General features: G+C 36.1%; 58 protein-coding genes and 3 pseudogenes (1 of these 61 running past the window's edge). 22 read left to right on the top strand and 39 right to left on the bottom strand.

Features of this window, described 5'->3' with window-relative positions; translation table 11 throughout:
• The 20 genes from SPD89_RS12770 to SPD89_RS12675 form a co-directional block, all read right to left on the bottom strand.
• Positions 1 to 970: the 5' portion of an acyl-CoA dehydrogenase family protein gene (locus tag SPD89_RS12770; protein WP_336262336.1), read on the bottom strand. The gene continues 209 nt to the left of window position 1, outside the view; only the first 970 of its 1,179 coding nucleotides appear in the window; its start codon is at positions 968 to 970; its stop codon lies beyond the left edge, outside the window.
• 43 nt (positions 971 to 1,013) lie between these two features.
• On the bottom strand, positions 1,014 to 2,609 hold the full coding sequence (locus tag SPD89_RS12765) for a long-chain-fatty-acid--CoA ligase (protein ID WP_336262335.1): 1,596 nt from the start codon (positions 2,607 to 2,609) through the stop codon (positions 1,014 to 1,016).
• A gap of 342 nt (positions 2,610 to 2,951) precedes the next feature.
• Positions 2,952 to 3,299 carry an AMP-binding enzyme gene (locus tag SPD89_RS12760; protein ID WP_336262334.1) on the bottom strand — a complete coding sequence of 116 codons (348 nt, stop codon included), beginning with the start codon at positions 3,297 to 3,299 and terminating at the stop codon, positions 2,952 to 2,954.
• 183 nt (positions 3,300 to 3,482) lie between these two features.
• Positions 3,483 to 5,447, bottom strand: a complete 1,965-nt coding sequence (locus tag SPD89_RS12755) for an AMP-binding protein (RefSeq protein WP_336262333.1) — start codon at positions 5,445 to 5,447, stop codon at positions 3,483 to 3,485.
• A gap of 32 nt (positions 5,448 to 5,479) precedes the next feature.
• Positions 5,480 to 7,018 (bottom strand): acyl-CoA carboxylase subunit beta, encoded by a 1,539-nt coding sequence (locus SPD89_RS12750; protein WP_336262332.1) that lies wholly within the window; start codon positions 7,016 to 7,018, stop codon positions 5,480 to 5,482.
• Positions 7,019 to 7,074: 56 nt separating this feature from the next.
• Positions 7,075 to 7,941: a 3-hydroxyacyl-CoA dehydrogenase family protein gene (locus SPD89_RS12745; RefSeq protein ID WP_336262331.1), complete on the bottom strand. Its 867-nt coding sequence runs from the start codon at positions 7,939 to 7,941 to the stop codon at positions 7,075 to 7,077.
• Between the two features lie 29 nt (positions 7,942 to 7,970).
• Complete coding sequence (locus tag SPD89_RS12740) at positions 7,971 to 9,134, bottom strand: thiolase family protein (RefSeq protein ID WP_336262330.1); 1,164 nt, start codon at positions 9,132 to 9,134, stop codon at positions 7,971 to 7,973.
• A gap of 33 nt (positions 9,135 to 9,167) precedes the next feature.
• Complete coding sequence (locus SPD89_RS12735; RefSeq protein WP_336262329.1) at positions 9,168 to 10,151, bottom strand: ABC transporter ATP-binding protein; 984 nt, start codon at positions 10,149 to 10,151, stop codon at positions 9,168 to 9,170.
• Positions 10,123 to 11,163: an ABC transporter ATP-binding protein gene (locus tag SPD89_RS12730; RefSeq protein ID WP_336262328.1), complete on the bottom strand. Its 1,041-nt coding sequence runs from the start codon at positions 11,161 to 11,163 to the stop codon at positions 10,123 to 10,125. Before SPD89_RS12730 ends, SPD89_RS12735 begins: the two co-directional genes overlap by 29 nt.
• A 44-nt stretch (positions 11,164 to 11,207) precedes the next feature.
• The gene (locus SPD89_RS12725; RefSeq protein WP_336262327.1) at positions 11,208 to 12,044 is read right to left on the bottom strand and encodes an ABC transporter permease; all 837 of its coding nucleotides are present in this window, start codon (positions 12,042 to 12,044) and stop codon (positions 11,208 to 11,210) included.
• A 19-nt stretch (positions 12,045 to 12,063) separates the two neighbouring features.
• Positions 12,064 to 13,008, bottom strand: coding sequence for an ABC transporter permease (locus SPD89_RS12720; RefSeq protein ID WP_336262326.1), 945 nt, complete (start codon positions 13,006 to 13,008; stop codon positions 12,064 to 12,066).
• Between the two features lie 86 nt (positions 13,009 to 13,094).
• On the bottom strand, positions 13,095 to 14,705 hold the full coding sequence (locus tag SPD89_RS12715; RefSeq protein WP_336262325.1) for an ABC transporter substrate-binding protein: 1,611 nt from the start codon (positions 14,703 to 14,705) through the stop codon (positions 13,095 to 13,097).
• A 51-nt stretch (positions 14,706 to 14,756) separates the two neighbouring features.
• Positions 14,757 to 15,527 (bottom strand): cyclase family protein, encoded by a 771-nt coding sequence (locus tag SPD89_RS12710; protein ID WP_336262324.1) that lies wholly within the window; start codon positions 15,525 to 15,527, stop codon positions 14,757 to 14,759.
• Between the two features lie 129 nt (positions 15,528 to 15,656).
• Positions 15,657 to 16,565: a fumarylacetoacetate hydrolase family protein gene (locus SPD89_RS12705; protein ID WP_336262323.1), complete on the bottom strand. Its 909-nt coding sequence runs from the start codon at positions 16,563 to 16,565 to the stop codon at positions 15,657 to 15,659.
• 137 nt (positions 16,566 to 16,702) lie between these two features.
• Positions 16,703 to 17,602: an ABC transporter permease gene (locus SPD89_RS12700; RefSeq protein WP_336262322.1), complete on the bottom strand. Its 900-nt coding sequence runs from the start codon at positions 17,600 to 17,602 to the stop codon at positions 16,703 to 16,705.
• Between the two features lie 56 nt (positions 17,603 to 17,658).
• A complete protein-coding gene (locus tag SPD89_RS12695) occupies positions 17,659 to 18,588 on the bottom strand; it encodes an ABC transporter permease (RefSeq protein ID WP_336262321.1) in 930 nt (309 codons plus the stop codon).
• 14 nt (positions 18,589 to 18,602) lie between these two features.
• Positions 18,603 to 20,636, bottom strand: a complete 2,034-nt coding sequence (locus tag SPD89_RS12690; RefSeq protein ID WP_336262320.1) for an ABC transporter ATP-binding protein — start codon at positions 20,634 to 20,636, stop codon at positions 18,603 to 18,605.
• 258 nt (positions 20,637 to 20,894) lie between these two features.
• Complete coding sequence (locus SPD89_RS12685) at positions 20,895 to 22,127, bottom strand: M24 family metallopeptidase (protein ID WP_336262319.1); 1,233 nt, start codon at positions 22,125 to 22,127, stop codon at positions 20,895 to 20,897.
• A 31-nt stretch (positions 22,128 to 22,158) separates the two neighbouring features.
• On the bottom strand, positions 22,159 to 23,382 hold the full coding sequence (locus SPD89_RS12680; RefSeq protein WP_336262318.1) for a M24 family metallopeptidase: 1,224 nt from the start codon (positions 23,380 to 23,382) through the stop codon (positions 22,159 to 22,161).
• Between the two features lie 62 nt (positions 23,383 to 23,444).
• Positions 23,445 to 25,073 (bottom strand): ABC transporter substrate-binding protein, encoded by a 1,629-nt coding sequence (locus SPD89_RS12675; RefSeq protein ID WP_336262317.1) that lies wholly within the window; start codon positions 25,071 to 25,073, stop codon positions 23,445 to 23,447.
• A gap of 711 nt (positions 25,074 to 25,784) precedes the next feature.
• Here SPD89_RS12675 and SPD89_RS12670 point away from each other — a divergent pair.
• The 3 genes from SPD89_RS12670 to SPD89_RS12660 all read left to right on the top strand — a co-directional run bounded on the left by SPD89_RS12670 (position 25,785) and on the right by SPD89_RS12660 (position 29,043).
• Positions 25,785 to 26,684 (top strand): LysR family transcriptional regulator, encoded by a 900-nt coding sequence (locus SPD89_RS12670; protein ID WP_336262316.1) that lies wholly within the window; start codon positions 25,785 to 25,787, stop codon positions 26,682 to 26,684.
• A gap of 543 nt (positions 26,685 to 27,227) precedes the next feature.
• A complete protein-coding gene (locus SPD89_RS12665) occupies positions 27,228 to 28,223 on the top strand; it encodes a virulence RhuM family protein (protein WP_336262315.1) in 996 nt (331 codons plus the stop codon).
• A gap of 577 nt (positions 28,224 to 28,800) precedes the next feature.
• Positions 28,801 to 29,043 (top strand): hypothetical protein, encoded by a 243-nt coding sequence (locus SPD89_RS12660; RefSeq protein ID WP_336262314.1) that lies wholly within the window; start codon positions 28,801 to 28,803, stop codon positions 29,041 to 29,043.
• 474 nt (positions 29,044 to 29,517) lie between these two features.
• On the opposite strand, the gene SPD89_RS12655 is transcribed toward SPD89_RS12660, so the two are convergent.
• Complete coding sequence (locus SPD89_RS12655; protein WP_336262313.1) at positions 29,518 to 30,453, bottom strand: hypothetical protein; 936 nt, start codon at positions 30,451 to 30,453, stop codon at positions 29,518 to 29,520.
• Between the two features lie 235 nt (positions 30,454 to 30,688).
• Here SPD89_RS12655 and SPD89_RS12650 point away from each other — a divergent pair, with 235 nt between their 5' ends.
• On the top strand, positions 30,689 to 31,873 hold the full coding sequence (locus SPD89_RS12650) for a nucleoside hydrolase (protein ID WP_336262312.1): 1,185 nt from the start codon (positions 30,689 to 30,691) through the stop codon (positions 31,871 to 31,873).
• A gap of 460 nt (positions 31,874 to 32,333) precedes the next feature.
• Here SPD89_RS12650 and SPD89_RS12645 read toward each other — a convergent pair whose 3' ends face one another.
• Entirely contained in the window at positions 32,334 to 32,576 is a 243-nt protein-coding gene (locus SPD89_RS12645; RefSeq protein ID WP_336262311.1) for a hypothetical protein, read from the bottom strand.
• Here SPD89_RS12645 and SPD89_RS12640 point away from each other — a divergent pair.
• Positions 32,550 to 32,894 carry a helix-turn-helix domain-containing protein gene (locus SPD89_RS12640; protein WP_336262344.1) on the top strand — a complete coding sequence of 115 codons (345 nt, stop codon included), beginning with the start codon at positions 32,550 to 32,552 and terminating at the stop codon, positions 32,892 to 32,894. The two genes, SPD89_RS12645 and SPD89_RS12640, sit on opposite strands and share 27 nt — an antisense overlap.
• A 235-nt stretch (positions 32,895 to 33,129) precedes the next feature.
• A complete protein-coding gene (locus tag SPD89_RS12635) occupies positions 33,130 to 33,501 on the top strand; it encodes a hypothetical protein (protein ID WP_336262310.1) in 372 nt (123 codons plus the stop codon).
• Between the two features lie 143 nt (positions 33,502 to 33,644).
• Here the strand turns inward: SPD89_RS12635 and SPD89_RS12630 are convergent, their stop codons facing one another.
• Positions 33,645 to 35,099, bottom strand: a complete 1,455-nt coding sequence (locus tag SPD89_RS12630; protein ID WP_336262309.1) for an aminotransferase-like domain-containing protein — start codon at positions 35,097 to 35,099, stop codon at positions 33,645 to 33,647.
• A gap of 167 nt (positions 35,100 to 35,266) precedes the next feature.
• On the opposite strand from SPD89_RS12630, the gene SPD89_RS12625 reads away from it, so the two are divergent.
• A complete protein-coding gene (locus SPD89_RS12625) occupies positions 35,267 to 35,881 on the top strand; it encodes a LysE/ArgO family amino acid transporter (protein WP_336262308.1) in 615 nt (204 codons plus the stop codon).
• Positions 35,882 to 36,579: 698 nt separating this feature from the next.
• On the opposite strand, the gene SPD89_RS12620 is transcribed toward SPD89_RS12625, so the two are convergent.
• Both SPD89_RS12620 and SPD89_RS12615 read right to left on the bottom strand, forming a co-directional pair.
• A complete protein-coding gene (locus SPD89_RS12620) occupies positions 36,580 to 37,500 on the bottom strand; it encodes a sensor histidine kinase (protein ID WP_336262307.1) in 921 nt (306 codons plus the stop codon).
• Between the two features lie 28 nt (positions 37,501 to 37,528).
• Positions 37,529 to 38,245: a LytR/AlgR family response regulator transcription factor gene (locus SPD89_RS12615; RefSeq protein WP_336262306.1), complete on the bottom strand. Its 717-nt coding sequence runs from the start codon at positions 38,243 to 38,245 to the stop codon at positions 37,529 to 37,531.
• Between the two features lie 528 nt (positions 38,246 to 38,773).
• Between SPD89_RS12615 and SPD89_RS12610 the strand changes: the two genes are divergently transcribed.
• From SPD89_RS12610 to SPD89_RS12590, 5 genes are all read left to right on the top strand, one after another.
• Entirely contained in the window at positions 38,774 to 39,511 is a 738-nt protein-coding gene (locus SPD89_RS12610; RefSeq protein WP_336262305.1) for an ABC transporter ATP-binding protein, read from the top strand.
• Positions 39,495 to 40,049: a hypothetical protein gene (locus tag SPD89_RS12605; RefSeq protein WP_336262304.1), complete on the top strand. Its 555-nt coding sequence runs from the start codon at positions 39,495 to 39,497 to the stop codon at positions 40,047 to 40,049. Before SPD89_RS12610 ends, SPD89_RS12605 begins: the two co-directional genes overlap by 17 nt.
• Complete coding sequence (locus SPD89_RS12600) at positions 40,036 to 40,188, top strand: hypothetical protein (RefSeq protein WP_336262303.1); 153 nt, start codon at positions 40,036 to 40,038, stop codon at positions 40,186 to 40,188. Before SPD89_RS12605 ends, SPD89_RS12600 begins: the two co-directional genes overlap by 14 nt.
• The gene (locus tag SPD89_RS12595; protein ID WP_336262302.1) at positions 40,188 to 40,907 is read left to right on the top strand and encodes an ABC transporter permease; all 720 of its coding nucleotides are present in this window, start codon (positions 40,188 to 40,190) and stop codon (positions 40,905 to 40,907) included. Before SPD89_RS12600 ends, SPD89_RS12595 begins: the two co-directional genes overlap by 1 nt.
• 118 nt (positions 40,908 to 41,025) lie before the next feature.
• Complete coding sequence (locus SPD89_RS12590) at positions 41,026 to 41,157, top strand: hypothetical protein (protein ID WP_336262301.1); 132 nt, start codon at positions 41,026 to 41,028, stop codon at positions 41,155 to 41,157.
• Between the two features lies 1 nt (position 41,158).
• Here the strand turns inward: SPD89_RS12590 and SPD89_RS12585 are convergent, their stop codons facing one another.
• Together SPD89_RS12585 and SPD89_RS12580 are read right to left on the bottom strand one after the other, a co-directional pair.
• Positions 41,159 to 41,707, bottom strand: coding sequence for a hypothetical protein (locus tag SPD89_RS12585; protein WP_336262300.1), 549 nt, complete (start codon positions 41,705 to 41,707; stop codon positions 41,159 to 41,161).
• Positions 41,708 to 41,724: 17 nt separating this feature from the next.
• A complete protein-coding gene (locus SPD89_RS12580) occupies positions 41,725 to 42,288 on the bottom strand; it encodes a hypothetical protein (RefSeq protein WP_336262299.1) in 564 nt (187 codons plus the stop codon).
• Between the two features lie 109 nt (positions 42,289 to 42,397).
• Here SPD89_RS12580 and SPD89_RS12575 point away from each other — a divergent pair, with 109 nt between their 5' ends.
• From SPD89_RS12575 to SPD89_RS12565, 3 genes and pseudogenes are all read left to right on the top strand, one after another.
• Complete coding sequence (locus SPD89_RS12575) at positions 42,398 to 42,862, top strand: MarR family winged helix-turn-helix transcriptional regulator (protein ID WP_336262298.1); 465 nt, start codon at positions 42,398 to 42,400, stop codon at positions 42,860 to 42,862.
• Between the two features lie 246 nt (positions 42,863 to 43,108).
• Positions 43,109 to 43,270, top strand: coding sequence for a hypothetical protein (locus SPD89_RS12570; protein WP_336262297.1), 162 nt, complete (start codon positions 43,109 to 43,111; stop codon positions 43,268 to 43,270).
• Between the two features lie 114 nt (positions 43,271 to 43,384).
• Positions 43,385 to 43,500: pseudogene (locus SPD89_RS12565) on the top strand (radical SAM protein); the annotation flags it as partial.
• Between the two features lie 148 nt (positions 43,501 to 43,648).
• Here the strand turns inward: SPD89_RS12565 and SPD89_RS12560 are convergent.
• From SPD89_RS12560 to SPD89_RS12550, 3 genes are all read right to left on the bottom strand, one after another.
• Positions 43,649 to 44,311, bottom strand: coding sequence for a zf-HC2 domain-containing protein (locus SPD89_RS12560; protein ID WP_336262296.1), 663 nt, complete (start codon positions 44,309 to 44,311; stop codon positions 43,649 to 43,651).
• Between the two features lie 4 nt (positions 44,312 to 44,315).
• Positions 44,316 to 44,798 carry an RNA polymerase sigma factor gene (locus SPD89_RS12555; protein WP_336262295.1) on the bottom strand — a complete coding sequence of 161 codons (483 nt, stop codon included), beginning with the start codon at positions 44,796 to 44,798 and terminating at the stop codon, positions 44,316 to 44,318.
• A 184-nt stretch (positions 44,799 to 44,982) separates the two neighbouring features.
• The gene (locus SPD89_RS12550) at positions 44,983 to 45,297 is read right to left on the bottom strand and encodes a hypothetical protein (protein WP_336262294.1); all 315 of its coding nucleotides are present in this window, start codon (positions 45,295 to 45,297) and stop codon (positions 44,983 to 44,985) included.
• A gap of 69 nt (positions 45,298 to 45,366) precedes the next feature.
• Between SPD89_RS12550 and SPD89_RS12545 the strand changes: the two are divergent.
• Both SPD89_RS12545 and SPD89_RS12540 read left to right on the top strand, forming a co-directional pair.
• Positions 45,367 to 46,006, top strand: a pseudogene (locus SPD89_RS12545) (helix-turn-helix transcriptional regulator); the annotation flags it as partial.
• Positions 46,007 to 46,284: 278 nt separating this feature from the next.
• On the top strand, positions 46,285 to 46,407 hold the full coding sequence (locus SPD89_RS12540; RefSeq protein ID WP_336262293.1) for a hypothetical protein: 123 nt from the start codon (positions 46,285 to 46,287) through the stop codon (positions 46,405 to 46,407).
• Positions 46,408 to 46,662: 255 nt separating this feature from the next.
• On the opposite strand, the gene SPD89_RS12535 is transcribed toward SPD89_RS12540, so the two are convergent.
• Genes SPD89_RS12535 through SPD89_RS12525 form a run of 3 tightly spaced genes read right to left on the bottom strand, consistent with a single transcriptional unit; the run spans position 46,663 to position 49,114 of the window.
• Entirely contained in the window at positions 46,663 to 47,496 is an 834-nt protein-coding gene (locus SPD89_RS12535; RefSeq protein ID WP_336262292.1) for a DUF4097 family beta strand repeat-containing protein, read from the bottom strand.
• Complete coding sequence (locus SPD89_RS12530) at positions 47,497 to 48,201, bottom strand: ABC transporter permease (RefSeq protein ID WP_336262291.1); 705 nt, start codon at positions 48,199 to 48,201, stop codon at positions 47,497 to 47,499.
• Complete coding sequence (locus tag SPD89_RS12525; protein WP_336262290.1) at positions 48,185 to 49,114, bottom strand: ABC transporter ATP-binding protein; 930 nt, start codon at positions 49,112 to 49,114, stop codon at positions 48,185 to 48,187. Before SPD89_RS12525 ends, SPD89_RS12530 begins: the two co-directional genes overlap by 17 nt.
• A 153-nt stretch (positions 49,115 to 49,267) precedes the next feature.
• Here SPD89_RS12525 and SPD89_RS12520 point away from each other — a divergent pair, with 153 nt between their 5' ends.
• The 5 genes and pseudogenes from SPD89_RS12520 (at position 49,268) to SPD89_RS12500 (ending at position 52,839) form a co-directional block, all read left to right on the top strand.
• Positions 49,268 to 49,987 carry a response regulator transcription factor gene (locus tag SPD89_RS12520; protein ID WP_336262289.1) on the top strand — a complete coding sequence of 240 codons (720 nt, stop codon included), beginning with the start codon at positions 49,268 to 49,270 and terminating at the stop codon, positions 49,985 to 49,987.
• The gene (locus tag SPD89_RS12515) at positions 49,987 to 51,078 is read left to right on the top strand and encodes a sensor histidine kinase (RefSeq protein ID WP_336262288.1); all 1,092 of its coding nucleotides are present in this window, start codon (positions 49,987 to 49,989) and stop codon (positions 51,076 to 51,078) included. The genes SPD89_RS12520 and SPD89_RS12515 overlap by 1 nt, the downstream gene beginning before the upstream one ends.
• Positions 51,079 to 51,154: 76 nt before the next feature.
• A pseudogene (locus SPD89_RS12510) lies at positions 51,155 to 51,358 on the top strand (AraC family ligand binding domain-containing protein); the annotation flags it as partial.
• 57 nt (positions 51,359 to 51,415) lie between these two features.
• On the top strand, positions 51,416 to 51,856 hold the full coding sequence (locus SPD89_RS12505; RefSeq protein ID WP_336262287.1) for a helix-turn-helix transcriptional regulator: 441 nt from the start codon (positions 51,416 to 51,418) through the stop codon (positions 51,854 to 51,856).
• 92 nt (positions 51,857 to 51,948) lie between these two features.
• The gene (locus tag SPD89_RS12500) at positions 51,949 to 52,839 is read left to right on the top strand and encodes an EamA family transporter (protein ID WP_336262286.1); all 891 of its coding nucleotides are present in this window, start codon (positions 51,949 to 51,951) and stop codon (positions 52,837 to 52,839) included.
• A 123-nt stretch (positions 52,840 to 52,962) separates the two neighbouring features.
• Here the strand turns inward: SPD89_RS12500 and SPD89_RS12495 are convergent, their stop codons facing one another.
• From SPD89_RS12495 to SPD89_RS12470, 6 genes are all read right to left on the bottom strand, one after another.
• Complete coding sequence (locus tag SPD89_RS12495) at positions 52,963 to 53,448, bottom strand: hypothetical protein (protein ID WP_336262285.1); 486 nt, start codon at positions 53,446 to 53,448, stop codon at positions 52,963 to 52,965.
• A 413-nt stretch (positions 53,449 to 53,861) separates the two neighbouring features.
• Positions 53,862 to 54,701, bottom strand: coding sequence for a hypothetical protein (locus tag SPD89_RS12490; protein ID WP_336262284.1), 840 nt, complete (start codon positions 54,699 to 54,701; stop codon positions 53,862 to 53,864).
• A gap of 77 nt (positions 54,702 to 54,778) precedes the next feature.
• On the bottom strand, positions 54,779 to 55,216 hold the full coding sequence (locus SPD89_RS12485; RefSeq protein WP_336262283.1) for a tripartite tricarboxylate transporter permease: 438 nt from the start codon (positions 55,214 to 55,216) through the stop codon (positions 54,779 to 54,781).
• Positions 55,213 to 55,455, bottom strand: a complete 243-nt coding sequence (locus SPD89_RS12480; RefSeq protein WP_336262282.1) for a hypothetical protein — start codon at positions 55,453 to 55,455, stop codon at positions 55,213 to 55,215. The genes SPD89_RS12485 and SPD89_RS12480 overlap by 4 nt, the downstream gene beginning before the upstream one ends.
• Before the next feature lie 144 nt (positions 55,456 to 55,599).
• Entirely contained in the window at positions 55,600 to 56,778 is a 1,179-nt protein-coding gene (locus tag SPD89_RS12475; RefSeq protein WP_336262281.1) for a hypothetical protein, read from the bottom strand.
• A gap of 177 nt (positions 56,779 to 56,955) precedes the next feature.
• The gene (locus SPD89_RS12470) at positions 56,956 to 57,630 is read right to left on the bottom strand and encodes a hypothetical protein (RefSeq protein ID WP_336262280.1); all 675 of its coding nucleotides are present in this window, start codon (positions 57,628 to 57,630) and stop codon (positions 56,956 to 56,958) included.
• Positions 57,631 to 57,671 lie beyond the last annotated feature (41 nt).

The following is a 57,671-nucleotide window of genomic DNA, read 5'->3' as shown; positions in this document are numbered from 1 at the left end:
TTGCCATGGATGCTAAGTGACGATTGTCTTCTCCTTGATCAAGCGTAAAGGCAGCGTTTAACACGAGCCACCTAGCTGCTTCGATTTCAACAGCGGAATCAGCAATTTGCCATTGAATGGCTTGTCTTTCTGCAATTGGGCGACCAAAAGTTTCGCGTTCTTTTGCATAGTCGATTGCCATTTGTAATAATCGCTCTGCCGTACCAACTGCACGCGCTCCAACAATCCATCTAGCAAAACCAATCCATTCAAGTCCGAGATTATACCCGCCATGTAATTCACCTAAAATATTCTCTTCTGGAACGTGTACATTCTCAAAAATTAAACTTGCCGGTCCCCATTCCCCCATCGTGTGGATATATTCAGACTTCCACCCCATCTCACGGTCTACGATAAAGCAGGTCACACCAGTACGACCCTTCGATTGTTGATGTAATTTCTTATCGGTAATGGCAATAACCATGACAAAATCTGCTTCATTTCCTCCTGTAATAAATGTCTTCTCCCCATTTAGTACCCATTCATTTCCATCCTTAACGGCTGTCATTTTAATATTTCTAGTATCTGATCCAGCATCCGGCTCTGTCATGGCGAAGCAAGATTTTTTCTCTCCGTTTATCGTTGGGATTAAATATTCTTCCTTCTGCCTTTCATCTCCATAGTAGAGAATATTATCTGCTGAACCACCAAAATCAAACGGGACAAAGGTTTTTGCTACTTCTATAGAAACGATTGCCCGCATCATTTGTCCAAGATTGGCACCTCCATATTCCTCCGGTGTATTAATTCCCCAAAATCCTGCTTCCTTCGCTTTTAATTGGAGCTCCTCTTGTTTTTCTCGCGATAAACCCTCTATTCCTTCCCTCTCATTTCGAAGTACTTCATTTTCAAGGGGAAGTAATTCCTTTTCAACAAATTTTCGAATCGTTTCTTGGACCATTTTTTGCTCGTCCGTTAGTCGCAAATACATAACATTCTCTCCTTCTATTTTTCGTTTAGATGGTAAATACAACTTATTTAGCGGGATAATCTACCGATTGCTCTTTCAATAAACGCTTTAATATCTTCCCAACGGATGTTTTTGGTAATGTATCTACAAATGCCACCGTTGTGGGCACTTTGTATGTTGCTAAGCGTTGCCGGCAAAATGAAATTAAGTCTTCTTCAGTAAGTTCTGCTCCTTCTTTTAAAACAACAAATGCTTTAATCGTTTCTCCTCGATATGCATCGGGGATACCAACTACTGCTGCCTCCAACACGTTTGGGTGCTGATAAATGACATCTTCAATTTCAATAGGATAAACATTAAATCCACTAGCAATGATTAACTCCTTTTTTCTCCCTACAATGTAAAAAAATCCATCTTCATCCATTTTGGCAAGATCCCCTGTATAAAGCCAACCGTTGCGGATGACTTGCTCCGTTTCCTCAGGCATTTGCCAATACCCTTTCATGATTTGTGGCCCTTTGACGATTAGCTCACCTACTTCACCAATTGGCAATAATTCTTCTCCAGTAGCAATATCGACAATCAATGCATCCGTATTTGGAATTGGAATGCCAATACTTCCTGATTTTTGAAGTCCATTAATTGGATTTCGATGTGTAACAGGGGACGCTTCTGATAAACCATAGCCCTCTGCCACTTTTGTGCCACTCGTCTGATTAAATTGGTGCATGACTTCAACCGGTAGAGGTGCAGAGCCACTTGTACATGTCCGCAAGCTACTCAGATCAAACTTTTTCTCTCTATAATAATTCAATAGAGCAATGAACATTGTCGGAACGCCTGGAAAAATAGTAGGTTTTGTTCGTTCAATGATTTGCACTGTCTGGTCAACTGCAAATTTCGGAACTAAGATTAAATTTCCACCAATATAGATAGACATATTCATACAACTCGTCATACCATAAACATGAAATAACGGAGAAATTGCTAATAGTCGTTCTTCTCCCAATTTCGTTTCACTTACCGACGTTGCATAGCTTTGTAGTGTGTTTGCAACAATATTATAATGGGTTAACATAGCTCCTTTGGAACGCCCAGTCGTTCCACCTGTATATTGCAAAACTGCAACATCTTCCTTTGGATCGATGTCTATAGTCGGAACTGGTAAACCAGTAGCCACGAATAAATCATTAAATGTACAATCACTCTCAAACGATACAGGGATAACGGTTGTTAAACTCGTCTCTTTCCCTATTTGTTTCACTATCGGAAGTAACGAATCAAGTACAATAAGAATTTTCGATTGTGAGTCCTTTAATACATGTAATAATTCTGCTGCTTGATACATTGGGTTAACCTGTACAACTGTTGCCCCACATTGCATTATTGCAAAATAACTAATGACATATTGGGGGCAATTTGGGAGCATGACTGCTATTCTATCCCCTTTATTCACTCCAAGGTTTTCTAATGAACTAGCAACATGTTCTATAACCTTTGCCAACTGGGTATACGAATATGTTTTTTCAAAAAAAGTGAGAGCCGTCTTATCTGCATATTTGTCAACGGATGCACGTAATAATTCGGGTAATGAGATCTCAGGAATGTCAATTTCAGCTGGATTCCCTTTCGCAACATGTTTTAACCAAGGTCTTTCCATACAAAAAACTCCTTCCTTTTAATGCGTATTCAAAAAGGAGGATAAAAAGGAGCGAGGTCGGCTAACGTCACAACGTCCTGTTGCAACACCAACACTAGCACGTCCTGTGCATCGAAGTTCGAGGTGGCGCAGCTTTGAGTAGCGGAATGTATACAATTGATACGTGAGCATACTAAAAAGCAAGCCAACGAAGAAATTCGAAGTGTCATTTTTTACCGGACTTTTTGAACATCCTCTTTTATTCATTTTTTTTCAAATCACGATGGACATCACTAACCCTCGTCATTATGCATTTTATGATGTGAGCTATATCTTTTATACCACCTACATTCCGACAAAAGCCTATAGTAATGCTTGTAAAGCTTGCTTTTTGACCTTACCCGTTGTAGTCAAAGGAAGTTTATCGATAAATTTTATCAGTGGTGCTTTATATATAGCCATTTGCCTTTCGCACCATTGCTGCAATTCCTTCTCTGTTAATTGTCCTCGACTGGCTGCATCTAATTGGACAAATGCGATTGGTCGTTCTCCTCTTTCTTCATCGGGAATTCCAATAACACCACATCCTATAACGCCAGAATGATGACCAATAATAGCCTCAATTTCTGACGGAAAGACACTCATGCCTTTCACTTTTATCATTTCTTTTCTCCGTCCTAAATAATAAAGATAACCTGATTTATCAATCATGCCGATATCGCCTGTATACAGCCAGCCATCTTTTAATGACTGCTTCGTTTCTTCCGGCTTATTCCAACATGGCGAATATACAAAAAATTCGAATCGCGAATTTCATCTGTCCTTTAAGCATGCTTCTCTATCCTCTCACAAAAATTATAAAAGCTAGATAGATGGCATTTATATACCAATTGCTCATTTCTTAACTGATTCAGAAGATGGAAGGATCTTTTTTATCTCTTCTATACTTTCTGGATTGTCCAATGCGCTTAAATCCCCGAGCTTTTTCTTTAAATATGCATTGCGAATGGCGTGGTGGATGATTTTTCCATTTTTTGTTTTTGGTAGTTCGGCTACTGCATGAATTGCCTTAGGACGTAAAGCCCTTCCTAATCGCTTCGTTACTAGCTCCATTAGCTCATTCATCAGTTCATATGCAGGTAAATATCCTTGATTCAGTGCGACAAAGCAAACAGGCACTTCTCCTTTCAATGCATCAGGAACTCCAATTACTGCCGATTCCAAAACGGCAGGATGATCGGTAATAATCGACTCCATTTCTGCAGGTCCCATACGCTTTCCAGCAACATTTAACGTATTATCCGATCGACCTGTAATGGCCCAGAAACCTGCATCATCCTGAATCGCTGCGTCACCATGTGCCCATGTATCCTTCCACTTACTCCAATAGGTTTCTTCATAACGTTCCGGATCCTGCCAAAATCCATGCGTCATTCCTAACCACGGTTGTCTTAATACAAGCTCACCAACTTCATTTACGACTGGCTCACCGGATGAATTATATACTGCTGCATCCATTCCTAGACCACGAGCGTTAAAATTTCCTGGCGCTATTGGCTTAAGCGGTGTATTCGTTAAGATAACGCCACCCGTTTCCGTTCCACCGGAAAAATTTATAATGGGAATCTGTTTATTTCCTACCTTGTCAAACAACCAGTTCCATGGTTCTGGATTCCAGGGCTCTCCAGTTGCCATAATGACACGTAAACTTGAAATATTATGTTTTCTTACAGGATCTATACCATACTGCATTAATGAACGGATTAAAGTAGGAGCGATACCCAAAGAAGTCACTTGATGTTTGGCAATCAATTCCCATAAACGATCTACCTTTGGATGAGTAGGGGAGCCTTCATAAAGCACCATCGAGGTCGCATTTAGTAGGCTGCCAAATACATGGGAGGGTCCCATAATCCAGCCCATATCTGTTACCCAAAAGTTAACCCCTCCTGCCTGTACTTTCTCCCCATTACTAAAAACTCCCTTCACGGTATAGGGTCCATGCGTATGAACGGTTCCTTTTGGTTTTCCTGTTGTCCCAGAAGTAAACACAATCATAAACGGATCCATGCTATCCATTGGCTCTGCAGCAAAATCCTTGATACCAGTTTCAAGCTTACTCCAATCTAAATCTCGTCCTTCCTTCCACGGAATATCCCGCTTCATTCGCTTTACTACAACTACCTTTTCCACACAGGAAACCATGGAAACTGCCTCATCTGCTTCCTCTTTCACTGGTATTGTTTTCCCCGCTCTTAAGAATCCATCAACCGTGATAAGCATTTTTGCCTGCGCACTCTCTAATCTTTGGGCAATCGGATTTGAGCCAAAACCAGAAAAGCTTGGAACAAAAATTGCACCCAACTTAATAATTGCTAATACCGCCACAGTTACCTCGGGAATCATCGGCATATGAATAGCGACTCTATCTCCTTTTGAGATACTATGTTTCTTTAACCCATTCGCTACTTCATTAACCCAATCATTTAATTCCTGAAATGTGTATTGCTCGACATGAAAATCTTCACACTCATAGATTAGGGCTGGCTGATTGGCAATTTCAGGATTTTTAAGCCAACGATCTAAACAGTTGTATGCTAAATTTAATTTTCCACCGACAAACCACGATGGCCATGCTTTTCCTTTACTTAAATCAACCACTTGATGATACGGTTCGAACCATTCGATTGCAGAGCGTTTTTCTGCTTCACCCCAAAACCATGAAATATCTCGAATCGAAGCTTCATACAACTCATCGTAACTGTTAAATCCAAGTTCTTTTATCCATTGATAAAGCGATGATGCCTCTTTTGACTCCTCCGTAGGATACCAAATTGCTTTTGCACTAATCTTTCTCACCCCTCATGAAATAAATTCTGTAACGCAAATATTCAAAAGCCAGTCGGCCAGTTTGCTAATAAGCGTTGACTTTTCGTTCCTTTTTGGGAACAAGCATAATCCAAAGATCGACATAAAAATTTTCTTGTATCTCTAGGATCAATCACATCATCAATTAAATGCTTTCCAGCTGCTTTATAAGGAGAGCTATCAAACTCCCAAAGATCAAGTAATTTTTTCCTTTCTTCTTCCGGATTTTCTACTTCCATTAACTCTCTTCCATACACGACATTTATCCCAACTTCCGGACCTGTAAAATTAATTTCTGCAGTTGGCCAAGCAACAACAAAATCGGCTCCCATATTCGGACCGCACATATTACTGTATGCAGCCCCTATGCTTTTTCGAATGACGACAGAAATCTTAGGTACTGTCGACCAAGCTAGTGCCTGATTCCAAACCATAATTTTCGTTGGCATGGCTGCTTTTTCTGCAGTACTTCCGACACGAAAACCTGGGATATCATGAAGGAAAATAAGCGGGATATGATAAGAATCACATAGACAAATAAAATCGGTAGCTTTCAAACATTCCTGTGGTCCAGCTGCTCCAGCATATTTCATCGGCTGATTGGCAATAATTCCAACCACTCTTCCATTTAATCTTGCAAAACCAGTAATTAAGGCTTCACCATAAAGCGGTTTCATTTCGAAAAATGAATCTTTATCAACAATGACATGGATTAATTTTTTCATGTCGTACGCTCTATTTCTCTTCGTTGGCACAATTTCCATCACTTCTTGGAGGATACGATACGGGTCGTCAGTTGTTTCCTTGTATGGTGGCTCTTCATCCGCTTGGGATGGCATATATTGAAAAAAGGTTTTCATCAAATCAAAGCACTGTGCTTCATCCTCTCCGTGTTGATCCGTTTGTCCAGTCGTCTTCGCATGAAGTTTCCATCCGCCCAATTCTTCTGGACTAACCTTTTCTCCCGTAGCAACCTCTAACATACGAGGACCAGAAACCGCAAGACAGGTGCCCTTTAATTGAACTGCAAAATCTGACGTAACTGCCTTCCACGTTGGACTACCGTAACTATCTCCTAAGATTGCCGTTATTATTGGTACTTGCCTACCATGCTTTAATAAATTCATCGACATCATTTTACTGCTAATCCCATCTGAGCCCATCCCATCCGGCATACGCAATCCGCCACCTTCATCAAGATTAAAAATGGGCAAACCACGCTTCACAGCAAAATTAGTAATCAAATGTGATTTCCTACCATTTACAGCTGCTCCCGTCCCGGCAAGCACTGTTTTATCAATTGCCTGAACAACTACTGGACGTTGATTAATTTTGGCTAATCCAGCAATTGTTCCATCGGCAGGACTTTTATGAGCAATCTCGGGATTTTCTGCATGATTGAGTTTTCCAAATTCCATAAAGCTATCCTTATCAACGAGTTTGTCGATGCGTTCTCTTGCAGTATAAAATCCCGCCTGCTGATGCTGTTTTATTTTCGCCTCTCCGCCCAACTGCAATGCTGCCTCTTTTCGTTTTTCCAAATCACGAATATATTCTTGCACCTTTGTCTACCCTCCCAACCACTATGACAAATACAAACCATTCATCTACGGTCAAACTAGCTATATACGTAAAAACCTTTACCTGTTTTTCTGCCTAATTCACCTTTTTCAAATTTATCTATGATTGTTTTTGCGGGTTTATCCGCTTCATTCTGTGTCTTTTGATAAAGCTGCATGCCAGCATAATAACTAATATCAATTCCCGTTAAATCAAGCAGCGCAAAAGGTCCGATTGGATGATTTAAAGCCTTTGTGCAAGCTAAGTCAATTTCCTCAATCGAAGCAACGCCTTTCTCATATAAAGAAATTGCTTCATTCGTAAGTGCAGCCAAAATTCGATTGGCGACAAACCCATCTATTTCTTTTTTTAATAAGATTGGTGTTTTATTAATCCGCTCTACTAAATCAACTGTTATTTTTGCTGTTGCTTCAGAGGTATGCGGACCTTGTACAACTTCAACTAGCTCCATTACTAACGCTGGGTTAAAGAAATGCATATTGCATATTTTTTCTGGACGATTGGTGGCGTATGCTAATCGGGAACTAGCAAAAGTTGAACTATTTGTTGCTAATATAACGTGGTCAGATACGAGTTGATCGAGCTGTGTGAACAGCTTTCTTTTTTCATCTAATAATTCGATAATCGCTTCAATCACAAAGTCCGTCTCTTTTACAGCCGTTTCTAAATTTGTTTCAAATTGCAAACGGTCAAATGCAGCATTAACTTCATCTTGTGAGAGTCGCCCTTTTTTAATTCGATTCTCCATATGCCCTTTTAAAGCATTTTTTGCTTTTTCCAAACTATCATGATTAATATCTTGTAATGTAACGTGATAGCCAGCCAATGCACAAACCATTGCAATTTGTGACCCCATTGCGCCTGAACCTACAACTGTTATATTTTTTAATTCCTCTATATTCATTGCTTCCCTCTCCTTCCAATATCCATATTTTAGCGTTCAATAATTAAGGAAATCCCCTGACCGCCCCCACAACAAGCCGTAACAAGTCCGCATTTTACATTGCGACGCTTCATCTCGTAAATTAATTTTGCAATTAACATCCCGCCTGTAGCGGCTATAGGGTGACCATGTGCAATAGCACCACCATTTACATTTACTTTATCCATATCAAAATGCAACTCACGATCACAGGCTAGAACTTGGGCAGCAAATGCCTCATTAATTTCTATTAAGTCGATATCTTCAAGGGACATACCGTTTCTTTTTAATATCTTTCTTGTCGCAGGTACAGGACCAATCCCCATAATATTTGGGTCAACACCTGCAACTGCAGCATCTCTTACGATTGCCAAAGGCTCTAAACCTCTTTTTTCTGCTTCTTTACTGTTCATTAAAACAAGTGCGCTTGCCCCATCATTTATTCCAGAGGCGTTTCCTGCCGTAACCGTTCCATCCTTTTTAAACGCTGGATTTAACGTTGACAATACTTCAACAGTTGTATCTGGCCGTGGATGTTCATCCTTATCAAAAATGATTTTTTCTCCTTTTTTTCCTTGTAAGTACATCGGCAGAATTTGCTCATCAAAGCGTCCTTGTTCCACGGCTTTAGCCATTCTTTGCTGACTCCTGTAAGCAAATTCATCTTGCTCCTCTCTTGAAATTCCATATTGTTCAACTAGATTTTCTGCCGTGATTCCCATTGGTGGATCACCAATGCTTTTTGGTGCAAGTGGTCTTCTTATAAACTTAGGTGGAATTAAACTGTACGCTGTTGACGCCGCTTCCATTAAATAAGGAACTCTTGTCATACTATCTGTACCGCCAGCAACAGCGATATCAATTCCTCCTGAAATAATTTGCTCTGCTGCTAGTGCAACTGCATTGATTCCCGATCCACACTGCCTATCTATCGTTAGACCGGGCACACTGACAGGCAAACCTGCTTCAAGCAGTGCCAGTCTAGCCATATTTCCTCCCCCAGCCAGACAATTTCCAAAAATGACATCATCTACTTCTTCTCCTTCTATTTTGGCTCGTCTTACGGCCTCTTGAATAACAAGACCACCGTAAATGGATGGATCTAAATCTTTTAAGGCACCTTTTTGTTTAGCAATTGGTGTACGAACGGCTGAAACAATAACAACTTCTGTCATTAACGAATCCCCTTTTTTATATAATTTTCGATGCTATAGATTAGCAGCTGTTTTATCTTCATATAATAAACACGCTGTTAAACCTTGTTCCGAAGTAGAGACTAACCGCGGTTCTATTTCTTTACATTTCTCCATTGCTACTGGACAACGTGTATGGAAACGACATCCTTTGGGAGGATTTGTTGAACTCGGTAAATCCCCTTTTAATAAAATCCGCTCACGCTCTCTCCGCTTTGGTTCCGGCACTGCAGATAATAATGCTTTCGTATACGGATGCAAAGGTCGATTAAATAATTCATTTGTTTCCGATAATTCAGCAATTCTTCCTAGATACATAACTGCTACGCGATCACTCATATGTTTAATAGCTTGAATACCATGCGCAATAAACAGATAAGATAATCCCATATCTTTTTGAATTTCCTTTAATAAATTTAAAATTTGTGCTTGAATCGATACATCTAAAGCAGAGATAGGTTCATCGCAAACGATTAATTTAGGATCCAATATTAACGCACGGGCAATGCCAATTCTTTGCCTTTGTCCACCTGAAAATTGATTCGCATAACGATTTCCATAATCAGAAGACAGCCCGACGCGTTCTAGTAATGCATCAACCTTTTTTCTTCTTTCCTTTTTCGTTCCTATTCTATGAAGAATAAGTGGTTCTTCGATAATATCTGTCACAGTCATTCGCGGATTCAATGAAGAATAAGGATCTTGAAAGACCATTTGCAAATTTTTCCCTAATTCTTTGTGATTTTTCCGATGATGGATAAGTTTTTCTCCTTGGAAAAATATCTCTCCCTCCGTTGGTTTCTCTAAACCGACTATCATCCTGCCAACAGTAGACTTCCCACATCCCGACTCCCCAACCAAGCCGACTGTTTCACCGGGGTAAATATCGAGGTCAATTCCATCCACTGCCTTTACCCATTGATTTCTTTTACCAAATAAACCGCTTCCCATTGGAAAATATTTTTTAACGTTACTTAGGGATAGTAGAGGCTTTTGCATATTTATTCATCTCCTCTTTCTTATCAAGTGGATACCAACAAGCCACCTGTCTATCTGAATCTACTGCATTTTTAATCAACACAGGATCCTGTTCACGACATTTATCCGTTGCAAATGGACAGCGATCGTAAAAATTGCATCCTTTTGGTAACTCCAATGGATTAGGAACCGTTCCAGGAATCGTTTCCAACTGCTCTTTAGATGGTCCAGATAACGCCGGTATACTTGCTATTAAACCTTTTGTATATGGGTGCCATGGGTTTTCAAAGATTTCTTCGACCGTTCCCTTTTCAACGATTTTTCCACAATACATCACTAAAACACGATCCGCCGTTTCCGCCACTACTCCTAAGTCATGCGTGATTAATAACACAGAAATACCCATATCCTTTTGAAGATCACGAATTAAATTTAATATTTGCGCCTGAATCGTAACATCAAGGGCTGTCGTAGGTTCATCTGCAATTAATAGTTTGGGCTGACAAGCCAGAGCCATTGCAATCATGACTCTTTGTCTCATACCACCTGACAATTGATGCGGATAATGCTGCATTCTTTTTTGTGGATCAGGGATACCTACCCTTTCTAATAAATCTAAAACGATACGCTTTGCTTCTTGAGCACTCACTTTGCGATGCAGCTTTATCATTTCTGCAATTTGTTTTCCGATTCGATGTACGGGGTTAAGAGAAAACATCGGATCCTGGAATATCATCGAAATCTCATTTCCACGAAACTTTCTCATCTTTTTTTCACTTAAATCGAGTAGATTTATCCCATTGTACTCAATCGTACTTTGCTTTCCATACTTCACTTCTGGTGTATTTAATCGCATAATGGATAAAGCAGATAAGCTTTTTCCGCTACCAGATTCACCTACTAAAGCTACAATTTCCCCTGAATGAATCGAAAAAGAAATGTGATTGACAGGTTTGATTTCACCTTTAGGTGTTGGAATCAATGCGAGTAAATCATTCACTTCTAATAATTGTGTCTCTACTTTCCTTTTCAATTTAGCCCCCTCCAACATCTATGAACAATATGCTGACCTTCACTCTATCCTTTTAGTTTAGGATCAATAGCCACTCTTAACCCATCGCCAACAAAATTCCCTGCCATCACCGTCAAGGCTGTGGCAATACCTGGGTACACAATTAACCACGGATTTAAATTAATCAAACTATAGGCCTGTTCAATCATGCTTCCCCAACTAATTTGTGGAGATTGCGCACCCATTCCCAAGAAGCTAAGTGACGTCTCAGTTAAAACGGCAAAACTAATGTTAACGGAAGCTTGAACGAGTATGGGAGGCAAAATATTAGGAATAATATGTTTATACATCGTCCAAAGTGGACCAGCTCCAGAAATTTTAGCTGCCTCTACATATGGTTCTGTTCGTATTTGTAAAGTCTGCCCCCTGGCTAAACGCGCAAATTGTGGAATGGAAACGATACCAATCGCAATCATTGCATTCCATAAACTAATTCCTAAAGCGGCGGTTATCCCTAAGGCAAGTAGAATTCCTGGGATGGCCATAATTGCATCAATGATTCTCATAAATATATCATCAACCAGACCACCAATATAACCTGCCATGATACCTAATGGTACACCAATAAAAAGTGGAATTAGGATAGCAAAAATACTCGCTTGAATCGCTGTTCTCGTACCCATCATAACTTGACTAAAAATATCTTTTCCTAAATTATCGGTGCCTAGCCAATGCGATAAACTAGGGTTAGCTAATACATTTACCAAATCCTGTTGATTCGGATCATACGGTACAATGAAAGGGGCAAATATCGCCACGACAGAGAGCATTACTAAAAAAATAAAACTTATAAAAGCAATCCGCTCCTGCTTAAATCGATGAAATACTTCCTTTATGCTCATCCGATACCCCCGTTCTAATTTAATATTCGATGCGCGGATCTAATATGGCATAGATGATATCTGTTATGAAATTGATGATAATCACTAACATAATTAATATTAAGATGACACCTTGAAGAATCATAAAATCCCTTTGTAAAATTGCATTGACAGCCAGTTGTCCCACGCCTGGAATAGCAAAGATCGTTTCGATTACAACGGTTCCACCAATTGCGTTGCCAAATCCAATCCCAATCGTGGTCACTACTGGTAACATGGCATTTCGTAGCCCATGACTAAAAATCGCCTTCCATCTGCTATTGCCTTTTGAGTATGCAGTACGAACATAGTCTGATTCCATAACTTCTAATAAAGAAGAACGTAAATGCCGCGTAATGACCGCAATCCCAATCGCCCCTAAGGAGATTGCTGGCAGCATAACCGTTTTTAAAAAACCTCCTGGATTATCCGTAATATTCGTAAATCCTGTGGATGGGAACCAGCCCAAATGTAAGCTAAAAAGTATGACAAGCAACATAGCTATCCAAAAGTTTGGAAAGGATGCACCAACAATTGATACAAAACGCGCAAGATAATCTAGTAAATTATTTGGAAAATAGACGGATATAACAGCAAATAACATTCCAAAGCTAACGGAAATAATCGTTGATATCACTACAAGTTGCAGTGTCACTCCTAATCTGCCTATTACTGCGTCAAATACAGGCTCTCCTGTAAATAGCGACCTTCCTAAATCTCCTTGAACTGCATTTAAAAGCCAATCACCATATTGAATAATGATCGGTTTGTTTAATCCCATTTGCTCCTGCAGCTGTGCAATTTTTTCAGGAGTTGCATTTTCACCGAGCAAAGCTACTACTGGATCGCCTGGAATTAAAAGAATGAGCGAAAATACGACAAAGGTAGTAATTAACAATGTTGGAATCACATAGATTAGTCGTCGTAATAAATATTTAGTAAACATCTTCCTGCTTCCTTTCAGCAACAATTTGGTTTTCTACAATCGTAGCGGATGTTTTTAAAAAAATTGTGCATCAGTTATAAGGCAGGTTACTCCTCTATCCAAATACTATTGAAATTTGATTTTCCTAATCCATTTGCTGTAAATCCATGAACCTTGTCATTCAAGACATATATGATTGGAACGGACATAACTGGTATAATGTTTACTACTTCATCTAGGGCTTGCTTCCGATTAATTTCATGATATAGTTTTGCTCGTTCAGCTTGATCATTGGTTGAATTAGCAGCAACAATTAATTCATCAAATTCTGGGGTCGTCTGTTCTCCAGCATTAAAGAAGCTATCTGCAATGACCCAGATTTCCATTAACAAATGCGGATCGGGTTTGCCAGCTGTCCCTGATGACATGGCTTGCGATTCTTTCTCGGCCCACATTTTTTGATAAGCAGCAGTTCCTTCCATTGTTTCCGTTTCTACGGTAATGCCAATCTTAGCTAACTGCTCGGTAATAATATCTGTGAACATGGGTTCATAGAAATCTTGTTGACTGATGAGCATCGTAAACGAAGGATCCTCAACACCAGATTCTTCTAATAATTGTTTTGCTTTTTCAGGATCATATTCAATTTTCAAATCTGGATCGGCCGCCCAAAAGTCATTCGGAAAGATCTGATACAATGGTTCTCCATAGCCATTAGTAAGTGTATCCACAATAATGTCCCGATCAATTGCATGGGTAACCGCCTGTCTAAACTTTAAATTATCAAATGGTGGCATACTGGCATTGAAAACAATTGCTTTACTTCTATGAGATGAATTTGGCATTTCAAGCTTAATATTCTCCGCTGTTTCTAAACTATCGACACTAAACGGCGAAATTCCTGCAATAATATCAACTTCACCTGATTTTAGGGCATTGATACGTGTCGTTTCCTGCTGCATCACTTTAAAGATCAGCTTATCAATATATGGTTCTTCCTCTTTCCAATAATCTTCGTTCTTTTCATAAACAAGCTCCCCATTGGGAACATGACTAACAAATTTAAATGGTCCTGTACCAACAGGGTTCCGCTGAAATTCTTCTCCATCTTTTTCAATTGCAGCAGGGGAAGCAATTAACCCCGGACGTTCGGTCAAGGCTAATAGAATAGAGGCATCTGGTACAGATAAATGCAATTTCACTGTATGCGTATCGATGATCTCAACTTCTTCTACATGTCTTAAGTCTGGAATCACTGAATCCTCTGAGTTCGCACGCTCTATGTTAAATTTAACGGCTTCTGCATCAAAATCCGTTCCATCATGAAACTTTACACCTTTCTTTAGCTGAAGAACAATTGAGGTATCATCTGGAAATTCCCATGACTCCGCCAAACCAGGTTGTATTTCTAAGTCAGAATTATAGGTGACTAACGTATCGTAAATTCCCCAAACAAAAGGATAGTCATCTCCGCTAGTAGATAAAATCGGATCTAAATTGATAAAGTCTCCCGCCACACCAACTACCACTTCCCCGCCTGCTTGAGGCGCTTTAGCTTCAGCTTTCTCTGTATCTCCATCTTCTGTGTTTTCTTCTGCTTCAGTATCATTTTTATCCTGATTGTTCGAGCTTTCATTTGATTCTGAACATCCAACAGTAAACAGCAAAATCAATAAGAGCATCAGACTAAAAATTAATCCCTTTTTAAATGTAAACATTTTATCCCCCCTATAAATTCTTGAAACAGCCTTTTAAATCGTGCGTTGTTACTATTCAAAGATTGCTACTGGACGAGCCCATCCACCGCTTGCACCTTTAATTTTGATAGGAAATACTGCAACTTTAAATCCATGGGAAGTCGGTAATACATCTAAATTCGCTAATTTTTCTATTTGACAATATTCTTTTTCCTTTCCAACATAATGGGCAGCCCATAATACCCCTGAGCGAGGATGCTTTTTATATTCAGCCGTTTGAACATTAAATGGAATATCCCATCCCCATCCATCTGTCCCCATTACCTTTATCCCTTGATCGATTAGCCAACGTGTTGCTTCAGCTGAAGCACCAACATGACTGATAGCATAGTCTTTATCATATAACTTCTTATCCGCATCACATCGAATCATGACAATATCATAAGGTTTTAGTTGATAGTTCATCTCATCTAGCTTTTCTTGAATATCTTTCGATGAAACTTCATACCCTGTAGGCTTATCGGAAAAATCTAGTACAACCCCATCTCCGTAGAACCATTCTAATGGTATTTCATCAATTTTGCGTGCGGGTTTCCCTTCAGAAGTTGGCCAGTAATGCCACGGAGCATCAACATGGGTACCTGTATGTGTACTCAAGCGAACCATTTCTGACGCCCATGCTTTTTTCTCAGGAAAATCTTCCGGTTCAACTCCAAAAGCAGCTGCAGCCCCAATCGCTCCTTGTTCATGGTCATAATAAGTTATTTCTGGTGGTGTTGGTTCTTTAGAATGAACATCTAACGGTACACTCAAATCAATAATTCGCAATGCATCTCTACTCATATTTTTATATCCCCATTCATCATTTCCAGCATAAAAGGAAACGCTTTCATTAAATTACAAACTTTCGTTCTGTTTTTTTGTCACAACTACAATTCTTTCCTTAATAATTGAACAAAATCGCACTTTGATTTATACAATTAGATTTTTTAACTTTCCTAGCTGTTGCACTTCAAGCTCCACGACATCATCTGGCTGAAGCCAGCGTTGTTCATCTTCAGGTAATTCTGCGATACAACCCCAGCCTACTGTACCTGAGCCGATGATATCACCAGGATACAAGGTAACACTGTCGGAAGCCCGTTCAATCATTTCCCCAAAGCTGTAATAAATCTCATTCCAATTTCCAGAAGTATATCGTTTACCATTTACGCTTGCTTTCATTTCTAAATCATAGCTTTTACCACTTTTAAATTGCTTGATTTCATCCTTCGTTACAATATAAGGTCCAATTGCAGTCGCAAAGTCTTTTCCTTTTGCAGGTCCTAAACCTACTGACATTTCTTGTCCCTGTAAATCACGAGCTGAAAAGTCATTTAATATAGTAAAACCAAAAATATAGTCATCCGCCTCCTCCGCTTTTATATTTATACCTTGTTTTCCTATCACACAGGCAATTTCTAACTCGAAATCAAGATTGTTTGTTTTATTAGGAACTTTCACTTCTGCATTTGGACCAAGCATTACGTGGTGATTTGAAAAATAAAATACAGGAATGGTATACCACTGCTCGGGCACTTGCGCACCGATCTTTTTTCTTGAATTATCGACATGTTTTTCAAAAGCCATATAGTCCCTAAAGCTCGTCGGGTTTGGCAATGGAGCTTGTAATTGAACTTCATCAAGTGTGAAGTTTGCATCCTTTTCTAACAGCTTCATGCGATTAATCACTTTCGTATATTGCTCCTGCTTTTGCAGAAACATTAGCATACTATTAGGCACTTCCCCATTACTCGCCAAATGTAAGTCAATCACGCCATTCCCTACCAGTAGACCTGCCCTTATTTCTCCCTGAGGATTTCTAAATGTTACAAACCTCATATATGTCCCTCCTCTTCGATCTTTTTAATATTACTTAAATTTCATTTTATTTTGAATTTATACAATAGTAAAGTTAATTAAATGTACAACGTTGTAAATAAAATTAACGATAAATCTGTTTATGCTTTGTGAAGCGATCATAAAGAAAGCTTTGGATCCCAAAAGTCCCTTAAGGCATCACCTAATAAATTTAATGCTAAAACAAGCAGGGCAAGTGCCAAACCGGGAAAAATGACAAGCCATGGTGCTGTTTCCATATAACGACTTGCATTACTAAGCATCAATCCCCATGAAGGATTTGGCGGTGGCGTGCCTATTCCTAAAAAACTTAATGATGCCTCAGCGATAATCGCAGCACCAAATCCCAAACTTGCAACAACAATAATCGGAGCAAGCATATTAGGAAGTCCATGCTTTAGGAGAATCCGAAACGGATTAGCTCCAATCGCTCGAGAGGCTTCGACAAAGTTCATTTCCCTTACTCTCAACATCTCTCCCCGAACGATTCTCGCAAATTGCGGTATGGAGATAATTACAATTGCAATAATCACATTTTGTACCGCTGGGCCTAAAAGCGAAGCAATAAACAGCGCCAAAATCAATGCTGGAATTGCCAAAATCGCATCCATTATTCGTTGAATAACCATATCGATAATCCCACCAAAATATCCAGAAACTAAACCTAGTATGGTGCCAATAACAATTGCTAGCAAAATAGAACCAAAGCCAACGAGTATTGAAATCCTTGCACCATAAACAATCCGACTAAAGACGTCACGTCCTAAATCGTCCGTTCCCATGATGTGCTCGGCATTTGGCCCTGTTAAAATTGCCTCCCGATTTTGCGAGATTGGATCATATGGCGCTATCACAGGAGCAAATATCGCAATCGCAATCATCACGAGTATAATAAGAATGGAAACAAAACCAATTTTTTGCGTAATAATAAAATGCTTACAATCATGAAGAAATTTCAAAAGCCTTGCGTGCTTCTTAACAACTACTTGTTGCTCGGTTTCGATTTGAACGGATTGCATAAGTCACTTCCTCTCTAGGATAAATGCATACAGATTAATAATTACGGATTCGAGGATCAATCCAGCCATAAGTAATATCTACAAGCAAATTCACAAGTAAAAACATTGCACCGAAGATAAGAACGGAAGCTTGAACAATTGGGATAATCTCTTGAATTTACCGCTTCAAAAATCAAGTTTCCCAAGCCGGGAAGAGAAAAAATAGATTCAATAACAACAGCCCCACCTAAAAGGGTTCCAATTTGTAAGCCAATAATCGTAATAACTGAAATGAGAGAATTTCGAAGGGAATGTTTATAAACAACAATACTTTCTTTTACACCTTTTGAACGAACGGTACGAATAAAGTCTGCATGCATGATCTCTAAAACAGACGAACGTGTCATCCGTACAATACTTGCACAAAGTGTAATTGCCAAACAAAAAGCAGGGAGGAGCATTTGTTGCATATTTACAATCGGATTTGCTGTGAAAGATTGATAGCCTAGTGGTGGAATCCAATTAAATACTAATGATAGGAGCAAGAGTAAGACTAAACCAATCCAAAAGTTAGGTATGGAAATTCCTCCTATCGACACAATCCGTAATAGGTGGTCTGTCCATGTGTTATGTTTTACTGCAGAAATCACTCCAATAGGAATCCCTATGAAGATTGCAATTATCGATGATAAAAAGGTGAGTTCAAGCGTAACTGGAAGACGTGCTGCAATCATTTCCGTCACGGATCGATTGGACCAAAGTGATTTTCCAAAATCGCCTTGAAATATTCCTTTTAACCAATCCATGAATTGACTGACAATACTTTTATCCAATCCTAACTCTGTTTTTAAAGCAGCAATTTGCGCTTCCGATACATTACTGGCATCTGCAAGCTGGAGCATAACTACATCACCAGGGATTGCTCTCATGACAACAAAAATAAATATCACCATGATAAATAAAACGATTCCCCCATAAAGTAATCGTCGAAAAATATACTCTACCAATTCGCTCACCTCTTTCAATATAAATGACAAGATACGAAATGACTGGCATCTACTTCTCTTAATTTGGGCTTCATTTGTTTACATACATCCATTACAAGTGGACAACGCGTATGAAACTTGCACCCTAAAGGCGGATTAGCTGGACTTGGAACTTCTCCCTCTAAAATGATTCTCTCTCGTTTTCCATCTGGCTTTGGAACAGGAATAGCAGAAATAAGCGCCTGTGAATATGGATGTAGAGGCTTATGAAATAAGGTCTCTGATTCCGCTACTTCAACAATTTCTCCTAAATACATTACAGAGATGCGATCAGATATATACTTAACAACATTTAAATCATGTGAAATGAAAAGATAGGAAAGCCCCATTTTTCTTTGTAAATCCTTTAATAAATTAAGAATTTGAGCTTGTACGGATACATCCAGCGCGGAAACAGCTTCATCACAAATTAATAAATCCGGTTCCGTAGCCAACGCACGGGCGATTCCGATTCGTTGTCTCTGCCCTCCAGAAAATTGATGGGGAAACTTTTGAATATCGTCCTTTGACAAGCCAACTATCTCTAACAATTCAGCAATGCGATTATACTTTTCTTTTCCACTCGCTATCCCATGTACTTCTAATGGTTCGCCAATAATATCCGCAATCATCATACGTGGATTTAGTGAACTGTATGGATCTTGGAATACCATTTGCGTGCGTTGTCTAAACTTTTTTAATGGTTGATGCTTCATTGTTTTTAAGTCCTGTCCGGCAAATGTAACTTCTCCTTCTGTCAAATGCAGTAAATTCATCAATAAACGTCCAACCGTTGATTTTCCACACCCAGATTCTCCAACTAAACCATGTGTTTCTCCTTGAGAAATATGAAGAGAGACACCATCAACAGCACGAACATGACCAACTGTTCGCGAAAATATCCCCTTCGTAATCGGAAAATACTTTTTAATATTTTTCGCTGCTAATAATACCTCTTGCTTACCTTGTGTTGTATCAATTTCTTCATAAACAGATGCCATTTCCTCATCTGCTGTTTTGTTGATTGAAATCCATTCTTGTTGTGCCATTTTCGGATCATTTAGCCAGCATTTACTCATATGGTTTTTATCAGTAGCAAATATTGGCGGTTCTTCTATGCGACATTTTTCACTTGCGAATGGACACCGGGGATGAAAACGGCAGCCCGTTGGTAAATTCGTTAAGCTCGGAACACTTCCCTTAATCGTTTGCAATCTTTCGTTTCTATCTGTTTCTAATCTTGGGATACTTTGCAGTAATGCTTTCGTGTAGGGATGTTCAGGGTGTGAAAATAACGATTTCACATCAGCTTGTTCAACGATTTGTCCTGCATACATAACGACTACACGATCTGCCATTTCCGCAACAACACCAAGATCATGAGTTATTAAAAATATTGCCGTGCCTAATTCCGACTGTAATTTTTTTAGCAATTCAATGATTTGCGCTTGAACAGTTACATCTAATGCCGTTGTAGGTTCATCGGCAATTAATAAGCTCGGATGACATGCCAAGGCAATCGCAATCATAACCCTTTGCCTTTGACCACCGGATAATTGATGCGGATAATTTTGTAAGCGATTCTCTACATCAGGAAATCCAACAAGACGTAATAATTCTGCTGCACGTTGATGATACTCATGATTTGAAAGATCTTCATGGACCTTTAAAGCTTCAATAATTTGATTTCCAATCGTATAAACCGGGTCTAGACATGACATAGGATCCTGAAAAATCATAGAAATTTCTTTTCCTCGCATCTTGCGAATCTCTTCATCTGTCATTTTTGTTAAATTTGCTTGATTATACCGTATGGTTCCTGATGATATTTTCCCTGTGTTCTCTAGTAATCTTATAATTGATAAACCAGAAACACTTTTACCCGAACCTGATTCTCCAACAAGCGCAACTGTTTCTCCTTTAGCAATATTGAAAGATACATTATTAATTGCCTCAAGATTCCCTGTCCGGGTTTGAAATACGGTTGACATTTCATTTACCTGCAGTAATGCCGTTGAATCTTTTACCACTCTTTCCCCTCCTTTTCTAAACGACACGATTGAATATTCTTATGAGATAGAGATTAGTGGCTGGGACATAACTCTTTTTAAGCCCGGCAAATCCGAACAGACTTGAGCGAATAATCGCCCTGGAAAAATAGCACACGATTCTTTTTTTTCGTTAGTTATGTCCCGCCTCCATATCTGTTTACATTGCTTGATAGGACTATATCTTATTGATACGAGGTGAAATAAATATAAACCCCGAAAAAATTTATGCTTTTCTAATTACAGAATGATTAGCTCGTCTACAGGGAACTTATTAAATGTTTCAAAGCCGTTATCTGTCATAGCACCAGTAGATCCCATCCAATATGCCTTTTGTGTATTTGGTACTTTTAACCAAACATGGAGCGTAATCGTCATTCCCTTTTCTAATGTTTTATCCTTGTCTGCTTCTGCAAAAGCCTCACTCCAGCTTCCTGGTAATACTCCCATTTGCGGGCGGTGCATCTGATTACTCCATCCACCTACTACTGTGTTTCCTGCTTGTTCAAATCCTGCATCTGCTATCGGCTGCAAAAATTTACTTACCTCATGTCCTTTCATACCGACTTTAAGACCTGCTAGTAAATCTTGGTAAACCTTAGCAGCTGTTTCTTGCATCCGAATATAGTCCTTATCTGGTTCACCTACAAAAAATAGTGGCCACATTTTATTAGAATACGTTGTTCCATAACCTAAAGTAAGCTCCGCCTGAATTAAATTATGTTCTTTAATGACATTGTTGGTTGGATAAAATGCCGGATCGTAACTAGGCGGATTGAAAGAATCTTTAGCAGCTACACTTATAAATGGATACGTTGCACCGTGTCTAGCTGCCAATGCGAAAACTGCTCTTTGCAAATCACGTTCCTCTCGTCCTGGTCTTGTTGTTTGCACGAGCTCATGATACGCTAAATCATTTATTTTTGCCGCTTTTATCAACACTTCTAACTCTTCTTCACTTTTTATCAGACGCAAATCATCAAACCAAGTCGTAGCATTTACAATATCTGCATCAGGGAACGTTTGTAGAAGCAAATCATATTGCTCTTTATAAAGCGTATAGCCTACCGCATTTGTATTCCCCGGTCCTACTATGCCAATCCTTCCCCTTTCAGCATGAAGCTCCTTCATTATTTCAAAAGCTTTTAATAGTGCCGGTCCCCCTTCTTCGTAGCTGCGTATATCCTGAACATACGAAAGCTGTAATGCGTTCTCAATTTGGATCGGGACAGCTAGAGTGAGTGATGGCTCACCTTCATAAGGAAAAACTAAAAAGCTTTCCATACTCCAAGCGTAACCAGCTAGCCATGAAAGGTTTACCTGCCCGACAGAATTACCTACATTCCCAGCTCCGTGAATTAAAAGGATATCAATATCATTTTCCGCCATTTTTTCACGAACCCTTTTAAAGCGACTTTCGTGTTCCTCATCTGAAAAATATGGAAAAGCATCACTTACAGCAGATCTTCCCATGATAATCCTCCTCAAATTATAATTTTTTTCGTTATCTTCCTACTACGCGTAATTGATCTACGGGATAATTATTTAAAATTTCAATCCCTTTTTCCGTCATCACACCTGACGCACCTATCCACAAACCTTTATTCGTTTCCGGGATGCGAAGCCAAACATTAACAGTTAATGCTAAACCTGGTGTAAGTTTAAAATCCAAATCCCCTTCAGCTGCAGCCTTACTTAATTGATTACTTGGCAATGTCCCCATAAAAGGACGAGTGACCATCATACTCCAACCACTAACAAGGAAAAACGCAGGTTGTTCATATTCTGCTTCCTCAATAGGCTGAAGTAATTCATTTACTTCCCTTCCTGTCATGCCGGGTTTAAGACGAGAAATCGTATCTTGATATACTTTTGATGCAGTTTCAAACATACGCAAATATTCATCCGTAGGCTCCCCAACAAAGAAACTACCCCATACCTTATTCCAATAATTCCCATAACCGAAAACAAATTCTGTTAAAATAATGCTCTGATTGCGCACGGGTCTTGTTGAAGGATAAAATTCAGGATAGCAATCTTCTGGATCAAGCATATTTATCGCACTAAGATGTGCAAATGGATAGGTTAAACCATGCCGTGCTGCCATTACATCGACGTTGCGTCTTAAATCTCGATTGGTAAGTCCTGGTCTTACATAATGAATCAGATCTTCCATAATAAGATCATTCATTTTGGCAGATTTTCTTAAATACGCAATTTCTTCCTCACTTTTATACAAACGTAAATCATCAAACCAATTTGTCGCATTTTCCAATTGCGCATCTGGAAGCATCGATATAACCGTTTGGTAATTTTCAACATACAATGTGATTCCCGCACCACTAGAGCCGCCAGGTCCTACTAGACCGATTCTTCCTTTTTCTAATTTTAACTCCTTAATCCTTCCAATGGCTTCCCCTAGAGACCAGCCGGAACGAATATCCTTCACATAGGAGAAATCTCTAGCATTTCTAATATGAAAAGGTACTGCAAGACACATCGTTGGCTCACCATCATACGGTACGACAAGGAAGGTTTCCATCACCGCTGCATAACCCGTTAGATAAGTAAGGTTCACTTGACCCGGACTATTGCCTATACCTTGACTACCATGAACAAGCAATACATCAAGGTTATTTTCTCTCATTTTCTCCCGTACCTTTGCATACCTGTTAGCCATTTCTGCATCGGAAAAATACGCAAAAGCATCTGTTAAGAAAGGTTCCATTTATATAACTCCTTTACGTAAAATCTCACTAATCAAGCTGTAAAATATGTTCGAATTATCTGTTAATCGCTTATCCAAACATCTTTAAAATACCCTCCCCCATACGAAGCATGCGGATAGATATTCTTTACATATGGTTGATATAGCGTCTGTATTTCTGGAGAAACTGTCACTGCCGTAACAACATTTTCAAGAATATAACGTTGAATCTCGTGAACTTTTTCTTTTCTCTCTTCGGGGTCAAGAATTCTACGTTGTTCATCCAACATTTCATCTAGCTTCGGATCACTAATTCCCGAAGTATTCCAAAACTGTCCCGTTTTATATTGCGAATATAACCATTCATCAGCCTCTTGATAATAATTATTAAACGTTACTACGATATCAAAATTACTGCTCGTCCATCCCTCAATAAACAAAGGGCCATCAGCCAATTGAATTTCTGCACGAATACCAATTTCTCTTAAATCCTCCGCTACCCATTCTGCAAAACTAGAAACTTGAGGACCAGTAGCTTCTGTACTTAAGATTGTTGTATCAAAGCCATCTGGATAGCCTGCTTCTGCTAATAATTCTTTTGCCCGCTCTGGATCATACGGTGACAAGTTCTCCAATTCTTCTAATGGCAGTGCCCAGTCACCTAATGTCGGATTTACCGGTCCACTCAATTCCCCACCGCCAAAAATATTCTCCACTGCACTCTTCCTATCTATCGCCATACTGACTGCTTGACGTACCCGAAGATCGTCAAACGGTTCATTTCCCACATTCATTAATGTTTGAATATGGGTAGCCATCAATGTTTTCCAAATTGTAACATCTGGATTTGAATCCACAACCGCTGTCAATTGACTTGGCATTAGTCGGTCAATGACTTCTGCTTCTCCAGTCCGAAATGCAGATATATGCGCTGCTTGATCAGGTACAATCAAAAACTCCACTTTATCAAGATAAGGTTTTCCTTCTTCAAAATAATTTGGATTTCGAGTAAAAACTCTTTTTACATTTAATTCCCATTCATCTAGCATAAACGGTCCCGTGCCAATAGCATTTGTTGCTAAATCAAATTCACCATCAATCCCTTCGCGTGGTAATATCCACATGAAATGATTGGCCAGATTATAGAGAAATGGGGCAAATGGTTCGCTTAATGTGAAGACAACCGTTTCATCATCAGGAGCTTCAACTTTTTCAACTGGTTCCAATAGGTCAACTTGATGCCCTGGTAACTCTATAATTCGATTCATTGTGGCAACAACATCGTCTGCAACAAGCTTGCGACCGTTAACTGGAGGGATATCATGAAAATAAGCTTCACGTAAATGGAAAGTATAAACTAAATGATCATCCGAAATCTCCCAATCCTTCGCTAAATCAGGAACGATATGATAATCGTCATAACTTGCATCCGGTCCAGTCTCATAGGTTAGAAGTTTATTGTATATAAATCCAGCTGGAAAATGCGTACCTATAGAGCTTCCTAAATGGGGGTCAAGCGTATCGATATCAGAGGCATTTAACATCGTATACGTTCCCCCATGTTTAGGTTCCGTTGATTCAGCTGCTTCCGAATCCGAAGATTGTTCTCCTCCTTCCCTCACTTTTTCCGTATCCTCTGAACATGCACCAAAAATCAGTAAAAAGATCATGAATAAACCTATAAACATCAACCTTTTCTCTTTAGTAAACATAGACCAACCTCCTAATGAGTAAAACCATGCTCTCTCCTGATAACGCTTTCTAACCTTTGTTCAAAATAGAGGAATAATCAACCTAAATTGCCAGCTTTACGATTCTGTGGTCTCGGATTACCACCCACCATTTTTTCCTTTCATACAAACTGCACGCTTCTTTTCCTTCGCCGACTGCAATTCTCGCCCCTTTCTATTAGATTTTCTTCACAGCTTTACTAAACTAGGTTGCAATAATTTTAAGATTAAAAGATTAGCCGTTCATAAACTGAATTTTTTATGCCGGATCTAATCCTAAGCTGTTTTTACTAGAAACAAATTTCTAATTCTCGTTGAATAACTAATTACTGTGATCACATCTATTTTTACTTTCAAAAATCTTCGTTCTTTTTCGTATATTTTCTTAGCAATATATTTGATAACGCTTTCATATTTCTTTAATATATTTAAAATATTTGCTAATTTCACTCTATTATGAATTTACTAAATAGTAAAGTTAGTATTTAATACATCATTGTAACCAAAATTGACAATAAGAAAATGTTTAAAGGCATAGCTAATACAATTTTGAATATTATTTAATATTAGTATATTCTATTCTTAGAAAGCGTAGAGGAGCGATGTTAGCATAGAAGAGACATTATTATGAATTACAAGCTTCCATTCATCTAGTAGAATATTATTTCTAAAACATGATAAAGGAGTTTTTCTATGAATATTGAGCAACTTGAATATGTTATCGAGGTAGCTAAGCAAGGAACAATCTCAAAAGCTGCTGAAAAATTGCATGTTTCGCACTCTGCTATTAGTCAATCATTATCAAGTTTAGAATCAGAACTTGGATTAATTATTTTTAAACGATCTCGTTCTGGAACAATCTGTACCGAGGAAGGAAAAAAGGTACTCGATTTAGCATATGAGGTTTATTATAAAGTACAAGAACTAAAAGAATTAGGATACAATAGCTCTTTAATGAAAGGTACCTTAAAAATTGCTGCCTCCTCCATTTTCTTTACAACCTTACTTCCGAAGATTCTCTATAAATTCAAACAAGTATACCCGAATGTACAGCTGATTATTAGCGAAGATTACGTAAATAATATTGAAAAAATTGTTAGAAACAACGAGATTGATATCGGTCTCACCTATATTAATTCCAAGGATATGGATAGTATTGACTCTTCATTAACCTATCGTTCTTTACTGGAAACGAGTTTTCAAGTTTGTGTTAGTAAAAATTCCGTCCTTACTCAGTATTCCAAACTCACTCCTAAAGAAGTAGTACAATACCCACTCGCGCTCCGAAATGAAAGTCCTGGGAGGAATTTTTGGGAAAGTTTACTTTCAAGAAGCGGGAAACCAAATATCTTTTTAATTTCCAATAACAATGAAGTACTAAAAAATGTGATTGCGAATAATCTTGCAATCGGCATTTACACCGATTTTTGGGTGAAACAAGATCCTCTAATAAAGAAGGGAGATATTGTTGCAATCCCATTTGAACTCGGAGAAAATTCTACACTATCTTTAATTTATCTACTTCCTAAAAATAAACATGTTTCAATTATTGAAAATGAATTTTTAAAATACCTGAAACAAGGATTTGGATGAAACATGGGGGACAGTAATTGCTTTTCATGCATTAAAGGTTAATTATTTTTGATTAGCTTTCAAAACTAAAATTAAATGTAAGTTCATTACTAGAATAATATAAGAGAGTAGGACACTCACTTACGTGGCTATCCCCTCATATAAACTGCACGTGCCCTATTAAGGCATACGGCTTTACCCGTGTTCCATGACGTCAAGTAGTTCTTACGGTACTAGCGTTTTTCATTTTGCGAAGTCTCCATTCATTATAATAGACTTCGCCTTTTTCTCTTGCACGTTCCATAGCTCGTTTTAATTTCTTTTGATCTTTGGCATTCATATATAAATAGCGGTAAAACAAAGGGTGGAAATTGAGTTAAGTAAAACTGTATAGAACAAATTTAATAATAAATTGGATTGCTCCTTTAAAGGGTTTGGGGGTTACTTTTTCATACAAAGATAAAAGTCATCATTAATAGGAATAAATGTTCTCATTTTTATTTAGTATCTAGTCTTAAAATGTTATAATAGTACATAGATGAAGTAGATAAGGGAGTGAAGAGGATGCAAAATGAAACGGATATTTTAATCTATCAGACAGAGGACGGAAATACCAAAATAGATGTTAGATTAGAAAATGAAACAGTTTGGATGACTCAAAAGGCGATTGCAGAGTTATATCAAACCTCACCACAAAATATTACACTTCATATTAAAAAGATATACGAAGAAGCAGAATTACGAGAAGAATCAACTTGTAAGTATTACTTACAAGTTCAAAATGAAGGCGTAAGAAAGGTAGAAAGAAAAACAAAACACTACAACCTCCAAATGATTATCGCAATAGGTTATCGTGTCCGTTCTCATCGAGGTACACAATTTCGCCAGTGGGCAACTGAACGATTAAATGAATATCTTGTCAAAGGTTTTACAATGGATGATGATCGTTTGAAAGAAATGCATAATTTCGGGCAGGATTATTTCGATGAATTACTAGAACGAATTCGTGACATTCGTGCTTCAGAGAAAAGATTCTATCAAAAGATTACAGACATTTATGCTACCTCTGTAGATTATGACCCTAAAGCAGAGATTACACAAGAATTCTTTGCAACGGTACAAAATAAATTGCACTTTGCCATTCATGGTCAAACGGCAGCCGAACTCATAGCAGAAAGAGCAAATGCAGAGAAAGAAAACATGGGACTTACTTCTTGGAAAGGTGATAAAGTACGTAAGCGAGATGTGACAGTAGCTAAAAATTACTTATCTGAAAAGGAGTTAAAGTCACTAAATCGAATTGTTACGATGTATTTGGATTATGCTGAGGATCAGGCTGAAAGGCAACGTCCAATGTATATGAAGGATTGGATTGCTAGATTAAATGCTTTTCTGCAATTCAATGATCGTGATATTCTTGAAAATGCTGGGAAGGTCTCAAAAGCCGTTGCAGATGAGATTGCGATTCAAGAATACAAAAGGTTTAATCAACATCGAATTGCTCAAAACACTTCCGATGATTTTGATCAATTTATTGAGAACAATAATCTAAAAAAGTGATGAAATAAGATAGCCTACCGGAGACTATTATGGTCTCCTTTTATATTAAATGGGGTCTGAGTGTGAACATAAATATTACAAGTGAATTAAGCAGAACCGTATCATAAGTGAGGGTAAACAATAAAATGGAATGTACATTAAAGCACATACAATCAGGGATATTGACATTGTAAAAATTGCTACTTACATAAACGAAAGTTTTTTTCATAATTAACTCCTCCAATAATTATTTTTTAAAAACTCTATATAGATTAATTCTGTATTTAATAGGCATTCCTCTTGTTAAATGTTAAAATTTAGTAAATGTAATTTGAAAAGGAGGTTTTAATTGTCTGTTGGTTGCACCAATTATATTAGTTTGTAGTGTTCTGTTAATTGGATTTAAGACATCTTACCGAAGAAGACCTTGAATGGTACGATATAATTATGACAAGATTAAATAGATGATTTCTCAGGTGATCGGGAGACTGTATACGAGATCGCTGAAGAATACGGAGAAGATCCTGAAGAGCTGTGGTTTAATTGGTTAGAGATTGTTGACGCAAAATGGTACGGTGATTATGGGAATTATGCTATTTTGTCAGAGGATTATCATAAATTAACTAGTGAAATTTTTGAAAAAAACATCGTAGGAGAAAATATAGAACATATTAGCGGTGAGTATGAATTTGATGGGGAAAAATTAACCACATCTGAATATCGCGAGGTATTAGTAGATGGAGAAACTTACAAAATTGCTTACATAATTGAACACAGAGATGATTTTAAAATTGCTGAAATAATTGAGTTTAGAGTTAACGGGGAAAAGATAGATTTATAGATGTATTATGTTTAGTTACGTTCCTCGTAACTATTTTTATGCTGTCAAAAACCTCCTTTAGACAGCGTGCGGAGCACCATATCATAAGCAAAAGAGGTTTTAGAGGTTATTTTAGTATAAAAGTAAAGTTAAAGTAGACTAGGTAAAGCTGCTCGCTCTACTTTAACTTTACAATCAAAGAAGTACATATCAAATATCTATACAAATGAACACATCACATTCCATTTTATAATATTCCGTTAATGAACTAATATAAGCATAAATAGATTGTGCACTGAGATTCGTCTCAAGATAGAATGCTCTATTGATGTACCTTCAATCTCTATTACTTCTTTATGTGTTTGTATTTCTATTTGGCTTAGCACTAATTTAACAAATCGATGATTACGCCTATACATGTCTTCATGTAAAACACTTTCTTTTTACTTCACTTCTTGGAAATAAAGCACTACCCGTTCTACTATAACACTTATTCTATTCACCATAAGTTTTTGTCATACTATCTATAACATCTAACACGGCATCCTTTTCCTCTACTTCTTCTTCGTCATAGTTGCCCGAGATTTTATATTTATATCCATCTTCTTCCCAAAACCACTCTACGTAATATCCATCATCTATCATCTCTACTGTTTTGCCCTTTTCTGTTTTTACTGTTTCCACTTCATCATCTTTTTCAAAGTCATTCTTACTTACATACATATGTATATAATCATGTTCCCCTTCAGGATTATAATATACTACCCCGATGGAAATTTCCTCATCTTTTATAAATGCGAATTCCGATACTTCATAATCCGTTCCTTTATTATCATAATATTTAATGTTTTCATAATCTACCCCGATGGATTCCTTTAGTTCCTCTTCTGTTATACTTTCATCCCTAAAAGACAAACCATCTAAAATTTTCTTACCTTCCTCAATCTCTATCTCACCTAAATTTATTTCTATCCCATATTCATCTGAATCATTTATATTTTGAATATAAATCATATTACTATAATCATCAATCCCTATCTTACCTAATAAACCATTACTTAACTCATAATCTTCTTCCAATACGTTTTCTAATTCACTTAGTGAATCGGCAACTCTAGTAATGACTTCAATGTCCTCCTCGTTTCCCTCGATGAATGACTCCTGGCGATATTCATCAAAGAAATCTATCGATAAATAATACCCCCCCTCTTTAAGTAGCCTATCATTATTCTTATTTGACTCCTGCAAAATACGCTCTACTAAATCTTTTTCAGTTACTTCATCCTCTTCTTCATCAATTGAACCTTCTTTTGAATCATTACTAGTGTTAACTTCGTCACTTTCAATCTTATCATCATTCGAACACCCTACTACAACAGTCAAAAGCAAAACAAAAAACATTACTAAACTAAGCCTACTAATTTTCTCCAACATTTTTTCCTCCTAAGATTAACATGTGCGCACATTAAGCCAAACATTACTAAATCACCTATCCAATTACTTTTAGGTTAGTCGTATAGTATTTTACCATAAGTTTCAAAAAAATAAGACATTCTACACTATTCAGCGTTTCACAAGTCTGCAATATAAAAGTACATAATCATACAATCATTTTAGACGAGCCTACCGCCGACAGGACAGAGAATCGATCGAGCGTCTTGGCAATATGATTAAGGATTTATCCAAACAAAATAAAACTGTTATTACCATTACACATGATATGGAATTCGTTGTGCGAGAGTTTAATCGGGTGATTGTTTTTGCAGATAAACAAAAAAGAAGAGATGCATCTCCTATGGAAATATTTTGGGATGAGCAGCTTTTAACTTTTAGTCATTTAAAACAGCCTTATATTTGTCAATTGGCTACCATTTTAGGTCATAAAGACGGGTTAACGATAGAAGATTTATTAGAAGAGAAAGAGGAAAAAATGAAGCATATAATAATTGATTGTGACCCAGGGCATGATGATACTTTAGCCATCTTAACTGCTATAGCTCATGCGGAAAAATTACGTGTTTTAGGCATTACGACGATCGGTGGAAATCAAACGTTAGAGAAAGTAACAACGAATGCAAAAAATATTTTGGAATTTGTTCAGGCTGAAATTCCATTAGCAACAGGACAAAAAGGCTCTTTAACAAAGGAACTTCGCATTGCTCCTGAGGCACATGGGGATAGCGGAATGGATGGTCCTTATTTTAATGGAGAACACTATCCCATTGCTTCAGATAACGCCGTGTTATTTATGTATGAAAAAATTATGGCATGCACACAAAAGGTCATTCTTGTAGGTTTGGGCTCTTTAACCAATATAGCATTATTAATTAAAGTATTTCCCGAGATTCGCAATAAAATAGAATATATTAATATCATCGGCGGCGGACTTGGCCATGGTAATACCACCGCTCTTGATGAATTTAATATTTACGTTGATCCCGGGGCGGCAGAAATTGTTTTCAATTCCGATATTCCTGTTGTGATGTCGGGACTAGATGTAACAGAACAAGCTGAGATTACAGTCGCTGAAATTAATGGTTTGAAAAATAAAGGCCGTGTTAGTCATTTAGCATATGAACTGCTTCATTTTTATAATCATTCTGGAAGACAATTTGGATTCATCAACAGTCCGATTCACGACTTATGCGCAATCGCTTATCTGATTGATCCTGGGATGTTTTCCGGAACTTCCTATCATGTAGATGTCATTACGGAAGGAAAAGCGAGAGGCTTAACGTATGCAGATAAACGACTGGCAGCGGTGGAGAAGCAAAACACATTCGTATTGGTAGAGATATTATACAATGAATACTCTATGTTAAGTTTAACTCTTCTTTTTATCTTTTTTTGAGGTGAATAGTATAAGAAGTTTATCTCCATTTTTAATATTAATTGCAGTGATAGCATGGAACTGTATCAGTCTTCGTTTTTTCTGCTGTGTCTATGACAGGAGTGGTAAGAGAGAAGTTCTTATCAGACTTGAATCTCACTGAATGGATAATAGACATTTTTCTGTTTAGAATTTATCTACTAACATTTGAAAATTGTGGATAAAGGAATACGAATTTCTTATCATAAAGGAGAAAATTTATCTTTAGCAAAACTAATAAGATCGTTCATTCAAGAAACAATTCCCCGAGTTGAATACAAGATTTGAAACCGAACACCAAAATAAGTGAAAAAGTAAGCACACTTTATTCATTAAGATAGATATATTTCCTTGTTATTTTATGTAAAGTTACAGGAATAAGGGTGCTTACATAAAGATACCTTCTCCATCTAATTATAATAACATTTGCAAAATCTTCTTTTTACTCACTGTGTTCAAAAACTATCCCCTCTAACCGAATTATATCTTCCATTATGCCTTCCTGTTCATAATCTAATAATCTAATAATCTTTATTAACTCGGGAAATGCGTCATCTACCGTATATTGCCTATCCGAAGACAAGTTATATGTAACACTAAGCAGTAACCGTTCCATTTCTGCAAAATTTATTTTACGACTTAACTGGTCTATTAATAAATCTTTCGGTGTCTTTTCCGGTTTCAAATTTTCATCCCTCCTCATCTCATACGCATAAGCGTAAAACATTTAATCCATTATAATATACGCTTAAACGTAAAGTCAACAACTAGGGAGAGATTTGAAATAAAAAAAGTAAAATTACAACTCAACCAATTACTACACCGTCATAATATGACACTTACTCAACTTCATGTTAAAACAGGAATTCGACTAGCTGCTTTAAGTGAATTAGCAAACGGCAAAAGACAACGAATCCAATTTGAACATTTAGATAAAATCGTTGATGCACTTGATATTAAAGATATGAACGATTTATTTCGTATTGAAAATGATGAAGATTAAATCTACTGGATCCTCCAAACTCAAGAGATGTTAACCCTAATTCAGATTACTAAAAATGATGAGCGATATGATATAAGCAGCGCAACAACATGGGAACATATCCAAAGATAATGTAAAATGATTCTTTGAATCAAATGAAAACTGAAGCTTTAAACGAACATAAGACAAACTTTTCTAATCTCGATGACCAAGGTATAAGAATAACTTAAAAATGATAATTAGTAAGGTGAAAACAATGAAAAAAAATGAATTTAAGGATGAAATATTTAAACTATTAGATAGCAAGGTTGAAGAATTAGACCTAAATGAGAAATTAAAGTTAGTTAGAGCGTATTTAATTGAAAAGGAAAAAGATGCAGAGTATGATGATTCGAACAAAGGAAAAGAATGGTCTGATGATGAGTTACGAATTGTTTTATCTTTCTCTCCCACCAATGCTAATTGCTTATTTTTAGCCAAAGCATTTAAACGTGGCTATGGAAGCATTGAACAAATTTTCAGGTGGGCATCTACTAGTGATAAAGTTATCAACGACAAAGGAAGAACAAATGATAAATTTATACAACAAATAAAGCGTATTGCAAGGGAAATTGGCTGGAGAGTTTAAAAACCTCATTTAGATACTACAGTGAACTGGATCACAAATAGTGATAAAAAAAATGAAGTTGTTATAGATAAAGAGTTTTTAAACACACTTTAATAAAATAAGGGATACCGTAAATAATATTTACGGTATCCCTTATTAGAAATTCAATTAATAGAAGATTTTTTAATAAGTTGTGATAAAGTAATCAGCCCTTTTTCTAGTTGCTCAATGGAAGCATAGGCATAGGATATGCGAAGATGCTGATTATTGTTTTTTTCATACACACTTCCCGGATTTAATAAAATTCCTTCTCGGAGGGCTAAATCAAATAGTTTTCCAGTTGATACCCCTGATTGAATTTTAAGCCAAATGTAAAATCCGCCTTTTGGCTCGATCCAAGTTGCGATTTCATTAAAATATTTTTTAAGAACTTGAATGGTAAAATCCCTTCTAAAACGTAACTCTACCTTTATTACCTTTAAGAAATCCTTATACATATCACTAGAAAGCCATTTGTCTACAGCATATTGTGATATGGAACTGGACCCATAATCTGTTTGCATTTTTATATCTGCCAAACGTTCAATGACAGGCTCAGGTCCTACAACCCATCCAATTCGTAAACCGGGACTTAATGTTTTGGAAACACTTCCTATATACAAGACGTTCCCTTGTGTGTCACTGGCTTTTAAAGGATTTGGCGGTGGATTATCGAGCCATAAATCACCGTATACATCGTCCTCGATAATAGGTATGGATTCCTTCTGACATACCTTGAGTAATTCCACTCTTCTACTCTTAGACATTAAAATGCCTGTTGGATTGTGAAAGTTAGGTATCGTATAGAGTAAAGCCGCATTATGCTGCCGCTTCATTCGTCCTATTGAATCACAGTTAATCCCATCACCGTCTAATGAAATCCCTAATAAATTCATTCCAGCCGATTGGAATACGTGTACAGAATTCAAATAGGAAGGTGTTTCATGAAGAATAGTTGATCCTCTTTTTAATAGTCCAATCGATATTAATTGCAATGCTTGAAGCCCTCCAGAAACAATTAAAATTGATTCAGGTGATGCTTCAATTCCTTTTGATTTTAAATGGGTACTAATGGTTTTTCTTAAAGATAAACTTCCTCTAGACTCCATATAACCAAGTGATAAAAGCTGTTCATGATCTATGTGTAGTATTTCTCGCATTTTACCCATTGGTAACAAATTAGGTGAAAGTTCACCAGTTCCAAGCCGAATAATATTAAGGTCTGCTTCTGCCTTATTTATTTCTTGGATTAACGATATGTTTGGTTTATGAATACCTGCTTTTACATAATTAATCCAATCTGGCGGAGGGGTTGAAGTTAGAAGGCTCCATGTATTATTAATTACTCTTGTCCCGCTCCCAACCTTAGATTCAATTAGTCCATCTGCTACCAGTTCTTCCAGTGCAAATACAATGGTACTGCGATTTACTTGAAATAGACTTGCCAAACTTCTTTGTGAAGGTATTTTAGTACCGATTGTCCATTCACCAGTCATTATTTTCTTTTTTATATAAGTAGATATTTGTTGATGCAAAGGAATGGATGAATGTTTTATTGGTTTCCATTTTATTTCAGGCATGTTATCTTCATTCCTTTCTTTTTATCTGCATTGAACTGGTAGTGATATCTCACTGTTTAAGTTATATCTATTATAACAAAGTGGTTGGTTTTATTACCATCCAATTGGTTGGAGACATTTTCTTATTCCTACGCTATTCTAAATAAAGTAGAATAGGAGGAAGCAAAATGGGAGCATTATTTCATGGCGTGATATTAGCATTTGGTTTAATTTTGCCTTTAGGAGTTCAAAATGTTTTTGTATTTAATCAAGGAGGGACGCATAAAAAATTCAGGAATGCAATGCCTGTCATTATAACGGCAGGAGTTTGTGATACAATAATGATCATTTTGGCTGTGACTGGGGTATCCATGGCTGTTTTAAATTTCGAATGGTTAAGGATCTTGTTATTTATCATTGGGTTCTTTTTCTTAGCCTATATGGGGTGGGTGATGTGGAAAAGCACACCAAATGCAAGTATGAATCAAGAACAGACTCATTTTTCTGCACGTCGTCAGGTTACATTTGCTGCTTCTGTGTCATTGTTCAATCCTCATGCAATAATGGATATAATTGGAGTTATTGGAACTAGTTCATTGACTTATGAGGGATATGAAAAATGGATATTTACTACTGCTTGTATAGTGGTTTCTTGGCTCTGGTTTTTCTCCTTGGCCATCGTAGGAAGAAGAGTTGGCCAAATTGATAAGAATGGGAGTCTCCTAAAACTTATGAACCAAGTTTCTGCAATTATTATATGGGTTATGGCTATTTATATGGGATATCAACTCTACTTACTTTAAACTAACATTTACCTTTGGGGTCAATTAACATAAAAATAAAACTGTACAGTATCAAAAATAGTGTAAAATAAAAGATAGAAGTTGTTTTTGACAAAGATACGTTATCTTAATGTTGGCCCCGAATATTGACTCAATAATTAATCATGTTGCAATTTATAGTAGATAAATAAAAAGGATATGCTTGTGTAAGTAGTTTGGTTTTTTTGTGATAATGAGGTCTCGACGAATATTTATTTATAGTTGAGTAGAAATAAAGGACGAGAAACTGTGGTTGTGTTTCTTATTATTTTAATATATTTTGAGGTCTTGTGAAGAATTATACTTAAATGATCGGGGGAGGATTGTGAAAGAGTCCGAAATTGTTGAATTTGATTGGAGGTATATGTTTGAAAAGAGTATCATCTCTGATTTTACTTGTTGTTATTTTGGGAGGATAATGTGTGCAGAATAATCTTTACTCACACTTTTGATGATGATTCATGAGCAGTTCATACCGCGGCAGGGTGGCATAGATGTCTGGATGTACTTGTCCAATCGTCAATGGGGGACCAATAACGTGGAATGATAACTCAGTTGAACTTCGTAAATACTATAGCGAGGCATTTAATATGTAACGTATAAAAATGAAAGGGTGCATATCTTCCAAGGATTCGCACCTTTCGTTATTGAGGTTAAAATAGGATACCCACCAACCCTTCCTACTCCTCTTCCCCATACACATCCAACAAAAGTATACTCACAACATACCGATTATCTTCGAACCATTGATTATAAATTCCACCATGCTCTTCAACGATTCGTTTCACATTTTTTATTCCGATTCCCTCGGTTTGTCGATGCTTTCGCGTATGAAGCTCCTCCCTATCAAATAGATTTGAAATTTCAATAAGCAGGTTATGATCAAATTGCTTGATGAGGAGTGAAATCTCTTTTTCTTTAAAATGAGACAAACGTAAGACCGCTTCTAACGAATTATCGATTAAATTTCCTAGTATCACTGCCAAAATGTCCGTATCCAAATGAAGCTTTTCTGAGAGGAAAGATTGAACGCTTAACGTTACTCCATTGCTTTTAGCAGTCGATACTTTTTCATTCAGAAAATAATTTAAGACAAAGTTATTTGTAAAAAAATAATCACTGTCTTCGATTTTCTGGATGGAATCTTGAAGATATGATTTAGCTCCAGTAATATCGTGTTGACTTAACATCCCAAGTAGAACGACGTATTGATTTTTTAGGTCGTGCTTTATGGAATAGAGTTTAGATTGTGAATCCTTCAGTTGTTGGAAGTATTTCAATTCGGCTTCCAATACTTTCTTTTGTGTTGTCGTTTTTTCAAGTTGTTTATAATAATTTCCAAGGGTTATATAAAGATATAGGATGCAAAGATTCATATAAATAATAAATGCAGCTATCCATATAAAAATAAAATTTGGGTTATTCACCACTTGAATTTCCGACACGACAGCAGTACTTAACAGAAATACCGAAATCAATGGTATAGAAAATATGACCATGACGAAAAAAACATGGATAGGTAACTTTAATTTAAATTTTTGAAGAAGGGTAATGATCAAAATAACTACTACCATTAGTATGAGAATTAGTATGAAAGCCATATCTTTCCCTCCAGCCACTCATATCCATTCAATAGATGAAGTCTCGTAACTTCATCAAAATTTGTTTCTTTGCATGATCTTTAAATTTCCGGCTTATTGGTATGTCAACAGTTTGTTTATCGTTTACTTTCATCGTAACGGTATTATTTCTAACTTGTTTTATATATCTAACATTAACAACAAACGAGGTGTGAACCTGTACAAAGTTATCATTCACTTTGGATAAAAGGGCTTTGGTGTGAAGAATCGTTTCATATGTATCAGAAGGTGTATGAATAAATACTTTCCGTTTATTTTTTTCAAAGTAAATAATGTCACTAAAAGGAAGGCTGTAAAAAACTTTGTTAAATGTAAACGTAAATTTCGACTCATTTAAATCTAAATATTTGATTACGCGATTCAAGGCAGCATGTAATTTACTTTTTGTTACTGGCTTTAAAATATAATCAAACGTGTTCACTTTAAAAGATTTTTCCATATATTCTTTGAAATTTGTAATAAAGATAATCGGAGAAGTATAGTTATTTCCCCTAATGGCCTCGGCAATCTCTAAACCTGATAGATTGGGAAACTCCATATCTAAAATAAACATATCATATGTATTTTCCTCTAGGAATTCAATTAATCGAAGAGGATTATGGAATATATCCATTTCAAATAAGGAGGAGTCATACTTTAACAATAACTCTTCAATTTCTTTTGCGATTATAGGAACATCATCACAAATAGCAACTTTTATTACCATTGTTTCACTCCTTTAGACCATCGTAAATGAGTGTCTTTTACAAAAAAATTTGTATAGCAGTCATGGAGTTGATCAAAGGTGATTATTTCTGCATGAAGACACACTAGCATTCTAATTAAATAAAACCTCTTAAAAACAAAAGGTAATTTCTACTATGTAGCATATCCTACACTTTTCCTCGAAAATAGCTTTCAAGGAATTAATGTTTAGTATAAAAGTTCCTTTACCCTACTTATTAGACTAGAACAATTATAATATGTCAATTGTTACATCTAACTTACGTATTTTTACACAAGGGAAAAGTTCCTGAAAATTTGCGTTATTATTAACGCAAATAGAAATATTAATTTCTATTTTGATTCAAATAATACATAGGTAGAGGTGGGGAATGAAATGGAAAACGTTGTGTACTCCAAAGCCATTTGCTAAGACTTCCAATTTTTGAATTTGATAACTAAGTATAGATGACTGAAGGTTTTTAATAATTGGTTACCTAATCTAATCTTATCTAGGAGGGAGATTTATATAGTGACGAATCAGCCAAAAAACATAGTTATCTCACATGTACATAAGCGACACGGAAACAAAGAGATTTTAAAAGATGTGTCCTTTGAAGCGAAACAAGGGAGAATCACTGCTTTTCTCGGGCCAAATGGTGCAGGAAAAAGTTCAACACTCCGTATTTTGTTAGGACTGGATCGTTCAACAGGCACGGCAACTTTTGGTGGAAGAAAATATGTAACATTTGATACGCCATTGAAAGTGGTTGGAGCAGCATTTGACGGGATAGGCGGCAATCTTTCGAGAAAGGTAAAAACCCATCTGAAAATCATCGCACAAAGTAACGGCATTCCTAACAGTCGTGTAGCAGAAGTATTGAAAATCGTCGGGTTACCGGATAAAGTTAATGCGAGGCTCGGAACGTTATCCTTGGGTGAGGGGCAGCGGCTTGGGCTGGCAGCAGCACTGTTGGGTAACCCACAATATCTCGTCCTCGATGAACCGACAAATGGACTGGATCCAACAGGAATTCGCTGGTTTCGAAAGTTTATTCGTCAGCAAGCGGACTTGGGAAAGACCGTTTTGCTGTCGTCCCATCTTCTTTCGGAAGTGGAAGCTGTAGCAGATGATGTCGTAATTATTGATCATGGAAAAATCATCGCAACGGGTGAGCTTCATCAGGTGATGAAGAATCTGGAATCATTGGAAGACGTGTTCTTTTCGCTTACAGAAGAAGGTGAGGCAATAGATGAAAACTTTCTCTAGAACCGTGCGATTTGAATTAATTAAGATTACTTCAAGTAGAGTGTGGTGGGTCATTTGTACATTAGTTGTTGCTGTTCAACCTTTTCTAGCATATATCTTAGCCAAAAGTTATGCTCAGATGGGGTTAGACGCAACACCAGAAACGCATCCGGGATTAGCAGAAGCGTTACCACCTCTCGATTATATTGGATTGGAATCCATATTATTTGGGTTATTACCGATGGTTGTCTTTGGAGGAATCATCGGGGCAAGTGAATTTAAACATCATGAATTACGTACGACATTACTCTGTCAAAGTAGTCATATCCAGGTTTTTGGTGGGAAAGTAATCGCGCTATTGGTATGTACGACGCTCCTATCATTGATAACCATTTGGGCTACGATTTCGATTACACATGTTGGCTTGGGAGAAGAGGGATTACATCCATTATATCTCAGTACGATAGCCTGGCAGTATATTTTCTTTGCAGCGCTCAATCGGAAACTATTTAGCCCAAAGATGGGAATGGGCGGAGTATCTCCCAGTGGCAGCGGGTAATCTTCTCTTTGCCACACCAACAGACCCGTTTGAACATGACCCACTAAAGGGCGGAATGATCCTGCTGATTTGGGTGATGGTAGCTTTAGGAACATCTTATTTCACTTTTGTTCGTAGTGATGTAGGGGGGAAATATTAATGTACGCTGTCCTCCGTAGTGAGAAAACGAAATTCTTTTCCTTTGGCTGGTGCATGTTAGGGATCATTGGAGCGAATCTCGTTCCCGTACTTTTCTTATTGACATCCAGCACACCGATAACAGAGGGAGAGGAGGGAATGCTTTCTCTGATCTTGCAATCCCTCTATTTAGGCCAACTAGGAGTGATTGTTGCCAGCGCAAGTTATTTCGGACAAGAATATTCACAATCTGTCTTACGAACAACCCTTCTTACCCAACCATACAGAGTAAAATTATTATTTACGAAATTCGTGAATATTACTGTAATTATAGTTCTTACAGGAATCGTTTCGAGTCTGCTTGGTTTAATTGTTTTATTCTTGCAACATGACTTGGAATGGACAAATTCTTTCGGATTACGGTTACTTGAAAGTGTCTCTCTTGCCACGGTTAGTTGGATCCTATTAGCTTGGATTACCTCAGCATTATCGATTATCACCAAATCGCTGATCACACCGATTGCGATCATGCTCCCGCTTATTTTGGGACTAAGCCAAATGTTGTTACAAGTTTTTCAGTTAGCAAAGTATTTACCTACGCTTGCTGTGATGAATATTTATACCGTAGCTTCAGTGGGAATTTATTTGGATGAGTGGTTGGGTCTAGGGGTTCAGCTTTTGTGGGCGGTGGTGTTGGTCGGGATTGCTAGTTGGTTGTTTGCGTGGCGGGGCGTGCGTTGAGTTGGAATGAGGGGATTAGTCAAATAAAGGGCGAGAAACTGCGGTAGGGTTTCTTGTCCTTTTTTTTGTGAGCGAATTAGGGTCAGATGCGAGCGGATTATAGGGGGCTGTGAGCGAATTGGAGCCTATCTCGAACGATTCAGGGGTTCATGAGCGGGGAAGTTTAGTGGCGGTACAAAATATGGATGCTCCTTTAAAAAGAATATTAAGAGATGGGCTACTGCAAATAAATGCTAGAAGCCCATTTTAATTTAATTGTTTGTTGGCTTTATCCCACACATTTTGAGAATGAAAACGATCGCCAGTGGAATAACAGTCATATTTTTTAAAAAGAATAGGTAGGCATTATATGATTCTTTATACCCAAATGATTTGAAACCTAGTATTTCTATCATTGGGGTTAAAGATCCGCTAACGATAATTTTAATGAGTAAGTTTCCTAATCCAAATAAAAGCACAATAAAAACGATAATTTGGGCGGTAAAATGGTACGGCCAATTTCTTTTAAAATGTAATGAGCATTGTTTTCCAAGACGATTCCAGTATTCTTTGTCCCCGATGTTTTTAATAGATTGCTTAGACATCATGCAAATCATCACTAAAATCAAAAGAAGTCTTGTCAATTCAACAATAACTTCTAACCAAATGGGTGATTGATCGTTCAACATTTGAAATGCACGAATTAAAGAAGGAATAAGCGCAATCAATATGAGGGATAAATGGCTATAGAAAAATACGATGGATGCTAGCAATGTTTTTAGGCCACTTTTTCCAAACTGCAAAATCTCAGAACTTTTCATCATATCATCCTTTACAATTAGATAATTTTTAAAATGCTTAACAGGTAAATGACACTGACAGGAATAAGGAATAAATTTTTAATACCTATAACAATTACTTGATGAATTAAATCAGTATTTGTTTCATTGTCATACATTTTTTTGAGTACGATTGCTATCCATTTTTTTCTGATGACTGTATATATTAGAAGATTGTAAATTCCAAATATGAGGCCATACCCCACAAAATCCCAAAATAATTGCTCAAGATGAATATGATGTAAGTTCTGGAAGATATGATTCCAATTATTTTCGGAGAATAAACTTCTTACTGGAATATCGTTGCTAATGAATATGATTAAGGAATATTGTATGATTCTAAATAACCATACTAGTATTTCATAAAATGTGTTAAATTTAGTTTTACCCTTAGTTAGAACTTGATAGCAACGCATAATCGTAATTGGTATAGAAAGAAGAAAAATCACAATAAAAGTAAAGTAAAATTCATTAGACCTAATAAATACTTTAAACCCATCCATAAGCGGAAACAAAATACTGTAGTAAAAGATATTAATCAAATCTTCAAACATAATTGTCATCTTCCTTATTCATAGTATATAATTTTATTAATACTCAATTATAAAGTATCTCTAAAATTGGTTATCTCTAAATTAGAGTTAATTATTATATTAATGGGGTGTATAAAAATTGTCAACTGTAAATAATCATTCAAATGAAAATAAAGCAATTAATTTAGGAAAAGAGTTCAGTTTAGCCATCATTATGTTTCATCAAAGCGTAGCAGAAAAAGTTGGTTTAAATATAACCGACTATAAAGTTTTAGGAATCATTCCATTAGAGGGTATAACTGCTGGACAAATAGCATCAAAAACGGATTTGTCAACAGGGATGGTGACAACAGTTGTTGACCGACTCGAAAAGAAAGACTTTGTGTATAGAGAAAGAGATACAGAAGATAGGAGAAAGGTGATTATTATGGCGAATTTTGAAAAGGTGGGTTCGGAGTTAGAGCCACTTTTTCAATCATTTGGACATGAAATGGGGAAGCTTGTGACTGATTACAGTCCAGAAGAAACCGAGTTAATAAATGATTATATTAAGAGAAGTACTGAAGTCTTTAAGCAGGAAACGAAGAAATTAAAACAAAAATGACTTTTAACGAATTTTTGTGAACTGTATCATAAATAACATGAGTCCTCAGAAAATATATTTTGATGTAATGTAAAAAGCAATACAGAATAAACGTCCCCTTTCGTTAATCTAATAAAAGTTCGAATGGTATAATAACTTAAGTTTCGCACCTTGAAAATCCAATAAATAAAGCCCTTTTCAACAGAGGAAAAGGGCAGTGAAAACCCGCACGAACACTGGATTTTTGGTGCAGAACAGTTATGGAGTATGTTTGATGAACTTTTGGATATTGTCATTACGGCAATTGCTGAATCTGAACCCGTTGATATTAAAACTTTTAAAGAATCACTAGAATACAAATATCTGATGGAACTATTCGAAGCGTCTTTTTTGCGAAATCAGTTGTTTGAAGGAGATCAAGTTGCTTAATTGCTCAAAATGGAATAGAAGGAAAATGCAGTAATAGTAAGGGGTTCAGTACAAAATAGCATCTGGAACCCCTTCTATTTTGGGGTGCGAAACTTAAATAGTAATAGTCACTGATTTTCTGAAATTATTGAAATGGATCGGGTCAAAAATCTTGTTGATGGTTTCTCAAGAAGAATAGCTGTAGAGGAATTATGTAGAAAATGTGATTTCGTAAAAGATTTGGAGCATAGTTAGACAGAACACTTGGACGAAGCAGCTAGCAGAAGTTAGTTCTAAAGAGACAACTTCTGTTTTCCATATACAGAGACGGTGGAATCACGACTCTGCTGAATATACTAAGAGAACTCATAAATTAAGATTGAGTTCTCTTTATTTTAGTTATTTACTTTCATTATTTGTATCATATAAATCTTTTACAAATATCTCTTCTATCCTATCTTTATAATGTATGGATACAATATCATCATCTTTTATTTTATGTTTTGTCCCATTATCAAGTAATAATGTGTTTTCATCTAAAAAAGTGTAGGTAACATTTATTCCGTCTTTTAATAGTTCCGCCGGAGTAGAAAAGTCATCTCTTTTTTCATACACAAATATAGAGTCGATATACCCTTCATCCGACATTGCATCTTGTGTTAAAAGATAGTGGTTAGCCTTTTTGGATTTAAATGAAAGTGTCACAGTCATGCCTTGATTCTGAAGGCTTGTTTCTACATTGTCTGTATCTGCTAACCACATGTTGACAAACATAAAATAATAAATCGTTATCAATATTAGAAAAACTGATAATAATGATGAGACAATAACAAAAACCTTTTTCCTATTTTTAGCACGAACCTTTTTGAAGTAATCAATACTACTATGTTCTTTTTTCCGTTCAACTTTGTGTTCTACGAATATGTCTTCTTTCATCTTGTTTAAGTATTTTCGACAATCTTCACATTGATCCATATGTTTTTCCATTTGCTTGTTCGTCTCTTCGCTTGTTAGCTGATCAATATAAGCAGGAGCTAAATCTTTAAAAACATTATGTTTCATTCTTTTATTCACCCTTTCTTAATTCTTGCTTGGCACGATAAAAAGTTACTCTTGCCCAATTTTCCGTTTTCCCAAAAATGATGCCTATTTCTTTGAAAGATAAATCACCTAACAACCTTAGATAAACAATTTCCCGTTTCACATCATTAAGTTGACGAGCTTTTTTAAAAAAATCAAGTTTATCTTCACTTCTAATATATACATCTTCTACACTAGTAAATTTTTCACTCTCATTACTTAGCGATTCTACTAACTGCTGTTTTTTATTTTCGCGATTTATTTCTTGTAACCAAACGTTTTTAGCAATCGAGCAAAGCCATGTAGAAAATTTTGCTTTACCGTTACTATGAAAGTTATGAATGGACTTTATTGCTTGATAAAACGTTTCTTGCGTTAATTCTTCTGCTGCATGAAAATCATTTGTTAAAGTAAATAAATATTTAAAAATAAAATCTCCGTATTCTTGATATATATTGTTTTTATCCACTGCGCCCTCCCTTTGATTAATTAGTTTACGTCTACCTATACAATAGAATGGCGATTTTACATTTAAGATTCTTTCTATAATGAATCACCTATTTAAAAGTCCAGTCATTTATATATCCAAAAATCTTAGATTTCGTTACAACTTTTTTTAATTTTATCATCTTATAAAAATTTTGTTGACAACACTAGTGCAACCACGTTTTTAACAATAAAATTGAATCTCGAAAATTGACACTTTTAAATGCCACCATAAAAATGAATGCAAATGAGATATACGTAGCACCAACGAGGAAAGCACTTTGCAAAGGAGAAAGCCATTCCGTTAGAAAGCCTGCTCCAATCATCGCTAAACCCATTGAACTACTCTGAAACATGGATAAAGTACCAAATAAAAATCCCCGTTTAGAAGAAGGAAGTATTCTCATCAAAACAGTATCAAAACATATGTTACTTATTCCGCCTACAAAAGTTATTGCTAAGGCTAGTATTAAAGCTTGCACAAAAAAGAATGATCTCGTTTATAATAGCCTTAAATCATGTCAAAAAGTGACACCATTTTGGAGGTCTTGATGAAAAAAGTTGAACGGATTAATACTATCATGCGGTATATTAACAACCGCGCCCACTTTACAATTTCAGAAATCATGCGAGAGTTTAACACCTCTCACTCGACAGCTATAAGAGACATCAAAGAAATAGAAGTCATGGGAATGCCTCTTGTAGCGGAAGTTGGAAGGGACGGGGGTTATTTTGTTATGAACAACTCTGTCTTGCCTGCCGTTCGCTTTACGATAATGAGATTAAAGCTCTCTTTATTGCCTTTATGACTACTAGAAATCAACAACTCCCTTATCTAAAGAGCCGTCAGTCTTTAGCCGAAAAATTACTAGGTCTTATTTCAAAAAACCAACAAGATAACCTAATTCTTTTAAATCAAATTTTACTTTTGAAGGTACCAACCCGAATAATCCAGACCTGCTTGAACTGTCAGATCTTCCTCATCCTTTGTTGGAAAAACTCATTCAAACTCTTCTTTTGGATAGCCATTTATTGATTACAATCGGAAAAGAGAATAAGCTAAAGTCTTTTCCAATTTATCTTTTGCACCTTTACCGTAAAAATAACGTATGGCTAATCGAAGGATTTGACTTAAAAGAAGAAAAGAGGCGGATGATTCCTGTCGACAATTTCACTAGTTTGGATCCTTTTCCTAGGTGAAGATATCAAAGTCCGGTAAATACCAGAAGAAGTTTTAGTACGTTTACGAGAGAGAGTAAACTTATTCTCCCCATAGCAATGGCAGTTAAAACAAAATACTATTGATACTAGAATCGTTAAAATGAATTTCATAAGTACTAATTCAAATACCAAAAAAGATCACTCCTGTCAAAAATGACTGGGTGATCTTTTTAATTAACGTTCTATCATTATAGATAGAAAAAGATGCAAAATTAAATGAAATTGAATTGTATACGATTCGTAAATTTATGATTAATACATTTAAACAGGAAAGAGATATTTTAATTATCGTCGGTTTTGGTAAGGTTAAAAAAGAGAATATTAAGAAAATTATCCAGTTATTGTATAAAACGATGATGAACTTAAATTAAAAGATATAAACAAATTAGGCTTTAGTAACTATTAATGATAAAAATGGAACAAATCCATTCAATTATTTAATCTTCTAAAGCTCAACTTATCATTTACATTATTAAATTGCACTAGCGTTGCATTTATTAATGAGTGCAACGCTAATAGTACAGGTACCTCTCCTCAATAAAATCATTGAGGGTTCACTGGACGTTATAAGCCGATAAACGAAACCAACTAACTAACTAATACTATTTCTTTCACACCAACGTTTTCTATTTAATAAGAATTCTACCGTCTTTCGTTTCGGCGGAAAGCATGTTTGTACCACTCCCAATTAAGTTTGTTTCCTTATCATATGTTGGCAATTTAATGACAATATCTGGACCGTCCGTCGTTAATTGAAGGGATGTTGGTGGTTCTTTATAGTGAGTATCAATATCTCCAGACACACTTTTCATATGCAGTTTTGACTGTTCTTTAGTTTCTGTCATTTTGATTTGTCCATCAATCGTTTTTATTGTTGATGTTAATCCTAAACTCGCATGCATGAAAACATCCCCCGCAGTAGAGGTAACCTCTAAATGATCGATGGCGCTATCTGCTATAGTCACATTCCCATCATTCGATTGAATCTTAGCATTTGAAGCGGATAGGTTCTTTAGCTGAGTAATGCCTGCAGATGTTTCAAGTTGTACTGTATCGAGTGTTACATCTTGAATGAGGACATCTCCATCTTTACCGCTAAGCGTTAATGTTTTATTTTGAGATTTGGGCAATTGTACAACAATGGTGTCCTGAGGACGAAAACGGATATTTTCTGTCCAATTCTTTTTGTGTTTTTGCTCTTTAATGGCGAAAGTATTATTTTCTTCACTGATTGTCAGCATATTTTTATTTAATGTATGTCCTTGTATTTGAACATGTATTTTATCATCAGGTGAATCGGTGATCTTGATATTTAATATATCCACCGTCACATCAATATGTGGCATTGCTTCATATTCTCCAATCGTCATTATCTTAGCTGGTTGTTTCATAAAAAAGATAATGGTTACCGTTACCGTGATGATTCCACACAATAGTACAAATAATAATTTTCGAATCATTTATTTAACATCCTTTACGTTAATGTTGCGAAAAGATAAATAAGCAACGCTAATGCCGAGCAGTGCTAATAAGAGTGGGATGACGACAACATCGGCTAAGCTAAATGTTGCTCCACCATCAGAAATGGTTGCGTTAACTAAAAAGCCGATAATGACAGCAGATGTAATCGTGGTAGCAGTCGACTTTTTACGCATACCGAAAAATAATGGAATTAACGCAATTGCACCCATCATTAACGCATTCGTTACCGTCTTTGGGAAGGTCGCAACCAGATCTTGAAAGGATACGGTACCCTCAAATAACCCAAGTGAAGGCTGTAAAAAGTATGTTATCAGTTGTATAAACCATATACCAGCAAATAAGCTACCAGCAGTAAATAAATAAGCGAGTGTTAACTTAGCAAATAAAAGTTTTTTACGCTTGATCGGGTAAGTAAACAATACTTGCATTGTTTTCGTACGAAACTCTGAAATGATCAAACGCGACAATATCACACTGCCAAAAATAATAAATGTAATATTCGATAAGATATTTACCAGTGTCATAAATTCTTGAAATGAACCAATCGCCCCGTCCACGTCATTTTTTGAAGCCAATCCAATAAATACTACAAAACCATAAATGCCAATAAAACAAAAGAAGAAGCTTGTAAAGTAACGCCACATTTGATGTTTACGCCATTCTAATTTAATTAAATGAATCATTTTGATTCCTCCAATTAATTTTTTTGACAAAATAGTCTTCCAACGATTGATGCAACGTTTCGACTTTATCTACATCTACACCATGCATGATTAAGTGCTTTGTTATTGTTGATGGTTTAACATTTACTTGTTGAATATTCAACGTTCGAACATTCATAATTTGCACGTTCGCATGGAATTTTTCCTCTACTATTTGTTTCGCTTTTTTTGTATCACTAACAACCATTGCGATCATCGATTGCCTTTTATCACGTAAGGATTGCATTGGAATTTCCTCTATTAATTCCCCGTCGTTTAATACGCCAATCGTATCGGCAATGGATTCTATTTCTGAAACGATATGGCTTGAAATTAAAATCGTCATTTTATATTGCTGTTTTAGCATGACGAGCAACTCTCTTACTTCTTTAATGCCGATGGGATCCAGTCCGTTAATAGGCTCATCTAAAATTAAAATTTTGGGTTTAGCAACAATGGCACGCCCAATCGCCAGACGTTGGCGCATACCGAGGGAAAATTCCTTTACTTTCTTTCTTTCAATTTGTTGTAACCCTACAATGTCTAACACTTTCTTTATGTGGGTTTGATCTTTATACCCCATATAAGCACAGTGCATTTTCAAGTTTTCTTGTGCAGTTAGTTCCTCATAAAAAATCGGATATTCAATGAGGCTACCAATATTTTTTAAATAGGTATATGAATGTGCCATAATGGGTTGATTTAAAATAAAAATGTCTCCTGATGTCGGTTTTACCAAATTCAATAACATTTTCATCAACGTCGTTTTTCCAGCACCGTTTGGACCGAGAAAACCATAAATTTCTCCTTCTTTAATATTCATACTTACTTGATTAATAACCGGTTTACCGGCATAATGTTTGGTTAATTGATGTGTTTGAATTATATAATTCATCTATAAGCCTCCTGTTAAAATTGCTAAGTACAGTATAAAAAACGAAAGTAAAAATAAAGTAAACAGACAGGAAAATGTACGTAATATTTACTTGAGGGATAGGTATAGTAGAAAAAACTTGTTAAAATAGAACTAAAAAAAAGAGGGAATTAGATGATAGATCAAGCAAGTATTTTAATTGTGGATGATGAAGTTGGTATTTTAAAAATGCTTACGATCACCTTGCAAAAAGAGCATTTTACACATATTACAACTGCAACAACTAAAGCAGATGCATTGCAGGTTTTAGAAGAGCAGGATTTCGATATTATTTTATTGGATGTCATGTTGCCAGATGGTGATGGCTTTGCGTTATGTTCCGCTATTCGACAGCAAACAACGGCACCCATTTTATTCATTAGTGCACGTTCTAGTGATTTTGATAAATTAACAGGACTTAGTGTAGGTGGCGACGATTACATTACAAAGCCTTTTAATCCGCTTGAAATTGTAGCAAGAATACGTGCGATTTTAAGGCGCCAGCGTGAGTATGAAAGAAAGACAAGTCCATCTGAAAGAAAAAATTATATATATAACACGTTCACATTTGCACCAGATGAAGCTTTATTAACTGTGCACGGGGAAGTAGTTCCAACCACAGCAAAAGAATTAGAATTACTGCATTTCTTTTGCGAAAATCCAAACCGTGTCTTTACGACTTCCCAACTTTATGAACGTGTTTGGGGAGAAGATGTCTTTGGGGAAGAAAAAACCGTCACCATTCATATTGCAAAATTGCGTAAAAAGTTAGGCGATAATACGAGAAAGCCAAGTATTATTGTGAATTTGCGAGGGATTGGTTATAAATTCATTCCACCAGAAGGTGATGCGTAATGAAAATACAACGACGCTTTATTCAACATTTATTATTGGGATTTGCCTTTTGGCTATTGCTTTTAGCATTAACTGTACCTCTTACGATGGAAGGGATTTTGCCAAAACTGGGGTTTGGTAGCGAACGTTATGAATGGTTTGTAATAGTTGTCATCGGCCTTGTTACAATTCTATGGATCATATGGTGTGGCTGGTACTTTGGCAGTCCTTTATTACTCATGATGAAATGGATAACTCAACTAGGGAATGAAGATTTTTCACCACTTATAGAGCGTAATAAAATGTATAATCGCAAAGGAAAGTTTAAACTGCGCTTTCGCTTATATCAAGAAGTTATCAACCAACTTGATGATATGCGAGCACAATTTCAAAAATCCAAAGGCGAGCGCGCTCAACTAGAGAAAGCAAAACGAGATTGGATTGCGGGAATTTCACATGATTTGAAAACACCGTTAACGTATATTAAAGGCTACACTACATTATTATTAAATGCCGATTATGATTGGTCAAAAGAAGAACAGCAAAATTTCATTCAAGAAATTGACGATAAAAGTTCGCATATGGAGCAACTTGTACAAGATTTGAATTTAGCAATGCGCTTTGATGGCTCACAGTCTATACCTATTTGTAAAACAACCCAAAATATTGTATCATTTGTCCAACAAGTTTTAGCCAATGTTAGCAATGATTTGCGCGGACAAAAGCATCAATTTGAACTGCAAATGGAAACCCATGATTTAACCATGAAATTTGATCCACATTTATTAAAAAGAGCACTCCAAAATATATATATGAATGCAGTCATCCATAATGAAGCAGCCATTACGATTACAACAACGATTAAAAAACAACAAGATACGGTAAACATATGTATCCAAGATAACGGGATAGGGATGGCTGAGGAAACACTCCAAAATCTATTTAATCGGTATTATCGAGGAACGACGACCGAACAACAATCGGAAGGAACTGGCTTAGGGATGGCGATTGTGAAAAGTTTGATTGAAGCGCATGATGGCACAATTACTGTAGAAAGTATGCTACAGCAAGGTACAAAATTTATAATAATCTTACCTATACTAGTTGATTAAACATTTTGATAGTAAGCAATCATCCGAAACAATAACTCATTGGTAGGTTTATAATATACATTAAGGGGGAGTTACCATCGAAAGTATTTATCAAGTAACTTGTGAGAAAAGGTCTTATTCTAGAGAATTTAACTCTCATCAACATGATTTTGGACAATTTCTTTTTCCGTTACAGGGTTCTTTAGATATACAGACAAAATGGCAAGAGTTAAATCTTACTGCTGATTACTGTTTTTACCTTCCTCCAAATTTGAATCATAACTATCGATCTAAAGATAGGAATGAATTTTTAATATTAGATATTCCGTTAACATATTTGCCGGAAGATACAAGCAGCATGTATATACAAATAGATAAACAGTGGGCTTCTATTCGTTATTTGCTTTTGGAAGAAGCGAGGAGTCAGGAAAAGTCCTCCTCTTTAATAGATTTGACTAGATATGTGACGAACAAACTGCAAATCTCAAGACCTCCTTCTATTGAGTATATTCACAATCATTATAAGGAACCCATCAGATTAGAAACCTTAGCAAAAATCGAACATTATCACCCAGTATATTATTCGACATGGTTTAAACAGAAAACTGGGAAAAGCCCAAAGGTTTATATATCTGAATTACGTTTAAGAGAAGCTAAGTATTTATTACTTTCAACAGCATGGTCTATGACAAGGATAAGTGAAGAAATAGGTTTTGAGAATTCTTCGTCTTTTACAAGATGGTTTGTAAATTCTGAAGGAATTCCGCCAAAGCAATATAGACTTCTTAATAAAGGATAAAAAGACATTTAACATAGTAAAGAAAATTATTAATAAATTTTCTATGATAAGTTTAAGCAGTTCTTTTTATCTTTTTTATTGAGGTGAATGAAATGAAAGGAAAATTATCTCCTTTTTTCATATTACTAGCGGCAATGCTTTGGGGAACCACAGGTACGACTCAAGCACTTGCGCCAAACACAGCTCATCCAATTGCCATTGGAGCGACACGCTTAGCTGTAGGAGGTGTCTTTTTATTATTAATTGTTCTAATAAGAGGACAACTGAATTTTAAAGATTGGCCAATCAAGACGACCATATTGGCTTCTTTATGTATGGCATTGTATCAACCGTTATTTTTTTCTGCCGTTTCCATCACAGGGGTGGCTATCGGGACTGTCGTAGCAATCGGGAGTGCTCCTATTTTATCTGGTCTTTTAGAATGGATGTACTTAAAAACTCGTCCTGCAAAAGTTTGGTGGTATTCCACTTTCCTATCCATTTTCGGCTGTCTCATGTTGTTTATGAATAAAGAGTCCGTCTTTGTAAATCCTGTTGGAATATTGTTAGCTTTGGGTGCTGGTTTATCATTTGCAGGTTATACGCTTGTAAGTAGAGATATGGTTCAAAAATACTCGTCTTTATCAGTGATTGCGGTAGTTTTCACACTTAGTGCAATCTGTTTAGCCCCATTTTTATTTATTTTTGATATGTCTTGGATCATGAGTTTGCAAGGCATAGGAGTTAGCCTTCAGCTTGGGATAATGGCGACTGGGGTAGCATATTTTCTATTTGCCAAAGGGCTTGCCCACGTTTCTTCATCAACTGCTGTTACACTTGCGTTGGCAGAGCCATTAACCGCAGCATTATTAGGGGTCTTCCTGTTAGGAGAAAACCTAACTATAACTTCTTGGTTTGGAATCTCCTTTTTGATCCTTGGTATTGGAATATTAATATTCACTTCGAAAAATTCTAGTAACCAAAAGGAACTTAGAAAAAATTGATCTCCAGTTTGTGGTGAAAAACTAAACCAATGAAGTTTTAAACTTTCCAAAAAAAAGAATGTTAACTAATTATGATGTAAGTATGAATGAATTATATCATCTGTCTGTCCTTTCATAATACAGCTAACATAAAACTATTATTTTATATGGGATAGTCTGGGCATGGATGCTTTTTGTACTAGCACCATATATAACAATTAGAAGTCGATTAGCGAGATTGCCTGAAAAGGCTTGCCCATTCTGTAATACTATTTGAGTCGTAGCAGATAGATTTATTTCTACTAGCCCGTCACTACTCACCAGCATATTGTTAAAAAAATCTACTTTCACATTTTGATCCATACTTTCTTTTACCATAATAAGTGCCTGGTACTGTGGTGGGAAAATAAGCGGAGCTGGAGCATTTCCGTCATAATATCCAGTGATTTCATCTCCGATTCGGACCATTACATGATCTACAAAATAAGTAGTTGGTGATACTACAAAATTAACTTGTGCTCCTGAACTGTCTACAACAGAAATTAATTTATAACAACCATCTGATTCAGTGTTTTGCCCTATATCACTAATCATGGTGATAGTGCCATAAAATGATAATAAATTTATCATGCATCTTACCTCCAATAATTTAACGAAAAGCTTGAAAGATAGTTATTTTAGTATATGTAAAATGCTCTAGGCTGGTGATAATTATTAGGTTTAGGGGTAATCATTTTTCAGCGTTCTAAACAAATGCTTAACCAGCCGACTGTAAAGTGTATCGTTAATGAAATGAATTATCTGTTTAAAAGAAGTGAAAATGTAATAAAAATTTTTCACGGACTTAATTTCTTTAAGCTATACAGTACATTTGTTTTAATATTTTAATACAAAAACATAAGCCTTGATTTCATACAAATAGTAACGTTAATTTCTTACTGTAAACTCTTTTGGTAAGTTTCATGATGTATAAGATTCTTTACTAATCATTGTTCTCTTAAGTTTCCTGATGAAACAACCAAGGATGGAAAACTTACTTTATATTACAATCCCAACAACGTCGTGATCAGCCATCCAGACCCATAGAAAATCATAAATTGTACTCCTACTCCGACGCCGAGGAAACGGTTCAGCAATCCTCCCACCATCGCCATGGCAAAAGTAACAACTACTCCAACAATTCCACCTTCATAAAATGCAAGCAAGCTGACGATTCCAATAAACATTCCAATAATCGCTTCTTGATTAATACTTTTTAAGATGAATACAGTAGCTTTACGTGCATAATTCATTGAAAATGGATATGCAATTACTGATGCAATGATTAGTCCAATCAATCCATAGATTAAAAAGTCTAATGGTTCCAGCATAGTATGCAGATTATGAACCGGCTCTGTTGTAAAGACTGGTGGTGCATTAAACAAAGCTTGCGCTGGACCAATTGCTACAGGACTGAGCGGAATCCCAAAGGCAATTAAAGGTATGATTGTTTCTGCAACATAAGTGGATTCTGTTACAGCATTCATTGTAGACAAGCTTGTAGTCGCCTTTTTATACTGTCCTTTTGTCCGAGAACCGACGATTTCTCCCATTAACGAGGTCATCCCAACTGGACTAAGAGCAAAAGTTAATGAAGAAATGAACGAAGTACCTCCTACTGCAGCAGTCTGTTTTTTCGTCAATACCTTAAAAGGATTGGGAAAATAACCAGACCAAGATTTCTGCTCTGGAGCAAGATTATATTCATTCGGCTTCGTTCTAGCAATCATTGGACGAGCACTGCTGGAGGTGGCTAATAATATATCAGAAAGCATTGGTCCAATAGCAATGCCTAAAAAGAAACTGATTGACAGACTGTTTCCCAAAATTGTTGAACTGACCAAATTAAGCCCTTGAATTACTAATGCTAGTGGTACAATTAATAGAATACTTGCCCAGCGCCCTTTGGAAAAATAGCCAATTAATACAGTGGCAAATGTGAAAATGATACCGGAATTTTTTGAAAGAATTCGCCAAATTGGCTCAGAAAAACTGCAAATAATAGTGCGACTGGAAGTGCAATAAAAGCACCGATAATTCCTCCCGAAATCATTTTGCGAAGTGCAATATGCGGTAACCCAATTCTTCGCATAAAGTTAGCATGTTCAAGCATTGGCGCAGCGGTCGTATCTCCTGGAACTCCCATTAGAGCCGTGGGAATCGCATGTGTTAAGTGTTTTGCCAAAATAGCGGACATAAAAAATGCAAAAACTGCTTCTGGCGGTGCTCCTAGTAAAACTACAATTAGTGTTGATGGTACGAGAATTGCGGTCTCGTCCGAACCAGAAACAAGCCCGATTAAAGTAAAAATTATTCCTGCCAATACGGCCAGAAGAATCGCAATTACTGGTACACTCATTTCTGCTTATCCCCCTCTTCTTTAATAAACATGTTATAAATGCCCTGATCCTTCATTTCTTGGGCTATTACAGGGTCGTCAAGAATTGATTGACGCTCCTCCTCCATATCGAACTGAAGTTTTCTATAAACATCCTCTAGTTCATCACTTGTACTTGGTACCTCGTTTAAGGTTCGCTTTGGTTTAAATAATAATGTTTTGAGTTTTATCGACTTCTGATTTATGGATAAGCTATCCATTTGAATCCCGTCCTATCAATATCTTCATTTATATAAAATGGATAGTTAGGGACTCAAACTGAATCAACTTCTTTTGATTTATATCTTTTTGCATCATTGAAAAGTATTATCTATAAAACAAATCATATTTATATTAAAATTTAATTACTGAAACTTTTGATCTTGATTACGATTGATTTGAGTTTCTAGTTTTTGTTTTTCTTCTGCAAAATTCACTCTAGAAATATTCTCTTTACGTTTTTGAGCCTCTTTTTGAATTTTGTCCAATAAAACTTCATTCGTGCAAATATCTGTAATACCTTTTTCTCGGATAGAAAATGATCCATGATCATAAACAACAAACATTTTTATTGGATTAACCCTTTCTAACTCAGTAAAAGCATTATCTCTTGAGCTAAAATATGATAGGTATATTTCATCTTTGTTTTTATTATCAATTTCTAAAGCAGATTCCATAAATCTAACATGGGCAATATCCCACGCAGTATTTAATATACGTTCCACAGTGTTTTTAGAATATCCCTCTATTTTTTCAAAAGTCTTTTTTATAGCTTTATTAGATTCAAAATATAAACTCATTAAATACGTTTCTAATTCTAAATATACGTTTAAATTGTCTAAAGAATATTGTAATAATGATTCTGTTTTGTTTTTTATTGACTTATCTTGTTTTATTAAAAAAGCTTTAAGTAAAAAGCAACAAAGAGCCTGATATTGAATAATACTTTGTTGCTTCAATTTAAATAAACTATCAAATATTTCTTGTGCCCTTTTATATTCATTTTCAGGTAATCTTATTTTAACTGGTTGACTAACATTAAAATCATTGTCTGCAAATTGAAGAAAGGATTCAATGATTTCTCCCCAAATTTTTTGAGCATCTTCATCTAAAGAGGTCGATGAACGTTCCATTAATGCAGTCGACATATTATAGTTAAATTTATGTTTTTTAATACACTCTAAGTATTCAACAAATTCAGGTATATTAATGTTTAGATTCAGATTATTTATATATTTATTTAAATATGTCAAAATATTTAAATCGAAGTTTAGGGTTTTGGATATTTTCAGCACACGATCATGTTCATTAGCATGTTTACTATCTAACACCCACATCTTTGTATAATCAGTTGGTCCAAATATTTGATATCCATTAACTTCCATATTTTTGAATTCTTCAGATATATTTGAACGCTTTTCATCAAACAAAAATACCTTAATATTATCTAAATGATTAAAAGCACCGTTAAATATTTTAACTTTTTCAATTGTATTTTCTGAATAATAAATAGACTGAATTGTTTTATACAATCTTTCATCCATCGAGAAAATCCCCTCTTCTTATAGTTATATTTCAAGTAATATTTCTTTATGGAATCTATTTAGAGCCTGTCTAAGCTAATCTTATAACTATTCTTTTTATATAATAGATGTAGTTGGATTCATATTCTTTTGCTTTCCATCTTTTTGTATCAAAATCCCTCGCTACATAATATTCCCTTAATTAAAAACATCATTATATAACTCTATTTCATTTATAATATCATTAGTTGATGGATTACCAACCATGCCCGAACTAAAATAATTAAGTGTTTTTATAGAAGATTGCGTTTTATTAATAAATTCGTTTATATTTTCTTCTGTATTTTCAACTAAATACCACGGAATTCTACCGCATCTATCGTGTTCAGATGTCACTAATAATAACATTGTTTTTTCATATTCACGAAAATATAATTTATCTTGTTTATTAGATAAAATTTTTTTTAATTGAATATGAAGTTTGTTTGCATCCATAACAGGTAATTCAGTTGAGTAATTTGGATCTTTTATAGGTATACCTAGAAGTTCTTTTATAAAATCATTCATTTTTTTGGCTTCTACATCACCAAATACAGTAACAACTTCTACAAGTATGTTTTTATCTTTTAAGAAAACTATAAAATCACCTGGTTCATTAGGTGAAATCCTTTTTATATTCTCCATATTTTTATTGATAGATAAATACGTTAACAAATGAAAGAGTTCGATTGATTTTTTAATGAAATCTTTATTATTAAAATCACCCTTATATTTCTTCATTATCTCATCAGTCATTTTCACAATTTTATCTTCTTGTGTATAAAGCGTAATATGTCCATTACCAACATATAATTTTTGTGATTTATCAATCATAACCCCAACTCCTACCCTCTATTATAAACCCGAATTATTCA

The organism is Pseudogracilibacillus sp. SO30301A, from assembly GCF_037072025.1.
In the GTDB taxonomy this organism is placed as follows: domain Bacteria; phylum Bacillota; class Bacilli; order Bacillales; family Amphibacillaceae; genus Pseudogracilibacillus.
The sequence above is the reverse complement of the archived record's forward strand: the minus strand, read 5'-3'. Positions and strand labels throughout refer to the sequence as shown.

Bases quoted from the DNA above. Each gene is read 5' to 3' on its own strand.
- SPD89_RS12765 (WP_336262335.1), bottom strand. From the start codon at position 2,609: ATGGAAAGACCTTGGTTAAAACATGTTGCGAAAGGGAATCCAGCTGAA.
- SPD89_RS12760 (WP_336262334.1), bottom strand. From the start codon at position 3,299: ATGATTGATAAATCAGGTTATCTTTATTATTTAGGACGGAGAAAAGAA.
- SPD89_RS12745 (WP_336262331.1), bottom strand. From the start codon at position 7,941: ATGAATATAGAGGAATTAAAAAATATAACAGTTGTAGGTTCAGGCGCA.
- SPD89_RS12740 (WP_336262330.1), bottom strand. From the start codon at position 9,134: ATGACAGAAGTTGTTATTGTTTCAGCCGTTCGTACACCAATTGCTAAA.
- SPD89_RS12735 (WP_336262329.1), bottom strand. From the start codon at position 10,151: ATGCAAAAGCCTCTACTATCCCTAAGTAACGTTAAAAAATATTTTCCA.
- SPD89_RS12725 (WP_336262327.1), bottom strand. From the start codon at position 12,044: ATGAGCATAAAGGAAGTATTTCATCGATTTAAGCAGGAGCGGATTGCT.
- SPD89_RS12720 (WP_336262326.1), bottom strand. From the start codon at position 13,008: ATGTTTACTAAATATTTATTACGACGACTAATCTATGTGATTCCAACA.
- SPD89_RS12715 (WP_336262325.1), bottom strand. From the start codon at position 14,705: ATGTTTACATTTAAAAAGGGATTAATTTTTAGTCTGATGCTCTTATTG.
- SPD89_RS12710 (WP_336262324.1), bottom strand. From the start codon at position 15,527: ATGAGTAGAGATGCATTGCGAATTATTGATTTGAGTGTACCGTTAGAT.
- SPD89_RS12705 (WP_336262323.1), bottom strand. From the start codon at position 16,565: ATGAGGTTTGTAACATTTAGAAATCCTCAGGGAGAAATAAGGGCAGGT.
- SPD89_RS12700 (WP_336262322.1), bottom strand. From the start codon at position 17,602: ATGCAATCCGTTCAAATCGAAACCGAGCAACAAGTAGTTGTTAAGAAG.
- SPD89_RS12685 (WP_336262319.1), bottom strand. From the start codon at position 22,127: ATGGGAAGATCTGCTGTAAGTGATGCTTTTCCATATTTTTCAGATGAG.
- SPD89_RS12680 (WP_336262318.1), bottom strand. From the start codon at position 23,382: ATGGAACCTTTCTTAACAGATGCTTTTGCGTATTTTTCCGATGCAGAA.
- SPD89_RS12675 (WP_336262317.1), bottom strand. From the start codon at position 25,073: ATGTTTACTAAAGAGAAAAGGTTGATGTTTATAGGTTTATTCATGATC.
- SPD89_RS12670 (WP_336262316.1), top strand. From the start codon at position 25,785: ATGAATATTGAGCAACTTGAATATGTTATCGAGGTAGCTAAGCAAGGA.
- SPD89_RS12665 (WP_336262315.1), top strand. From the start codon at position 27,228: ATGCAAAATGAAACGGATATTTTAATCTATCAGACAGAGGACGGAAAT.
- SPD89_RS12650 (WP_336262312.1), top strand. From the start codon at position 30,689: ATGATTAAGGATTTATCCAAACAAAATAAAACTGTTATTACCATTACA.
- SPD89_RS12635 (WP_336262310.1), top strand. From the start codon at position 33,130: ATGAAAAAAAATGAATTTAAGGATGAAATATTTAAACTATTAGATAGC.
- SPD89_RS12630 (WP_336262309.1), bottom strand. From the start codon at position 35,099: ATGCCTGAAATAAAATGGAAACCAATAAAACATTCATCCATTCCTTTG.
- SPD89_RS12625 (WP_336262308.1), top strand. From the start codon at position 35,267: ATGGGAGCATTATTTCATGGCGTGATATTAGCATTTGGTTTAATTTTG.
- SPD89_RS12620 (WP_336262307.1), bottom strand. From the start codon at position 37,500: ATGGCTTTCATACTAATTCTCATACTAATGGTAGTAGTTATTTTGATC.
- SPD89_RS12615 (WP_336262306.1), bottom strand. From the start codon at position 38,245: ATGGTAATAAAAGTTGCTATTTGTGATGATGTTCCTATAATCGCAAAA.
- SPD89_RS12605 (WP_336262304.1), top strand. From the start codon at position 39,495: ATGAAAACTTTCTCTAGAACCGTGCGATTTGAATTAATTAAGATTACT.
- SPD89_RS12595 (WP_336262302.1), top strand. From the start codon at position 40,188: ATGTACGCTGTCCTCCGTAGTGAGAAAACGAAATTCTTTTCCTTTGGC.
- SPD89_RS12585 (WP_336262300.1), bottom strand. From the start codon at position 41,707: ATGAAAAGTTCTGAGATTTTGCAGTTTGGAAAAAGTGGCCTAAAAACA.
- SPD89_RS12580 (WP_336262299.1), bottom strand. From the start codon at position 42,288: ATGACAATTATGTTTGAAGATTTGATTAATATCTTTTACTACAGTATT.
- SPD89_RS12570 (WP_336262297.1), top strand. From the start codon at position 43,109: ATGTTTGATGAACTTTTGGATATTGTCATTACGGCAATTGCTGAATCT.
- SPD89_RS12560 (WP_336262296.1), bottom strand. From the start codon at position 44,311: ATGAAACATAATGTTTTTAAAGATTTAGCTCCTGCTTATATTGATCAG.
- SPD89_RS12540 (WP_336262293.1), top strand. From the start codon at position 46,285: ATGATTAATACATTTAAACAGGAAAGAGATATTTTAATTATCGTCGGT.
- SPD89_RS12535 (WP_336262292.1), bottom strand. From the start codon at position 47,496: ATGATTCGAAAATTATTATTTGTACTATTGTGTGGAATCATCACGGTA.
- SPD89_RS12530 (WP_336262291.1), bottom strand. From the start codon at position 48,201: ATGATTCATTTAATTAAATTAGAATGGCGTAAACATCAAATGTGGCGT.
- SPD89_RS12525 (WP_336262290.1), bottom strand. From the start codon at position 49,114: ATGAATTATATAATTCAAACACATCAATTAACCAAACATTATGCCGGT.
- SPD89_RS12520 (WP_336262289.1), top strand. From the start codon at position 49,268: ATGATAGATCAAGCAAGTATTTTAATTGTGGATGATGAAGTTGGTATT.
- SPD89_RS12515 (WP_336262288.1), top strand. From the start codon at position 49,987: ATGAAAATACAACGACGCTTTATTCAACATTTATTATTGGGATTTGCC.
- SPD89_RS12505 (WP_336262287.1), top strand. From the start codon at position 51,416: ATGTATATACAAATAGATAAACAGTGGGCTTCTATTCGTTATTTGCTT.
- SPD89_RS12500 (WP_336262286.1), top strand. From the start codon at position 51,949: ATGAAAGGAAAATTATCTCCTTTTTTCATATTACTAGCGGCAATGCTT.
- SPD89_RS12495 (WP_336262285.1), bottom strand. From the start codon at position 53,448: ATGATAAATTTATTATCATTTTATGGCACTATCACCATGATTAGTGAT.
- SPD89_RS12485 (WP_336262283.1), bottom strand. From the start codon at position 55,216: ATGAGTGTACCAGTAATTGCGATTCTTCTGGCCGTATTGGCAGGAATA.
- SPD89_RS12480 (WP_336262282.1), bottom strand. From the start codon at position 55,455: ATGGATAGCTTATCCATAAATCAGAAGTCGATAAAACTCAAAACATTA.
- SPD89_RS12475 (WP_336262281.1), bottom strand. From the start codon at position 56,778: ATGGATGAAAGATTGTATAAAACAATTCAGTCTATTTATTATTCAGAA.
- SPD89_RS12470 (WP_336262280.1), bottom strand. From the start codon at position 57,630: ATGATTGATAAATCACAAAAATTATATGTTGGTAATGGACATATTACG.